Here is a 57,671-nt window from a genome sequence, read left to right on the forward strand (position 1 = left end):
TGCTTCTGCGGTGACCTTATTTCCCAAGTATTGATAAGGCATCGCAGGGCTTAACCATCGGCCATAGTGTTGAATATCCACCGTCTTTATCCCTTTGCGTGACATTTCCTTCACGGCTCCAACTCTCAATGACTGACCTGAGAATTTGACGTTTAATTTTAGCTTGTCACTTGCTGATCTCAAAATTCTATAAATAGAAGAATCATTCAATTGGTCAGTACTAATATTTCCATGCTTATCAATGGCACTAAACAAAAATGTATTCTGTATAGGTAGCGTCTTCAACCACTTTGATAAATATTTGTAAGCATTATCTGTAAGTGTGTAGGTTGAGTCTCCAATAAAAACAAGACAATCATTCGTTCCTAGTTTAATGTTGTTTCGAGTTAATTGTTTCAGCTCTGAACGCTTTAGCATGCACTCAAACATTAAGTGATAAATCGCTAGGTCACGTACTACCTTGATTGAAGGTTTCTTGTCGAGCTTTTCTGTCAGCTGATCAAGGTGCTGCCGTTCAAAAGGGATTGCAGGGCTTGCATCACCGGATTTCTCGATTCTTAACTGAGATAATGATTGCTGAACATTAGAATGACTTGTTGGGTCACTCATTGCTAGCGTTTTATGAACAAGTGAAATGGTTACAGTGTAACGTCTAAGGGTTGAGTATTTTCTTTGAGCAGACTCTCTTTCCAAAAAAAGACGTACAGCCGCCGTAGAAGCGGGAAGAGTATTAACCGATTTCCTCCTGCAATAATCAGAAAATAAATTCCAGTCTTTTGTTAATGCTAACAGAGAGTTATGTGCGTATTGACCATCTGTGAGTGAATTCATCATGTCTATGCTCACAGATTGAGTAAACAGTTTAATGAATCGATTTCTTGTATCTAAATCTGTGATTACCCTAATATTTTTCTTCATTCAAGCGCACTATAACAGAATTATCCTTACCCAATATACTTGATTAAGGGCGATATACAATTATTATTAATTTAACTTATTACTAAAATAAAGTGACTATGGCTGCTGCGACATATAGAGGTTTTACCCTCAAAACTGCTGGAAGTTCTACTGACATATGGCAAGTTCAGATCAAAAATCATGTTTTGTCTGGAAGCATGCCAGCAGTAAAAAAGAGTATTGATTGGTTTTGCGATACTGCCACAATAATTGATCCCAAAGAGTTTGGTTCCTTGGGAAATAAAAAACAGGCAGAAGGTAATCCAGCACAAGAGAACTTTCATGGCTACACTATAAAAAACGATACTGGTGAACCTAACGCTTGGTATTGTTTCTTTAACGGCAAGCTCATTAAGGGTGGGAAGCTTGCGATCCAGAAGCATATAGAGGCATACTTGCTGGCTAAACAAAAAGCCGAACAGAAGAAGTAGTACTTATGAGTCTTGTTTATTCCACAGAAGTTGGCCGAATCAAACCTGAAGATGAAAAGGTTCAACGACCCAAAGGTGATGGTATTGTTCGTATCCAGCGACAAACCAAAGGGCGCAAAGGCAAAGGCGTGTGTATTGTATCTGGGTTAGATTTGGATGATGCACCACTTAAACTATTAGCCGCAGAACTGAAGAAAGTGTGTGGATGTGGAGGCTCTGTAAAAGATGGCAATATCGAAATTCAAGGTGATGCGAGAGAGAAAATAAAGGCTCACCTTGAAAAGAAAGGTCATACAGTGAAACTCGCTGGCGGTTAAGGACAACTAATAATGGTTTGTTAATCTCTGATTAAACAAACTGTTTATTAGGTATTTTATGGTAAATCTGATTATGTTTAATTTGAGAAATACCATATAACAGAAGAGAGCGCTTAAACAGGCGCTTTCTATTTTTAGATTTGATTTAACATAACACATATAATGCGCACTAAGGGCTTGTAGGCGCAATTTACTAATGTCCAGTTTGAGCCATTAAAAAATCCGCCTCCACATCTGGTACTTATCATACAGCTCATGCGAAAATGCTATGTGTTCATGTAAAGCTGAAACTGATTAATCAATGAAATTACTCGCTCTCTCTCTTTCTCTTCTTCTTTTATCTGGCTGTTCTACCACTACTAGGGATGGTTTATCATTTATTGAGAACGTTGAGTATGAGCATGTTATTGGCGTACCAAGTACTAACAAAAAGAATGTGATGTTTACCTATAGTCGCGAAGGCAAGAAAGATCGAACTGTGGTTTTAAATATCGATTTTGAACCAGTCGTAATGCGCTTTAAGCTTTGTGAAAACAATGGCCAATATGATGGTTTGAGTGATGCTGATATCAGTGTAATTTCAAAGCTCACCATTAACTGTGACTCGTGGGTTGCAATCCATCCACTCGAAAATGATAAATATCTTCTTTCCTACGAACTGAACCTGTTGTTAGGGTTTCAACCAAAGTATATCGACGGCAAGAAAGTTCTCGAGCCTATTATGAAGAAACTTGCCCAGTATAAGGCTGTTTATCGTCCTGACTCAGTCGCGTATCCATTAAAAAGATACTCTAATGATAAGTTAGTTGAATCTACGTTCGTTGATTTCAATTTATAGCGAGCGTTTGATGTCCGCCCCCACAATGTTTAGATATTAAATTATCTGCCTTTTATCTCGTATTTACCTCTTATGATCACAGCCAATAAGTGACACTGTATCTTTTTATAGTGAAGTCAAACTAGAGCTTCCTGTCATATTACAACTTATCATTTCTACGCCCAGAGATCGGACTCTAACATTTCTTTCTAATCCAAATATTCCAAAAGCTATCTGTGACACCATAACTCATAAGAACAAAATGCTATGGAATAGTGAGCGCTTACAGATAAAAGGTTACTCTTTGTAATTAAATTACAACAAAGGGGTGTACCACTTTGTTGTGGAGATGAATATCTCATTCTAACTCATTGTATTTAAATAGCTTAATGTGAAATTCTCATTGCTTAATCGTGTGATTCATTTTGGCTCAAAGATAATTTCCTATGAAAAATATGTTTGCAGTGTAAATAAAAAGAGAGCAGTTTCCTGCTCTCTCCTATATAAATAAACAGCTCTACTCTTTTGGCTTTGCTTGCTGTCTGATTTCCTCAGCGACAATTTTGATGGCTTCTGCTGTACTTATCCCCTGTGCCATTAGCTCTTGGATTTTTTCAACAGCTTTTTGTTGTTCATGGTGAGATAGAGGTGGGAAATCATCTAGCATAAAAAAAGGCTCCTATTTACTTAGGAGCCGACTATATTATGATTTCTTTATTATCACCAGAACTTCTAATAACTTCCTAAGAAGTTGATATAGGCACCCATTGAGTTTTCGTTGGTGTAACTTGCACCGATATCCATTTGGAACAGGTTCAATGGTGATAGACCTATACCAGCAGTAATAGTATCGTCTAGATTGTCATAGGCGAGATTGCGTCGCCACCCTGCCCTTAGCTTAAGTTGACGCATGATGTCGATTTCACCGCCGACTCTCAGATATTGAGTGTTATCATTAAAATTTGTGTAACGCTCATCTTCATTAATATCGTAATCGACACTTAGTGTAGCGTAGTCGGCAACTAAGCCCACGCCAACTGTGTATTGAGGTTTCATTTGATAAGCGTATGAAGATGCAGGAATAGTTCTCGATTGGCTTCCATCTATGCTTGAAGTTAATGTCTGCTCCGGAAGCTCTTGCGTCATGATATCACGAGATACCAAGTTCATTGCCGAGACGCCAACACGTAATGGACCATGAAACCATAAGAAACCTGCATCCATGTTAAACATGGTCTCACCGGTTCCATTGTCACGCACGTCTTTAATATCGTAATTGTTTAGGTTTGCACTGTACACATAAGTGTAAACGCGCTGAATTTTTGGCGAAACACCGAATGAAATATGCTGACCAAGGAATGTTTGATACTTGGCAAGAGAGAGACCAACTTCTGTCACACCTATAGCGACAGCGTTAACCGCACTTAGCTCTGCGTTAACTGCGGTATCTAAGTCACTATTGCCGGTGTTGGCACCAGAGTATATATCTGTTTGTGCAAATGATTCCGCATAGGCCTTACCGAAAAGATTCGCCGCAATAAAACTATTTGGTATTGCGAAAGCGACTACCCCCCCAATTTCGAGCTTTGCAATATCATTTTCTAAACCATTGAGGGTAGTTTGAAGTCGAGCAGCATCTTCAGAAGTAATACTATTGCTACTGACAGCACTATTAATGATGTCAGCAGCTTGGTCTAATCCATCAACCATCTCGTGCTCATCATTATAGGCTAAACCAAATGAGGGGATGATCATACCAACATCGTCGTTGCGTCTATAGATTGCTGTGATGGCTGGGTTGTAAAAAGGTGCTGTTAAGAAGTTTGCAGAAACAACCCCGACTCCCCCCATTGCATCGCCTCGTGCTTCTACTGCATAGGTGGCTGCATAGGAACTTGTTGAAGCCAAAGCGATAGACAACGATAAGATTTTTATTGAATTTTTCATATCGATATAAACTTTCTATTTCCTTATGTTTATATCGTCCTATTGTGTCTTAACTTTAATTATTCCTCTATAGAAACGTCATATGTTTTACTAATTATTTGGGACTGTTCAACAATTATTGGGCCTTGCCATCTTTGATGAGTCATGGATACGGCTAAGACGTATCGACCGGGTTCAACAATATTCGGTTCTAAAGCGTTTGGATAATCGGACTCATAGGTGTCTCCCCACACTTTATTATATTGTCCATCAACATAGTTATATAGAGCCGTATCTAACTTTGGCAAAGGGCAATGAGAATTCAATAACGCATTTCTTTCGACCCTCCATTGATCTTTGGATTGCCAGCGTACCGTGACTTTTGCCTTCGGTTCGCCGAATACTATCCAAGAGCTCCATGAAGTCTGATCTTTGGCTGTAACATCTAAGCGATATAAGCCCATAGGGATTTTGCTGTTTAGATTGTAACGCTTAACGTATGATTTAATCTGTTCTTCATTTTCAGCTAGCTTAACAAAGGAATTATCTGTAGAAATGCTTTTCTGCACCCAGCGAGAGAGTGAAATATCAGTGACATCTTTTCGAGACGCAATTTCAATTAGCGCACGATATGAATCTCGTCCTGGGCTTTGGGTTTCGATTGCACGAACCGTAACCCCTTTTATCCAGTCAGGGAAGGGTTTTGAATCTAGACCTTTGCCGCAATCAACTTGAAGTGACTGCTGAAACAGCTCATTAAGGTGTGGTGAGATTGCTCTATTCTTCTCCTGTTGCCAAACTTCAACTAACGATGTAAACATCGCTGGGAGATCATTATTCAGCAAATAACGGTGGGCTTGAGTTAGCGGAGAATTACTCTCAAACCATGGGATATTAGCCGCAGAGGTAGGCGTGCTAGCTAGCACGCCTAGAAGTAACGCTTTAAATTTCATCAGGCCTTCATTTTGTAGCCAACCCCACGAAGGGTTTCAATTTCCAATCCAGGCAGCTTCTGTCGTAACTGAAGAACATGAGTATCGACTGTTCGAGTCGTTGGGAAATGATTGTAACCCCAAACGTGATCGAGTAGCTCGTCACGAGTAAATACGCGGCCTAAATTACTTGCTAAGAATAAAAGCAAATCGAATTCAGTTCGGGTTAATGTAATGGACTCATCTTTATAAAAGACTTCACGAGTTGCTTTATCTATCACTAAATGTTGAGTTTTTACTTTACTGTCATCTTGAGCATCAGACTCAGGCGCTCTCAGTTGAGCACGAATACGAGCAAAAAGCTCAGCTTCCGCAAAAGGCTTCGTTAGATAGTCGTTTGCACCCGCATCTAACCCCGTAACTTTGTCTTTTACTGTTACTAGTGCGGTTAACAAAATGACAGGAACATCTTTTATCGCCTTCCAACCAACCAGATGCTCTACGGAATCACCATCCGGCAATTGACGGTCCAATATAACAAGATCCGCCTTATCCCAATATTGCTCTACATCAGCAATGGTTTCAGAGTGAAAACATTCATACCCTGCTTGTTCTAGGCTGACTAACAGGCCATCGGCTAGGTTTTTATCGTCTTCAACAAGAAGCAGTGTCTGTTTCACAAGGTATCTCCAATATAAACGTTGTTGGCGGTCCAATCAGGGTCATTTTACCCCCCATTCTGCCTACCATAGATTCAACGATTGTTAAGCCTAAACCAAGACCAGCTTTACTAACAAATGGCTTACGCAATTGTCGCCAATCTTTTTGAGTTAACTCGCCTTGGTCTATCACTTTAACGGTAATTAAATTATCATCAGTGCTGACATCCAGCACTATCGGCGCAACACCATATTTGGTCGCGTTGCGTATCAGGTTATCAATACAAGTTCCTAGCCAATAAACATTCAGCTTTGCTGCTACATCATGATTGACTGCTAATTGGATCTTGCCATTAAATTCTTCATCAACTTTAAACTCTAACCATTCTTTCACTGATGGCACCCATTCGGTGGCCAGAGGTTTATTGTCTGATTGTAAGTAATCTTTGCTGGCTTCAGCCAGCTGTCTTAAGCGCCGAGAGTCTTCACACAGTCGACGAAACTCATCATAAACTGACTCAGGCAGCTTCTCGAACTCACGCCGAAAACCTTCGACCGTTAGAGATAGACTCGCGATCGGGGTTCTAAGTTCATGTGTTAGTATCTGAAGAATCAACATTCGACTCTTCATTTCTTGGCGTTTAGTGTTCCAACGGTAAACAGACCATCCTAAAACCAACAGAATATTGGCAATAACCAATACGACCATGCTGACTCGAAGTATCTGAGAGTGATCTTCAACATCCCAACAGAGATTCCCCCTTTGGACAAAACAGCTATTCGACTCGCTTTTTAGCTGAACACTTAATCCTGCGTCATCTGCATTTTGTTTCCAAATACTTTCTGGGAAAACTAAGTAGCTATCATTTTGACGTAGCCACATCTCACCCTGCTCAAGAAACATACTCGATCCTGAAAGCAACGCGAGTATTGTTTCTTCGTTCATTCTTTGCAAGCGGCCAAGCAGTGTTTCCCTTGGCGCTAATGGCCTCTCCTTAATATGCATATACTGTTGGAGCTGCTCTTGTCTTTCAGGATGTAACGAAACATAACGTTTGGCATAAGTACCGCCACCCGGGTGAATTAACCCACTGCGTGCAAACCATTTTTCACTCAGCTTTGTCCCTTTACAAACCGCTCGAGTAAATACCAACGGTTCAGTAATCAACGGGCTTAACGGCAGTTTCCCAGTACAGTTTTGTGCCAGTTGATACAAACGTTGAATATCTTTCAATGGATAAGACGAGGTCTGAGGAAGCATTGAATCTGGGGTGATCAAACGGGTTGGGTAATCAGATTGTATGATACGAATATCGTAAGATGCACTGAATTGATCCTGGCTGAAAGAATCGACAAATTGATCGATGCGTTCAGGCAGCGAATCAGCATTAGCACTGAAACTCAATGCTGCTGTACATACTGTTAATATATTGAAAGCCGTTCTAATCAATGCAAAAATTCTATAAATCAGTGGGTTAGATGTAGAGTAAAACATTATGGCAAAAATATAAATTTCAAATGTAATATTGGTGTCAATAATGCTACTCAGAAAACAAAAGAAGCCAGCAGTTGCTGGCTTCTTACTTAGTTAGACTATGTTACAGAGCTTTAGAAATGGCGTCTACACTCTCTTTCGCGTCACCAAATAGCATCTGTGTATTGTCTTTAAAGAACAGCGGGTTTTGCACGCCTGCATAACCTGTGTTCATAGAGCGCTTAAACACAATAACGTTTTTCGCATTCCAAACTTCTAGAACCGGCATGCCAGCAATCGGACTGTTTGGATCTTCTTGCGCTGCTGGATTAACAGTATCGTTTGCACCAATCACGAGAACTGTGTCGGTTTCATCAAAATCGTCGTTAATTTCATCCATTTCCAGAACGATATCGTACGGAACTTTCGCTTCTGCCAAAAGTACGTTCATGTGACCCGGTAACCGGCCAGCAACTGGGTGAATGCCAAAACGTACTTTTATACCCTTAGCTCTCAGCTTCTCAGTAATTTCATGAACTGGGTATTGTGCTTGAGCAACAGCCATTCCGTAACCTGGAGTAATAATCACCGACTTAGAGTTTTTCAGCATTTCAGCGACTTCATCCGCAGTGGATTCACGGTGCTCTCCATGATCAACATCGGTTGAAATAGAAATTTCCTGACCAAAACCGCCTGCGATAACACTGACAAACGAACGATTCATTGCTTTGCACATAATGTACGAAAGGATAGCACCTGAAGAACCAACCAAAGCTCCCGTCACGATGAGAAGATCGTTTGCAAGCATGAAGCCTGCCGCTGCGGCAGCCCAACCAGAGTAAGAGTTAAGCATTGAAACAACGACTGGCATATCAGCACCGCCGATAGAAGCGACAAGATGGTAACCAAACGCGAATGCAATCAATGTCATTACAATAAGTGCGAACATGCTGCCATCAGCGTTCACAAAATGCATCATAAGCAAAGTCGAAACAACAACTGCTGCCAAGTTCATTTTATGTTTGTGCGGAAGGTTCAAAGGAGAAGATGAAACAATACCTCGAAGCTTACCAAATGCGACAACAGAGCCCGTAAAAGTTACCGCACCGATGAACACACCCAAGAAGACTTCAACTAAATGAATCACATGTTCAGCGTGTGTCGCAGCTTCTGGTGCATCTAGGTAGCTGTTGTAGCCCACCAAAACCGCAGCCATACCAACAAAGCTATGAAGAATTGCAACCAACTCCGGCATTTCGGTCATTTCTACTTTCTTAGCGTAATGAATACCAATGGTGCCACCAATTGCCATTGCGATAATGATCCAAACAAAGCCTTGAGATTCAGGACCAAAGATCGTTGCAATCAAGGCGATCGTCATACCGGCAATACCGTAGTAATTACCTGATTTCGCTGATTCTTGTTTGGATAAACCAGCTAGGCTCAAAATAAAGAATAATGCAGCAACAATATAAGCTGCTTGTACTAATCCTGCAGACATTCTCGTTACTCCTTAGTCTTTACGGAACATTTCAAGCATACGTTTAGTGACGGTGAAGCCACCGAAAATGTTGATACTTGCAATTAAAACGGCAATAAATGCCAAGAAAGATACAACCCCATTCCCCTGCCCGATCTGCAATAAAGCACCAACAACAATGATGCCTGAAATTGCATTAGTCACAGACATAAGAGGAGTATGGAGTGCGTGCGTTACGTTCCAGACAACGTAATAACCTACAACACACGCGAGGACGAACACCGTAAAGTGAGAGAGAAATGCTGCAGGCGCGACAGACGCAATCCAAGCAAAAGCACCAACACCAATAGCTAAAGCGGCAAGCTTCTTGACCGGAGAAACTGGCTCTGCGATTTTTTCTTCAACTTTCTCTGGCTCAGCAGGTTTCTGTTGCGGCTGAGCTGATACTTTTATCGGAGGAGCAGGCCATGTCACTTCTCCTTCTTTAACAACCGTAACACCGCGAAGAACAACATCTTCAAAGTCGATATCAATATTACCGTCTTTTTCTTTGCAAAGTAGTTTAAGCAGGTTGACTAAGTTAGTCGCATAAAGTTGAGATGATTGAGTCGGTAATCGGCCAACCATATCGGTGTAACCGACAATTTTAACACCATTGTCAGTCGTAATGACTTTATCTGCTTGAGTGTATTCGCAGTTACCGCCGTTAGCAGCTGCTAGGTCGACAATGACACTTCCCGCTTTCATGCTATCCACCATTTCTTTGGTGATTAGCTTAGGCGCTGGCCGGCCTGGAATGAGTGCAGTTGTAATAATGATATCAACATCTTTAGCCTGTTCAGCATAGAGCTCTTCCGCTTTTTTGTTGAATTCATCTGACATCTCTTTTGCGTAGCCATCGCCCGCACCAGAATCTTCTTTGAAATCGACTTCTAGGAACTCAGCTCCCATCGATTGAACTTGCTCTTTGACTTCCGGACGAACGTCAAACGCTCGAACAATTGCCCCTAAGCTACCAGCAGCCCCAATTGCAGCAAGACCAGCAACACCAGCCCCAGCCACAAGCACTTTGGCGGGTGGAACTTTACCTGCCGCTGTAATTTGGCCTGTGAAGAAGCGACCAAATTCATGGGCAGCTTCAACCACTGCACGGTAGCCGGCAATATTGGCCATTGAAGACAATGCATCTAGCGCTTGTGCCCTTGAAATTCGAGGCACTGAATCCATTGCCATTACGTTAATGTTCTTGCTCGAAAGCTTTTCCATCAACTCTGGGTTTTGAGCTGGCCAAATAAAGCTGATGAGTGTAGCACCCTCTTTAATTAAGGCGATTTCATCGTCGCTTGGTGCGTTAACTTTAAGAATGAGGTCTGACTGCCATACCTCTTCCGTGGTGACAATTTTGGCACCAGATGATTCAAAGGAGGAATCATCAAAACTTGCAAGTTCCCCTGCACTAGATTCGACATTAACATCAAACCCTAACTTCAACAGCTGCTCAACCGACTTGGGCGAGGCAGCCACTCGCGTTTCACCCGCGAATATTTCTTTTGGCACACCAATTTGCATAGCTATTCCTTGACTACTGGCAACAATGATTAACTGTTTTTATCTAACGGTTTCATTAACTTCAAGCACTTTGTAACAAAAATACAAAATATCATTACATATAACCGTTGGTAATGAAGCACTTCGAGTATTACGTGATGATGAAACAACGCTTTCACTAAAATTTGAGAGGTCGTACCAGCTGCATTTAATTATTAATTAAATCAGATAAATAGCGGTAATACACAAAATAAAAGAGCCATCAGCATAACGACTAATGGCTCTTAAATTTATGACATTCATCAAGTTGGAAAGACTAATTAAAAATATTATCGCCCATCTGATCGATAAACATTTGCGCTTTTTTTAACATAAATTCATTAGCATCCGATTCAGAAGACAGAACATCTGAGCGTATAAATCGATGCTCTTTAATTTGCCCTTCAAATTCTTTTGTAATACGACCTGCGATTCGATACTGACCACCTTCAGGCTGAGCTTCTTGGTAAATCAGAAAGCCTTTATATTCTATTGGTTCAACTTCGGCTTTAACTTGCTCTTTACTAGCGCCACCAAACAAACGAGAAAATAGTCCCACCTAGTACTCCTTAGGTATCTTGCTTATGCATAATCAGAGGTTTTTCAAACCATTCAAGTTCCGTATCATCATCGAATCTTGGTTGGCTAAACATGATTGGAACTTCATCTTTACGATTTCTTCTTCTATCGTCAACTATCATTGTCAACGCAGCTTCAACAGCTGTGACTGAATACCTCTTAAGAACAACGAGCCTTTCCTCTGACAGCGCAGATAAGAAGTCGATATCATGACGAATATAAACAGGTCTAAGTTGACTTAGGGCCAAACAAGCCAAATCTGCGAGTTGTTCATGATCAAACTGGTCAGTGTATTTACTGTGAGCTAAAACCTGGCCTACAAGAGTTTCCATGTAGTTGTGAACATCAACACTAATTTGCATAAACCTTAACTCCTTTAAGATTTGGAATTTTCTTATGAGTATCAGTTAACTATAAGGCACAAAGTGGGATTCGGGGTATTTTGCCGTCACTTTTTGACCATTGTTTATACTAACACTCACTTTTCATTCATTAGTTTAGTAAAAAGCTTGGAAAATCATCAAATCAAAGTATTCTAAGGCTTGTATATTAAGAAGTTAATAAATAAGGCTAAGGCTAGGTACATGTCGTTTTCTTTGGTAACAACAAATTGGTTTCGTTTAACGTTTCCGGTGCTGCTGTTAGCGACGATTGGTTTGGGCATGAATAATGTGATTCTTCTCACTCAAGCCAACTTAGGCATTACTGCAAATCTCCCCTATTTTTTATTCTTGAGTGTTATCGGATTAGGTCATGCCTTCAAACAGTGTCGAATTGCTATGGTGGCACTGACCATGCTTGTCGTCTATTGGTACATACAAGAACACCTACAAAGCTCACTCTCTACAGGCTCTACTTTACTTGAGCTCTCTCTATTAGCATTTGTTGTCCCTATTGCTTGTGCGTTGGTGTATCCATACAAAGAAAGAGGCGTACTAAGTCGGTCATTTATAATCTACATTGTTACACTGTCACTTATAGGTTTGTGGTGTTACCTTATCCTCACGCATTTCTATGAAGGTGGCTTCAAAAGCTTTGATAAAACCTTTCTCTACTCTGAGCCAAGTGTCTCTAGGTTACCTCTGATACTGGTTCTGTATTCGATCGGCGCAGTATTATTAAGTGCGATATTCGTTTTAAAAGCCAATCGTATTATTGACGCGGTGGTATACTCAGCTATAACGCTTTCAACTGTTACGTTTACCTTCTTCCACATTCAATATGTGTCCAGCACTATGTTCACCCTATCGGGTTTTCTCTTGCTCATTTACATGTTTTCAGCGAGTTACGAGCTTGCCTTCAAAGATAGATTAACCGATATTCCTGGTCGTCTGGCATTAGAGTCTGATTTGCGTCACCTAGGTAAACGCTACACTATCGCTATGCTTGATATCGATCATTTCAAATCATTTAACGATACTTATGGCCACGAAACCGGAGATGATGTCCTTAAACTTGTCGCCAGTAAAATGAAGCAAGTCGGGGGACGAGCAAAGGTCTATCGTTATGGGGGGGAAGAGTTTACGGTTTTGTTCAAAAATAAAAACGTTGATGAAGCCTTGGATCACTTAGAACTGTTACGAGCTTCCATAGAAGAATATGAAATGGTTGTAAGAAACGAGAAATCCAGACCCAAAAATGACAAGACAGGCGCCAAAAAACGTAAAAGATCGAGCTCTCATGATCACGTTAATGTGACAATTAGTATTGGGGTCGCAGATTATAGTGACGCTGATAATGTCGGTGAAGTGATGAAGAGTGCTGATGCGGCTTTATATAAAGCCAAGCGAGCAGGACGAAACCGTGTCGAAATTGCATAATTTTACATATAAAGGCTCAATTTATTGAGCCTTTAAACTGTTAGAATAAAATCGCTTATTCGATATAACTGAATCGATTACGACCTTCACTTTTTGACTTGTAGAGACCCTCATCTGCCTTTGAATACATCACATCTGGTATTTCGCTACCTTTGGGGGTGAAACTGCACACCCCTTGTGACACCGTCACATAGTCGGAGACTAAACTATATTCATGTTTGATTGCTAAGGTTTCAAGTGTAGATTGAATACGTCTTGCGTGCTGCTGAGCATGTTCGGCGTCCGTATGGCCTAATACAATAACAAACTCCTCCCCACCGTATCTGCCAACAATCTCACCGCTGCGTGAAAATAAGGAGTCCAAGGCTTGAGCAATCTCTATCAAACACTTATCCCCTTCAATATGACCATAGTTATCGTTGTAGAGTTTAAAGTGATCAACGTCGAGCAAAATCAAGCTCAGCGGTAGGCTGTGACGACCATGGACAGCAATCATTTCTTTAAGTTTTTCATCAATGTAGCGACGATTCTTCACTTTAGTCAGGCCATCTTCACTGGCTAATTTTTCCAGCTCTTGGTTCACCTTAGCCAATTCGGCCGTTTTTTGGTTAAGTTCTCGGCGCATAAAGGCAATGCGTTGCATCGCAATTAATTTGGAAGCAAGAACCAATTTATCGACGGGCTTGGTTAGGTAGTCATCCCCACCCGCTTCTATTGCATTAGCGATCATCGTTGGTTCATCGTGACTACTAAGAAAAATGATGGGTATCCACTCTTTGTAGATGGAACGAATACGCTTAGAAACTTCAAAACCATCCATTTCAGGCATTGAAATATCGAGTAAGATGAGTTCTGGTTCAAATGTGGGGTACATTTCTAATGCCTGTTTCCCTGATTCGGCCATTTCGACGGTATGGCCCAGCTGTTTTAGACGAATAGCCAATTGCATGCGCTCCATTTGCACATCATCGACTAAAAGTATTTTCATCGAAGATCCCGATAATTCCACTCGCGCTACCTGTTATTTATAAACTGGCCGAAAAATCAGCTGGTTATAAAAAATAATACTCTAAGGTCACCAATTCCTCCACTATGGTTGACATTTAATGTGGATTTTTTAGGATAACGCCGCTGTATACGTAAAATTTATGAGATAAAAATTAATGTCTGACGCAAATCAAACAGAACAACCTAAAGTTGACCTTTCGACAGTTTCAGCAGAGCTTCGTCAAGTCATCGAATTTGACGATGTACCTGAAGCGATGCACTTCATGGTGACATCCATTCACGAAGTCTCTGAAGAAGCAGTTCGGGAAGCTTGGGATGAGCTACCAAAAAGTGCTCAAAATGTTCTAGATAACTTCGAGCAATTTCATGCTCTAATCTCTGTGAGTCAGGCGTTTGCAGGTGTTAATGTAATGGAAGAGTTCCCAACGTTAAAGCTACCTGAAGATATGACTGATGAGCAGAAAGAAGAGTATCGTGCTCAGCTTCTTGATCAAGTTCTTCATAACTGTGTAAAAGATATGGTTAAACAGATTAAGAAAGCACGTCGTGACCCCATTTTAAAGCGTGATTTCACTGACGTTTTCGCCAAGTAACAACACCAAAAATCGCCGCATGATACAGTGCGGCGTTTTTAATGGCTCAATACAACATCTTTTTGGGTCACACTCACCCCTTTAATTTGTGCAAACACTTCAAGCCCTTCTTCGAGTTCTAGCTCATCTTTGGCCCAAGCGGTAATCGTCGCCCATAAATAACACTCTTTATCCAGTTTTAGCTTAACTGAAACACTTTGACGCTTTGCACCGTTTGAGTGAGTTTGTATTTGATCAATTGTGGCCTTAAGTATGTTTCGTATCGAGCTTTTATCCGGTCTATCCAATGCAATAGACACATCACTAGCTCTTACTTGAAGTCTGACTTTGGCATTGTTCTCCATTTCTAAACGCTGAACCCAGAGGCAAACATTTTCAGCCAGCTTAACTTTAGTCAATGCATAGTCTGAGTTATGGTGAAGGATTTTAGCCTCAAATAGCGAGCTTTGATCAGAGAAAGATTGCCAAGGTCTCATCGCTCTTGAAGACCATACCTCCTCGAGGTTTCCTGAAGTCACCACTTTGCCATCATCAATCACGACAATGTGATTTGCTAGGCGTACAACTTCATTCAAACTATGAGAGACATAAAGGATCGGAATTTCTATTTCGCTCGCCAGCTGTTCCAAAAATGGTAAAACTTCTCGTTTGCGAGGGATATCAAGCGAAGCCAGAGGTTCATCCATAAGAAGTATTTGGGGTTTAGATAATAACGCTCGACCAATGGCAACTCTTTGCTTTTCTCCACCTGAAAGTTGGATTGGGAATCGTTTCAGAAGTGGCTCAAGAGCAAGCAGCTTAATTATTTTATCATAGTGGTTTTGGTCAAAATCTTTCACACCATAAAGAAGATTCCCCTTTACACGATAGTGCGGAAAAAGCCTCGATTCCTGAAACACGTAACCAACCTGACGCTTATACGCAGGAATATTCAGTTTGGCCTGAAAGCTATATAGTGTCTTGTTCGAAACAACAATCTCTCCTTCATCAGGGGCTCTTAAACCCGCTAGAACATCAATAATTGATGTTTTACCTGCCCCAGAGCGGCCGAAAATAGCCGTTATCCCTTTTCCCGGAATAGACACATCAACATCGAATAACTGCTCACCGAGAGTCTGCTTAAATTGGATTAGGATATTACTCATCGTTGTGTTCCTAATCTTTTGGCGCACTGACGATTCAACATTTCCGAGCCGATTAAAGAAGCTAAAGCAATGACTACAGAGATTGCGCACAAGCGCATCGTTTCTAATTCTGCTCCAGGCGTTTCAATGAAAGTAAACATAGCTAAAGGAATCGTCTGGGTTTCTCCGGGAATATTAGATACGAAACTGATCGTTGCGCCAAACTCCCCGAGGCTACGTGCAAATGAAAGCATTGTCCCTGTGATGATTCCGGGAATTGTCAGTGGTAACGTGATGGTAAAGAAGATTTTAAGTGGAGAGGCACCAAGTGTTGCGGCTGCTTGCTCAAGTTTAGGGTCTACACTCTCTAAGCTCAGGCGAATTGAACGAACCATCAGAGGTAGAGCAACGATCACACACGCAAGTACCGCCCCTTTCCAGCTGAAAGAGAAGACCAGCCCGAAATATTCGTACAACCATTGGCCAATAAAACCTTGGCGTCCCATTGAAATCAGGAGTAAATAACCAATAACGACAGGAGGAAGTACCAAAGGAAGGTGAATTAAGCTGTCGAGCCAGCTTTTACCGATAAACTGCTTTTTAGCCAGCAGCCAACCAAATCCAATCCCGATAGGAATCAGCCAACAGATAGTATAAAGCGCAACTTTTAGGCTAAGCATTAGCGCCTGATATTCGTAATCAGAAAGCAATGAAGATAATCCTAGTTAAATCCGTATTGTTTTAGTATCGCTTGCGCTTTTTCACTTTGGAGAAAAGCCTCAAACTCTAAAGTGGCCGGTTTTTCGTTTAATCTAGCCATAGGATACGTAATTAGTGAGTAAGTCGAAGATGGCAAGGTAGCGACAATCTTCACTTTATCACTCACCATCGCATCGGTTATATACACTATCCCTAGAGGCGTTTCTCCTCGCTCAACAAGTGTTAGTGCTACCCTCACATTATTGACTGGCGCTAGATGATCTCTCAAAGATTCCCATACACCTAACGTCTCTAATGACTCTTTGGCATACATTCCTGCTGGAACAGCATTAGTTTGCCCTATCGCAATTCTTTGCCCAGACAGTTTCTTGAACCACTGTTCACTACTTCGCACATCAAAATTGGTAGGATTATTTAACGGAGCAATAACTACTAACTGATTTTCAGCCAAATTAGTGACATTGTCACTCTGCATCATGCCCTTTTGAATAAGGTAGTCACTCCACCTAAGGTTGGCAGAGATAAAGATGTCTGCGGGCGCCCCGTTAAGGATCTGCTTAGCAAGTGACGAAGAGCCTGCAAATACAGGGGTCACTTTCGTACCTGTTTCTGTTTGAAATTCTTCTGCCAGCTTCTTAATCACATTGGTCATTGAAGATGCCGCATAAACATTAACAGACGCATGAACCACAACGGAAGTAAACAGCGTAAAAATAACGACAGTCAGTCGCTTAAAAAAAATCATCATCTATTTCAGTTATAAAGTTCTGGCCAAATTACATCGAGCTTCATATGTTGTTCAACAGCATCGGCAATACGATCTATAGCGAGCTCTTGATTTTTATGATGGTCAATTGCGCGAATATCCGCAGCACCTGCCCACCGGCACACCAGTTCCATTGCTTCTGGGGTATCCAAAATACCATGTAGATAGGTACCGAAGATTTGATTGCAATCACTGATTACGCCATCTGATAAACCATTATCTAAAGAAATCGGGGATAAGCCTTCACCGGATGTCCTACCAACATGAATTTCATACCCGCTCACAGGAACCGATTCGTCACATAGTTCGAGTATTCCTCTCACATTGGTCAGCGCTTTTTCTTTCGTCAATTCAGTTTCAACAGGTAAATAGCCTAAAGCATCTGCGCGCCCCGCTTTACCTTCAACACCGAAAGGATCGTGAATCGCCTGTCCTAGCATTTGGTAACCACCACAAATTCCCATAAGCTTGCCGCCTAGCCTAACATGTCTTGCAATGTCTTTGTCCCAACCTTGGCTGCGTAGATACTCCAGATCCGCTCTCACAGATTTACTCCCCGGTAAAATAATGAGATCGGCTTTATCAAGCTTCTCGCCTTTACCCACATAACGAAAGTGAATATCCGGATTCTGCCTTAGTACATCAAAATCGGTATGATTGCTGATTCTGGTTAACACTGGAACAACCACATTCAACTTTGCCGATTCACTAGAAGACTGCTCATTATTTATCGCATCCTCCGCCTCTAGGTCGAAACCATGCAGATAAGGCAGCACGCCAAGTACTGGCTTATTGGTTCGTTGTTCTAACCAATCTAACCCCGATTGAAGCAAAGATATATCACCTCTAAATCGATTGATTACAAAACCTACAACTCGGTTCTGCTCTGATTCAGAAAGAAGATCTAATGTGCCAACTAAGTGCGCAAACACGCCGCCACGATCAATATCGGCGATGATAATAACAGGTACATCGGCTTCTTCAGCAAACCCCATATTAGCGATATCGTTTTCACGAAGATTAATTTCTGCGGGGCTGCCAGCCCCTTCGATCATAACAGCCTCAAATTGTTCTTGAAGCACTGAAAACGATTTAAGCACAGTCGGCAAGGCTATTTGCTTATAATTCTGATAGCCAATCGCCTCCATATTACTTAGAGCCTTACCTTGTAATATGACCTGTGCGCCTGTGTCTGAGTTAGGCTTGAGAAGAACAGGATTCATGTGCACAGTAGGAGCTACTTTAGCAGCCTTAGCTTGAACCGCTTGAGCTCGACCTATCTCACCGCCATCGGACGTAACAGCACTATTCAGTGCCATATTTTGTGGCTTAAAAGGAGCAACTTTTACCCCCTTTCTTGCCAAAACACGACATAACGCGGCCACGAGTACACTTTTCCCGGCGTCAGATGTGGTGCCTTGAACCATTAGTGCTTGTAATGCTGATTGCATAATCTATTAATTTTAAGAGTCTTTTTTCGGTATTCTTTAATCATAGCCTCTTTGGCTTTGTTGACTCAATAAATGAATCGAATATGAATACTCTCCTCAGAGGTTATTCAAAATAGCTATGGCTTAATAGCACCATCAACAACGAAACTTTTCCAAAAGGAAATCATATGAAAAAAGTTATTTTGGCTACCGCTACTGCTCTAATTCTTTCACCTACTCTGGTACTCGCAAAGGCAGATCATACTTCATCTGGCATTCAATTTAATGGTCCCGTTGATCTGTCAACTGTGGACTCTTTACTCGCAGACAGCAACATGTTTACAGAGAAGAACGTGGTCGTCGATGGAAACATTGTTCGTCAAGTTAAAGGCGATACGTTCGTGTTTTCTGATGGAAAGAGTGAAATTCAAATTGAGATCGATGATGATGTCCGACTTAACCAGACGATAGATGCGACAACAAACCTGCGTATTTTTGGTGAATTTGAAGGTGGAAATACTCCAGAAATTGAAGTCGATCGTATTCAACTGCTTTAAAGATAAAGTAATTCCTCTCCCACTGCGTTAAGATTTGGCTTGCTTATTGCAAGCCTTTTTTATAGTCAAAAACTTGATGCGAGTCGGAGTACTACCCTTGAAAAAGATCATCCTAACCAGTGCGTTCATCTGTGCTGGTTTCGCTGGCGCGGTAAATGCGAACAACTTTAACTATAACTTCTTTGAAGTACGCACAGCGGTGAACCCTGAAATGAGCGGTGTTGAATTCAGCACACTCTTCACTGACAACTCTCATTTTATCCTGAGAGCGGATACACAGTTCGACAACGACTACGATTTGGCTGGCGGTATTGGCTTTAATGGACCAATCAGTCAGTTTGCTGACGTATATGGTCAATTACTTGTACACCAAACTAAATTTACTGAAGAAGCTGGCGGTGACACCGATACTGTTGCAGAAGTCAATATTGGCTTTCGCATGTGGCTTGCTGAGCAAATTGAAGCAACAGGCCGCATTGGGCGCAATGATGACAGTTCTGTATTCCACGCCGGTGTACGTTTTCATTCCACGGAGCAGTTGTCTCTTTCCGCGGAAACTCGCAATAATGGCCTCTACGGACCTCAGATCACTATGTCAGTCCGCTTCCAGTATTAGCACAAAACTAAGCTCGGTCATTTACCGGGCTTACCTATTGTCTCACTATGATTTTTCTCGGCACCAGTTCAATCCCAGGTTGATAACGTTTGGCTGTGGCATTCAATGCCAAAGCAAGAGCACTATCAGCGATCAGTTCAAACTGCTGCGGTAAGGAATTGACTTTGAACGGCAAGAAATCCAATAACCTATTATCACCAAACGTCGATAGTTTCACGTTCGCCATAACGTCAGGTCTTTCCAGAAGAACATCTAACACTCCTTCTAGAAGCGTGTATGAGGTTGTGATGATAGCCTGAGGCACGTTACCTTCGGCAATCCAGCCTTCGAGAACTTTTCGACCATCTTGACGATAAAAATGTTGACCATACCCAACAACGGTATCTATTTGTGCTTTCTGAGCCACGGATTGAAAACCGAGTTCACGCTCTCGAGAAATATTCAGCTCAGGTAGTGCCCCGATCAACCCCACCTTAGTTACACCGTCACTTAAAACCGACGAGGTCAACTCATAAGCTGCACTAAAATCTTCACTAATGACACATGAAAAATGTTCATCATCCAAAGGTCGGTCTATTGCAATCACTGGCGTGCCTTTATTTTGCAATTCGAGATAAAAGTCACTGGCTTCTGGAATTGCACTAGCTACAAAAAGAGCATCTACTTTACGGCTAACCAATGCCTGAACAACGCTTTTTTCCGTCACCGGATCATCGTCCGAACAAGCAATAAGTATTTGGTATCCCGCCGCACGCGAGTTTTGTTCTAATAGCTTAGCCAAGCGGGCATAACTGGTGTTCTCTAAATCAGGAATAATCAAGCCAAATGAGCGACTCTGCCCTGCTCTTAACGTACTTGCAGCGAGATCTGGTCGGTAATTGTGTTCATCGACAACGGCCATGACCTTCTTTTGTGTCTTCTCACTGATTCGATACTTTTGTGCCTTGCCATTAATGACATAACTGGCTGTCGTTTTCGATACCCCAGCCAATTTGGCTATTTCATCAAGTGTCATATTAGCCTACTTATTCTGTGCATTGGATCAAAAATCCTAAATGATGATCCCAACAATATTTGCATTATAAACTGAAACGATTCAGCATAAAAGCTGAAAGGATTCAGCAAAATCGAAAACTTGATAAAGATTTGAGTTTTGAATATCACAGCAAGATAAAGCGACGCTTTTTGATTTGCTGAATTTTTTTACCAATTTGCTGAAACGATTCAGCTTGAAGTTGAAGTTAAGGACAACTGAATCGTATTAACAAACGAATTGAGGCGCATATGCTTAAACTAACAAAACACGATATCGCACTACAGCAATCGTTCTCGGATAAAAAAAGTGCCATTAGTTTCCTGGCTGAGTCACTGACTAATAAGGGTCTAGTCGACAATGGTTACGTTGAAGGAATGCTCAACCGAGAAAACCAGAATTCCACATTTCTCGGTAACGGCATTGCCATCCCCCACGGTACAACTGACACTCGCTCTCTTGTAAAAACAACAGGGGTAACCATTGCACACTTCCCACAAGGTGTTGACTGGGGAGACGGCAATACGGCCTACGTGGCGATTGGCATTGCGGCTAAATCTGATGAACATCTAGGCATCTTAAAACAACTTACCAAGGTGTTATCAGCCGATGGCATAGAGAAAAAGATAAAACATGCTAAGAGTGAAGAAGAAATCGTTGCCCTTCTCAATGGGGAAGCGCAGTTAGACATTGATTTTGATCCTTCATTGATTCAGCTTAACTTCCCAGCGAGCGATATGGTTCAAATGTCTGCGGTTGCAGGTGGACTGCTGAAAAATACCGGTTGTGCCAATAGTGAGTTCGTGGCGAGCTTAGTGACGACTCCCCCTACTCATCTTGGCAATGGCCTTTGGCTAGTCAGCTCAGACCGCGCAGTTCTCCGCACAGGTATGGCTTTTGTTTCTATCGCCAACCACTGCGAGTACGAAGGTAAGAATGTAAAAGCATTAATCGCATTTGCAGCCTGCAACGATAGTCATAAACCTCAATTAAACACCATTAGCCACATCGTGTTTGAAGGTAAGCAAAATACGTTAACAGAAGCGACGGCAGACCAATTACTCGCTTTATTCAAATCGAACGACATAGACTCCCAACCTGTAGCGGATAGTGATAATAGCGCCACCTTTGTGATTAAGAATGCTCACGGATTACACGCAAGGCCAGGCGCTATGCTTGTAGCCGAAGCGAAAAAGTTTGAATCCGCCATTAAGGTTTCAAATCTAGATGGTGATGGTTCAGCCGTGAATGCGAAGAGCCTGATGAAAGTCATTGCGTTAGGAGTAAAGAAAGGCCATCACCTTCAATTCACCGCAGAAGGGAGTGATGCAAAGCAAGCTTTAGCTTCAATCGGTGCAGCCATTGAATCCGGCTTAGGCGAGAGTTAAGGAAACGTCATGACAAATAAAGTTGTTACTATCACTCTCAACCCAGCTCTTGACCTCACTGGCAGCCTTTCGAGCCTTAAGCAAGGTTCAGTAAACCTTGTTCACGAAAGCTCATTCCATGCAGCAGGTAAAGGTGTCAACGTTGCAAGAGTATTGTCAGATTTAGGAGCTGACGTCACGGTCACTGGTTTCCTCGGAAGAGATAACCAAGAGATGTTTTGTCAGTTATTCCAAGATATAGGAGCTGATGATCAATTTATTCGTGTCAACGGTGCAACACGAATTAACGTCAAACTCGTAGAACAAAGCGGTGACGTCAGCGATATCAACTTCCCTGGAATAGCTATCGATGAATTGGCATTGAGTCAATTTGAAGCAAAACTGGAAGAGCTTACAGAACATCACGATTATTTTGTACTAGCGGGCAGCCTACCCAAAGGGGTCACTCCTGAACGTTGTGCTTCTTGGATTTCCTACTTACAAGGAAAAGGCAAAAAAGTCCTATTTGACTCAAGCCGTGAAGCGCTAAAGGCTGGAATAGCGTCCTCTCCATGGTTAATAAAACCTAACGATGAAGAGCTATCTGATTATGTCGGCCGCGTTTTGACCTCCACACAAGAATACCAATCTGTGGCAGAAGAGCTGAACAAGATTGGAATCGAGAATGTCGTCGTGTCGATGGGCGCTGACGGTGTGATGTGGTTAAACCAAGATGAATGGCTCCAAGCGCAACCTCCTCACATGGACGTTGTTAGTACTGTGGGAGCAGGAGACACGCTTGTTGCCGGTTTGTGCTGGGGACATATGACATCGCTAGAGAAAACAGAATTACTGTCTTTTGCTACTGCACTATCCGCCTTGGCTGTGAGCCAAGTCGGTGTTGGTGTGCCAGACATCGAGCAAGTACATACCCTACAAAAACAAATCAAAATCAATCCGCTTTCTAAACCGAAAGCTTAAGGACAAAGGTCGAGATTATGAATATTGCAATCATTACCGCCTGCCCTAGTGGTGTCGCAAACAGCATCATTGCTGCAGGGCTATTAGAGAAAGCCGCTGATAAACTCAAGTGGAATGCGAAAATTGAGTGCCAATCAAATGTTATTGAAACTCAAATGTTAACTTCTGAGGAGATAAACTCCGCTGAAATAATAGTCATTGCGGCCAATACACAGGTTGATACATCACGCTTTGTCGGTAAAAAAGTATACCAAGCGTCAATTAATGACGTGACTGAAGACGCCGTGGCTTTTCTACAATCAGCAACAAATAAAGCCGTGCTCCTCAGCGCTGAGGACATAGTGTCAATCAACACCTCTACGACCAAAGAATCGAAAAAGATTGTCGCCATTACAGCATGCCCTACCGGTGTCGCACACACTTTCATGGCAGCAGAAGCACTTGAAGACGAAGCTAAGCGTCAGGGACACCAGATCAAAGTCGAGACACGCGGTTCAGTAGGTGCCAAAAACCAACTAACCGACGCAGATATATCCGCAGCCGATCTTGTTATTGTCGCAGCCGATATCGAAGTTCCACTTGACCGATTTAACGGCAAGTTGATGTATCGAACGAAGACAGGCCCTGCACTAAAGAAAACCGAACAAGAGATCAACAAAGCATTGGCTGAAGCAACGGTGTACCAGCACACAGGTTCAAGCGATAGTAATCAGATAGAGGAAAAGAAAGGCGTCTATAAGCATTTGATGACCGGTGTTTCTCACATGTTACCTGTTGTAGTGGCTGGAGGCCTGATCATTGCTCTGTCATTTGTCTTTGGTATTGAAGCGTTCAAAGAGGAAGGCACACTGGCTGCAGCCTTGATGACGATAGGCGGTGGCTCAGCCTTTGCGCTTATGATCCCTGTGCTTGCTGGCTTTATTGCCTTTTCCATTGCGGATCGTCCGGGTTTAGCACCTGGTCTAATTGGAGGCATGCTTGCTAGTTCAACGGGTGCAGGGTTCCTTGGTGGGATCGCTGCGGGTTTCATTGCGGGGTACTCAGCAAAATTGATTGCGGATAAAGTACACTTGCCTCAGTCAATGGAAGCCTTGAAACCGATTCTGATCATTCCCTTCATTGCTAGCCTCTTTACTGGCTTGGTAATGATCTACATCGTAGGCGGACCGGTTGCTGGCATTATGGCTGCGATGACTGAATTCTTGAATAACATGGGGTCGGCAAACGCGGTCTTACTCGGTGTTATCCTTGGCGCAATGATGTGTTTTGACCTTGGTGGGCCTATCAACAAAGCGGCTTACACCTTCGGCGTTGGTCTACTGGCTTCCCAAACTTACGCACCTATGGCAGCGATTATGGCAGCTGGTATGGTTCCCGCACTGGGTATGGGGCTGGCCACATTCCTTGCAAGAGATAAGTTTGAAGCTAGTGAACGTGAAGCAGGAAAAGCATCATTTGTCCTTGGGTTATGCTTTATCTCAGAAGGTGCCATTCCATTTGCGGCAAAAGACCCAATGCGCGTTATTCCTGCATGTATGGCCGGTGGCGCATTAACCGGTGCTCTTTCAATGCTGTTTGGAGCAAAACTCATGGCACCACATGGTGGATTATTTGTGCTGCTTATCCCTAACGCTATAAGCCCGGTTCTTATGTACTTACTCGCCATCGCTGCCGGTACTGCGTTAACAGGATTTGGCTACGCATTCTTGAAAAATCGCAATAGCGAAAAGAAAGCCGAAACCGCGACCGCTTAAACAGAAACTGTTTAGCCAGTCCCCCAATATCTGACTTGGCGCTAGCCCTACTCCATGAGTAGGGCTTTTTTAGTTTTGCTTTTTAAGTACTTACAATAACCAAATGCATCATATTGCTCAGCATCAAAGTCGATATCATAGGATATTCCACACGGCTCACAGTAAAATTCATAAAAGCCCATATAATTATTCACAAAATTATTAGATAAATTTGTGACTTCGTTGGGGCGAAATGTTCAAACTAAATTTCCGCATTCTTCTACAATTCGCTCTCGTGTTTATCGCCCTAGCCTTTGTGCCAACACTTTACTTTGCCAGCGAACTATCAAAAGCAGAGGAAGAGGCTCGCCAACAAGTGGATCGTCTAACGCAAGCTAAGCTTGAATACGCTCGATTAGAGTTAAAGTCCCATTCGACCAAAATCTTAAAATCCGTCAAAACACTCTCTAGTAACAGCATCTTCCGCCGCGCTATTCTTGAGCCAACCCCAATAAATACAAGTGCATTACAAGACTTTTGGTTATTAGTTGCCCGCACGCAAGGCTACTTTTCTCAACTGCGCTATTTAGATAACGATGGACAAGAAATTGTACGTATCACCCACAATCAAAGAACCAGCGCTGTCACTTCTCCAAAGCTTCTGCAAAACAAAGTGCATCGAGACTATTTCTCTTTCGCTAGACAGCTTCCTACCAATACTATTGGCACCTTCGGGATTGATTTAAAAAAAGAGAACAATGAAATAGTAAAACCCTTAACGCCAAGTCTGCGTATCATTGTGCCAGTTGATATCAATGCCAAACGTCATGGATATTTTATTGCTAATCTTGACTTTAAATTTCTATACCTACGACTAACTTACGACAAATTTAATAATGAATTGCCTGATGTCTACAATACTCAAGGCTATTATGTGATGTCTAAAAATATGACCAACATAATGGGTCATATCGCGAAGGAAAATTCCCAATACAAACTAAGCAAACTCTACCCTAATTTATGGCGTGATATTCAGTTGAATCAACATGGCACGATTTTCGAGCAAGGAAAATGGCTCTCCTATGTTAAGACGGCTCTCAACACGCTCGACAGACCACTTCACTTCATTCTCGTGGCAGAAGTTTCCCAGCATGACGCAGATCAGTTGTACCTCTCGCGTAAAGATGAACTCGCAATCAAAGCCATATCGGTTTACATCATTATTTTACTCATTACCTTTAGTTTTATAGTTTGGAACTATAACCACACTAAAAACAGTATGGACAGTCAAATTGCTCGAGCGGCCATGAATGGTATGTCTGCCATGTTAATCACCGACCGGCAAAACAGAATCATTAAAACCAATGAAGAATTCACTCGGGTGAGCGGTTATACCTTTGAGGAAGTTAAAGGAAAACAGCCTTCATTTTTTGCGGCCAATAAGCATGAACAAGAGTTCTACATTAATATGTGGAAGATCCTTGAAAAAGATGGCTTATGGGAAGGTGAAGTGGTCAATAAACGTCGTGATGGTTCACATATAACTGAAATATTACGCATCCAGACGGTAACCGATAAAAATGGTGTGATTCAATTCTACGTCGCCTCATTCGTTGACATCTCCCACCGCAAGGAGCTTGAAAATCGTTTGCGAGAAATGAGTGAGAAAGACGCCATGACCGGCTTGTGGAATCGACGTAAATTTGATCAGGAAATGGCGGCGCAATGCCTACGCACTAAACGATATCACGATGCAGAGCCCACTTGTTTTGCGATTGTCGACATTGATCACTTCAAGCGCGTTAACGATCAATTGGGTCATGATGAAGGCGATAGAATAATAAAATCTGTTGGCGTTGTCCTCAGCGCTCACCTTCGAGAAACTGACTTTATTGCTCGTATTGGTGGCGAGGAGTTCGCGATCATCATGCCGCATACACGTCTTCAGGAAGCTGAAATTGTCACCAACCGACTTCGTACTTCAGTATCGCTCGAACACAGCGAGAAAATTACCGTCAGTGTTGGAGTTACCGATATGGATGGCTCCATTGAAAACACTTACAAACGTGCTGATGTCGCACTTTATGAGTCAAAGTCTTTAGGTCGAAATAGCGTCTCGATCCTAGCATCAGACGAAATGGACACGGTTGCCTGATTTTGGTGCAATGCCTTCTCTTGGTGCAATGGCCGTGAGTTAGAATTCTTACATTCCGTATATAATCAACAAGTTGGATATTGGCTCGAAACTTGTAGCTATTCCCTTAGGAAGCCATAAAGCGCACTCATTCAGGGAGAAAGGCATGCAAGATACACTAACGGTAGTCCTCGCCGGTGGTATGGGGTCACGACTAAGTCCTCTAACGGATGATCGAGCCAAACCCGCAGTCCCATTCGGAGGCAAGTATCGAATCATTGATTTCACACTCACGAATTGCTTGCACTCTGGGTTAAGAAAAATTCTTGTATTAACTCAATATAAATCCCACTCCCTGCAAAAACATTTACGTGACGGCTGGTCTATTTTTAACCCAGAACTTGGCGAGTTTATCTCCGTTGTGCCTCCACAAATGCGAGGTGGCGGCAAATGGTATGAAGGCACTGCCGATGCGATTTATCACAATTTATGGTTGTTATCGCGAAGTGATGCTCAGTATGTGGTTGTACTATCAGGTGATCATATCTATCGCATGGACTACGCCGCCATGCTCGAAGAACACAAGCAAAATAATGCTAAGCTCACTATTGCTTGTATGGACGTAAGTCGCGAGGAAGCCACCCAGTTTGGAGTCATGGATATTGACGATACAGGCATGATCACTTCTTTTATCGAAAAACCTCAGGATCCTCCATCTATACCGGGTCGGCCTAATCGCAGTCTTGCCTCGATGGGCATCTATATCTTCGATATGGATGTGCTGCGCAATGCTTTGGATGACGATGCTGATTGTGCAGAGTCGAGCCATGATTTTGGTAAAGACATCATCCCTAATCTTATAGATACACAAGGTGTATATGCTTATGACTTCTGTAACGACAAAGGACGAGTGGCAAAAGATTGTTACTGGCGAGATGTCGGCACATTGGATTCTTTCTATGAAGCGAATATGGATTTACTCGAGCCAGTCCCGCCGATGAACTTATATCAACCCGATTGGGCCATAAGAACCTATGAAGCTCAATGTCCTCCCGCTCGAACAGTCTCATCTGCTACTGGAAATGAAGGGATTTTCATTAACTCTATTATCGCTAATGGCGTGATTAATTCAGGTGGCTCAGTGCAACATTCCGTTGTTTCACCAAATGTGCGTATCAATGACAGCGCAACGGTTGTCGACAGTATTCTTTTTGATGATGTCGAGGTAGGAGAAGGCTGTCAATTAGTCAATTGCATCATTGACAAGCATGTAAAAATCCCACCAAACACACAAATTGGCTTAAATAAAATTGAAGATGCTAAGCGTTTTCATATTTCTGAGAAAGGGATTGTAGTCGTTCCTGAGAGCTATCAGTTTTCATAAAAATAGCCCTCTTAATGTCTTAAGAGGGCTAATCTAAGAGACTGACTAGATCTCCTATAGGGGGATATAAAAAGAGTAAGGTGTTTTGTTCTTTTTACATAGCAAAGTATGCCAACACTAACGCTTTAAAAAAACAGTAATTTTTTAACCTCTGATTTCCTCTTTTCTCACTAGCTGGCCAACTTCAAACCTGTCGGTGTTTCGTTGAAGTGACGTTTATACTCACGAGAAAACTGGGAAGCACTGTTATAACCGACGAGCCTCGCCGCATCATTGACTTTCTTTCCTTCGAGCTGAATTAACTCTTTCGCTTTGTTCAGGCGCACTTTTTTGATGTATTGAATCGGTGACTCTAACGTAATCTGGCGAAATGCGCTGTGAAAAGCAGACATACTCATATTAGCTTCTTCAGCCAAATGTTGCACTGAAAGTGCTTCACTGTAATTCCGGTGAACCTTATCCAGAGCTTTCGCGACTCTGGCATATTGCCCCTCATGATGAGCTAAATCAAACAGCACATGCCCCTCACTACTAGTTAATGCACGGTAGGTAAGCTCCTCTTTAAGCGCATCACCGAGTAGTGCTAACTCTACCGGATTACAAAGTGCTTTCATGATTCGTATGCATACGTCCAACATAGAGGCTTCCATGCTGACCGATCTCAACCCGCAGGTTTGATGCATATTATCTTTTCTCGGAGAAAAGCCCAATTCTTCTAGCTTATTCACCTGGCGGTGGAGCAATTGAGAGTCAATATCTATCGTTAAGCCCATTAACGGTTCACCATCAGTTGGAATGGCTTCACATTCAAGTGGCATAGGAACTCCAACAACAAGGTAATCGTTAGGCCCATACTGAACAGGTTGATTACCAATATGGATATTCTTATGACCTTGGCCTAGAACAATCACCCCTGACTGATAAACAAAAGGCTTACGAGAGTTACCTTTACTGCTGCGATAGAACCATATGCCGTCTAATTCGGTCTTCTTTACCCCCTCAAGGTCATTTAAGTTATGAGTATCAACATACTGTTGCATTAATTGAGCAAGTGTCATCTTACCTCCTACACCTTTTCTCTCAGAATATACAAAAAGTAGGATTAGGCAATAAAAACAGAGGAATCGATATTTTTAAAACCTCTTTTCAACACTAATATGCATAAAACAATGAAGCATCTCGAATCACGGAATGCTAAATCAGTCAGCCTAGCAGGCAATAAACTGAAGCAAGAGGAATGACAATGCAATTTACTTACGCTAACCCTACCCAGATTCTTTTTGGTCAAGGTCAAATCAGTTCTATCCAATCATCTGTTCAGCCAAAAGATAAAGTATTGATCATCTATGGGGGCGGTTCGATAAAACGTAACGGTGTTTACGACCAAGTTATTGACGCTCTAAAAAGCCACCAATGGGTTGAGTTTTCTGGCGTCGAGCCTAACCCAACAAAAGAAACCCTTGATAAAGCCGTGTCTATCGTAAAACAGCAAGGCATCGATTTTATTCTAGCGGTTGGTGGAGGCTCAGTGATTGACGGATCAAAATATGTAGCAGCAGCAGCGAAGTACGATGGTGATGGCTGGGATATTCTCACTGGCAAACATCAAGTTTCTGAAGCAACACCACTAGGAGCAGTGTTGACACTTCCGGCAACAGGCTCTGAATCCAACATGGGCGCGGTGATCACTAAAGCGGAAACACAAGACAAACTCGCATTCATGAGTCCATTCGTTCAACCGAAATTCGCGGTAATGGATCCAGACGTCATGAAGACGCTGCCAGAAAAGCAACTGATCAACGGTATTGTGGATGCTTGGGTACACGTTTGTGAGCAGTACTTAACAACCAACCATGGTGCTATGGTACAGGATGGCTACGCGGAAACTCTACTTCGTACATTAAAATCGCTGGGTGAAGATTTTGACAATCGTGATGACGATGCTTGGCGAGCAAATCTAATGTGGTCTGCAAACCAAGCATTAAACGGTTTGATTGGTAGCGGAGTGCCACAAGACTGGGCAACTCACATGATTGGTCATGAACTGACAGCACTTTGGGGTTTAGATCATGCACGCTCACTCGCTATCGTTCAGCCATCGCTGCTGCGCAACCAAATGGCACATAAACGTGCCAAGCTTGAGCAAATGGGGCTTAACGTGTTTGGTCTAGAGTCAGGGGAGGATTTGGCTGAGCGCACTGTAGACGCGATTGAAAGCTTTTACCAAACCATGAAGGTCTCTACTCAGTTAACTGAGCATGGTAGCAATAAGCAGAGTGCTATCGATTCTGTGATTGACCAACTTGAGCAACACGGCATGAAAGCGCTAGGCGAGAATCAAACGATCACTCTCAAAGAAAGCCGCGAAATACTCACACAAGCGATCGCTTAGCTCCCCCCCTAAATAAAACAAAAAGCAGCAATTTTGCTGCTTTTTTCTTGGGCTATCTATTCGATTGATCAAATCAAACATGAAAGCGATAGATTAAATCGTCATAAAGTTTACCACCAATCTGATAAGCATTTTCTTCGCGCTCTATTAGCTCAAACCCGGCTTTCTCCAGAACCTTACATGAAGCAATATTTCCGTCCGTCACGATCGCATTAATGTTCTTAACCGCTGGCAAGGATTGTTTTACATGATCAATCAATGCTAGCAGTGATTCCGTGCCAATCCCTTTACCGTGAAATTCCGGCAGCAACAGATAACCAATCTCAACAGAATCATCCGATTCATCTTCAATGCATAGCCCCGTCACACCCACCGCCTTGTTATTGGTGTTATCTCGGATCACTAAACATAACCAATGTGCACTTCCCCATTGCCAAGTAGGAAGTCGAGATTCAAAGCGTTGACGAATGTCATTCAGCTCGGGCTGATCAAATGCGTAACGAATGACGTCTTCTTCTTGGTGCAAACGAAGAAACAAGGGCCAGTCGGTTTCTGTAATCTGACGCATTGAGAGTCGAGGAGAAGCAATTTCTATCATAGTGATACCTAGTCAACCAATTTATTGAGCGCTTGTTTTGATTCATCAATGAGTGTTTGAAGCTGAGCTCGGAAAGCCAAATAATCCTTTACTGGCTGCTGAGACTTCTCAATGCTTAAACAAGCGTCGAACAATGCTAGCAGACCCAAGCTTCCTGCTGAACCTTTCAACTTATGCGCGAGTTGTTTTATTTGATTCGGGTCATCTTGCTCAGCGGCTATTTGCATAAAATTCAATGCTTCATTAGCCCCTGCAATAAACAGGTTAATGATTTCTCTCATTTTTTCACTACCTAAAACGAGGGAATCTTCTTCAACTACATTCGGATCAATCAGAACTAGAGGGGAAGTTTTCTCGTGTTCAGTTGAAACCAAACTCAAAACTCGCCCTTCTAAGCTATCTTGGATCACATCACTAAGCGCATCTTTATCCAGTGGCTTCGGGAGATAGCCATCAAAACCAGCAGAGAGGTAACTTTGAACTTCCTCATTATAAACATGAGCAGAAATAGCAATCACAGGTGTGACAGTGTCACCATTTAAACACTTTAGCTCGTTCAATAATTCGACACCATTACAGTCGGGTAAGTTAATATCGAGGAGAGCAATATCAAAATGGTAATCCGAATAAAGCTTTTGAGCCGTTACCCCATTAGTGGCAGTCATGACCTCGTGCCCCAAGCTTTTCAGGAACCCCTCAGCAACCATACAGTTTACAGGGTTATCCTCCACCAGTAGAACGCTTGCTTTAAGTGATGGACGAACGCTCTGTTCTTTTGGCTGAACTTCCGCACCTTGGCTCAGCGGTATACTAAAACTGAACTGACTGCCTTGGTCAAGCTCAGACTCGAGTATCAATGAACCTCCCATGGCTTCAACAATACGCTTACTGATCGCTAACCCGAGGCCTGTACCGCCTTTAGAATGAAGTCCACCAGACGCTTGGGTGAATGCTTCAAATAACGTGCCTTGTTCGTCCTGACTGATCCCAATCCCGGTATCGGACACTTCAAACAATACATTCTCGGGGTTGTCTGGATCGTTGGTCACATAGATATCGACATGGCCTTGCTCAGTGAACTTGACCGCATTGCCTACCAGGTTGGTCAATACTTGATTAATACGAGTTGCGTCTCCAAAGAAAAATTGAGCCACATCGCTTTCTATCAACACATTGAGCTCTATTTGCTTTTCCTTTGCCCGTCCTTCTAGCAGCTGCTTGACATCATCAACCATGTCATAAAGATTAAAATCCACGGCTCGAATTTCAAGGTGCCCTGCTTCGATTTTGGAATAATCAAGGACATCATTAAGTATGGCGAGCAGTGTATTACCACTGCGATTAATGACATCTACGTAGTGTGCTTGCTGTTGATTCAATCCCGTCTCTTGAAGTAATCGAGCAGTCCCAAGAACACCATTCATAGGCGTTCTGATCTCATGACTCATCGTAGCTAGAAACGCGGATTTAGCTCGGTTGGCTTGTTCTGCTTGTCGACGTGCTTTAGCGTGATTTAACACCTCATGATTTAGACGCTTGTTGGTATCTTGTAACTGGTGAGTTCGCTCCGTCACGAGTTCTTCGAGGTGTTCTTTGTGTTCTTGTAGTTCCTGTTTCGCTTTCGTTTCGCTTTCAGCGACTACCTTTAATGCTTGAGCGGTATTCCTAGCCGTGATGATCGCTTGACCCATATGAGCAAGCTCATCGTTCCCTTTTACCGTAATGTCGACCTTAAGTTGACCTTGAGCAATAGAAAGCAAGGCGGATGAATACTCCGCTAAACGCTTAAGCACTGAAACATAAACCACTTTCCAAACGATCATAACCACGATCAACATCCCAAGCACAGTGATCAGTGTCAGGCTAAGTTGAGCATAATCCAGTGTTGTTTTTAACTTCTCGACTGCACGTGTTGTTGCTTGGTTAGAATCATCAACCAGCTTATTTACTGTGGTGTTCAAAGCCGTAAACTGTGTCAACGTATCTTGCATCAACTGTTGGGCTGCTTTCTCGTTTTGATAACGTTGTAGAAGAACGTCAAAAACCCTTTCACCATGCTTAAGCTGAATAAGCAATTCTTCCATTTGGATAGAACGGGTAGGATCTTCTACACCACGAACTCGGCGCTTCATGATGTCAAGATTATCCATGAACTCTTCTCGAACCGTTCGAATTCGTTCAATATCAGAAATCGTTCGCGTCTCTTCAATATGGTTGAGCATCTTAAACGCGAGAAGGTGTAATTCATGCAGTCGCTCAGCGAGGTCCAAATCGACCTCAACTAAGGTATCCAAGGCTTGATAGGCTTGCTCTGTTCGCTTCTCTTCTAGCAAATCATAGATGTGAGTCACATTGGCAACAGCGATAGTACTGGTATTCGCCACCTGAGTGCGTGTCAACTGTTCGAGCTCTGATGCCAACTCCCGCAATTCTGTGGTTGTCACAGCCAGTTGGTGATTAAGCTGGAGTCTTTTCTCTACCACAATACCTAGCTCCACTAAAGTATTGATCACTGTCTGGACATCCGCTTCCAATCGAGTCAGAAGTTCAGAGTCAAATGAGTCAGAGCCAAGCTGCTTAATATGTGTGAGCAAACTTTCCAATTGCGAAAACAATTCTTTGCCTGATTTCTGGCGTTGCACTTCAGTTTTGGCATTCGATAAGGTTTGTACGGAGGAAATAATTTTTGCACTCAGCTCAGAGACTTGACGCGCTTCGATCATGGAAGGAATGGCGGAATTTACAACGTTTCTTTCCGTTTTAGCGACAGAAGAAAAACCAAACACGCCAATTAATGCAGAAATACATACCAGCAGAGCCATGGCAAGAAACGCAAACAGCAACTTTCGACCGATACTGGCTTTGGCAAGTAACATTAAGTAACGACACTTCTTTACACTGAGAGAATACGCTATATTTTGCAGTGTTTACGTAACGATTACCAACATATACCTCATGCTTTCAGCTTTATCAGCAAAACGATTATTGATCTCAGCCATTTTAATTCGCGCCTTTTCACCAATTTATGCATACGCGGAACAGGCTCCCTACCGACTGTGTGCTTTATACCCGCACCTTAAAGATTCGTATTGGTTGTCCGTTAACTACGGTATGGTTGATGAAGCCAAAAACCTTGGCGTCAATTTACAGGTCTTTGAAGCTGGTGGGTATCCGAATCAATTTAAGCAAAAAGAACAGCTAGGTAAATGTCTAAGCTGGAACGCTGATGCCATTATTCTCGGTACTGTAGCACCAGATTTATACATGAATAGCCTGCGTCAATACGCAGGAGTAACCCCTGTCTTCGCCAGTGTCAATCAGATGATCCTCGGTAGCCAATCACAAAAACTGCTTAAAGGAGAAGTCGGGGTAGATTGGTATTGGATGGGGTTCTACACCGGCCAATACCTTAAAAATAAACACCCGAAAGGCTCTGGTGAGATAAAAATCGTTTTACTACCCGGCCCTAATTCCAGTGGTGGGACAAAACCTGTGATTCGTGGCTTTCTTAGCGCTATCGAAGATAGTGACATTCAAATTGTCGAAACCTACTGGGCCGATAATGATAAAGAGCTTCAGCGTAATCTAGTACAAAAAGCGATTGAAATAGAAGACATCTCTTACCTAGTCGGCAGTGCAGTGGCCATTGAAGCCGCGATTAGTGAGCTAAGAAACGCAGGGAAAACAGAGAATATCGGTTTGGTCTCTACTTATTTGAGCCATGGTGTCTATCGAGGGCTGCTAAGAAATCGCGTAGAATTTGCGCCTACTGACAAAATGGTTAAACAAGGTCGCTTATCTGTCAGACAAGCGGTAAGCTATCTGAAAGGTCAATCGTATGAAACTATTGAAGCTCCGATTATCGAAGCACTGACACCCAAAAACTTAAAACCAAAAGTTATAGCTGAATCCTTGTCACCATCGGAATACAGACCTACGTTTTACGTAACTAATTAAAAATATTAGGGAAAAATCAATAATGCAGAAAACAACTCGCACATTGCCTGCACACAAACATGTTGCTCTGGTTGCCCATGATAACTGTAAACCAGAACTCCTACGCTGGGTCACTGAGCATAAGGAAAAACTTCAACGTCACTTTCTTTATGCAACAGGAACCACAGGCTCAATGCTGAGTAAACAAACCGGACTCGCGATTAAGAGTATGATTTCAGGCCCTATGGGTGGTGACCAACAAATCGGTGCTCTCATTTCAGAAAAGAAAATTGATATGCTGATCTTCTTCTGGGATCCGCTCAATGCCGTGCCGCATGATCCTGATGTGAAAGCCCTACTCCGAATTGCAAGTGTCTGGAACATCCCTGTTGCAACCAACCGTGCTACGGCTAATTTCTTAATTGAGTCTGATTTAATCGAGTCTGAAGTAGACATAGAAATCCCAGATTACGAAGCTTATCTCGCTGATCGTACCTAAACCTTTATTGAGGGCTGATTCAAAGCCCTCTGTTTACTCTTTATCATTTTATATCTACTAAAATTGGAACTATTCTAAACTCCTCAGTTTATTGACATTAAATCTAACCAGTTCCAAGTCGATATGATTTATATCAGTGGAGTAGTCTTGCGATATTATCTGACGAAGATAGAGCCAACTTACTGACTCTGCTAAAATCCCTGCGAAGCAATTTTCGTCCTGCTTTATGGTCACAAGACGATAATCACTCAATACAAGCTGCGTATGAAGATAAGGTAAATCGATGTCACTTATTAACGAACAACTACAAAAACTAAAAGTCATCCCTGTTATTGCGATTGACGATGCAAAGGACATTGTCCCTCTTGGTAAAGTTCTCGTAGAAAACGGATTACCGGCGGCCGAAATTACGTTCCGATCTGAAGCTGCCGTGGAAGCCATTCGCCTACTAAGAGAATCCCAGCCAGATATGTTAATCGGTGCTGGCACAGTCTTGAATAAAGAACAAGCAATAGCAGCCAAAGAAGCTGGCGCGACGTTCATCGTTTCACCAGGGTTTAATCCAAACACAGTTAAAGCTTGTCAGGAAATTGGTATTGACATTATCCCCGGAGTTAATAATCCAAGCACGATTGAAGCCGCTTTAGAACTTGGCTTAACCACTCTTAAATTTTTCCCAGCAGAAGCGTCTGGTGGTGTGCAAATGGTCAAATCACTCTTAGCACCTTACTCAGATGTTCACCTTATGCCAACGGGTGGAATTAACCCTAAAAACATTAAAGACTATCTTTCTATTCCTCGAGTTTTGGCGTGTGGCGGAACATGGATGGTTGAGAAACGCCTTGTTGAAGAACAGAATTGGCCAGAACTGGCAAAACTCACTCGTGAAGCGGTCAAGTTAGTAAGCTAAACTGAAAAGCTCCTCATATACATAGAGCAGCGTTTCACTTATAGCTTTTCTTCTAGATCTGTTTGTTTATAAAACAAGCCATAAATTTATGAATTCACTCTCATAGTTAACGAAAACCATCCCAAAAAAGCATATTTGAAAGAGTATTCAACTAGAATGTCATCGTATACAGATATTCTAGCTATTTTCATTATTAAACAATAATAAAAAACCTTAGCTATAGAACATACCTAGTTACTTTTGCTGCTGGAGCTTTCATGGAATCAAATCAAGACGACAAAGTATTGTGTTGCCTGCTGTGCGGCAGTGAAGAGTATTTGCTATCAGAAGCAGATAGTATGTTGTGCGCTCAATGCGGGGCTTTTTTTGAGGATATTAAACAAGTGGTTGTGACACAACCAATCGTACCGTCGAAGCTAGACAGCTACGCCATTACAAAGTTAGTTATATAAGAGTTTTCTAGTAGAAGAGGTCGAATGGAGGCGCGTCCCGGAGTCGAACCGAGGTCCACGGATTTGCAATCCGCTGCATAGCCACTCTGCCAACGCGCCTTTATTCTCGCGCTTTAGCTACCCACCGCCACGCTCAACGCACACTTTACGGATTGCAGAGAGAGAGTCAAATCAAAATATCCATTTTCTATTTGACTGCTGGCATTTGCACCAAGTGGTTGCTTATTTGATCGATTAACTAGTCTTAAGATTCAATCGTAACCTAGTTGGACTCTTTGCCCTTTAGGCAATTTACTCACGACCAATTCATAGGAGCGCTCACAGAGATCCTGAATCAAGCCATCTTCAACGTCGCCAGGATAGTAAACCGTTACCCAGTGCTTTTTATTGGTATAGTAACCAGGTGTAATATCATTAAATTGACCAGTCAGAACCTCACCATCTTCCGGTTTTACCTTGACAGTGACATATTCACGCCCTTCTCTCTCGGATAAGATTGCAAACATTTTTCCTTTCACTTTATACACTAGAGCTTCAGGGCCAAACGGATGGCCCGATTCAACACTCATGAAAGTATCAAGATATTCAATAAGCTGTTTGTTGTTCATAGTTCTTTACCCATGAAAAAAGGAGCAATGCTGCTCCTCATTAATCATCGACGAATAAGCGCTTCTGACTCAAATTTGATGCCTTGCCAGCCCGAATTCATGAAGTTGCGAATGTTAGCATGATCATGACCATCAGGGTTTTGCAGCACATCTTCCCTATAAAAACGGCCAAAGCAGGCTAAGGTGGCTTGTTCTGACAACTGGTTAAGTTTCGCGAAAGCAAATATCTTGCATGAGCCGTTATTCTGATTAGCTTCATTCTCACTCTCACCATTTGTAAAAGCCGTTGGCGTAAAAACATAATGTGCGTCTATAACTGCCATCGTGTGCTCAAATTCAATCGACTCAGGGGCACGGCTTAATTGTTCAATGAATGTATTCAGATCCATTTGCTTAGTCTCAACAGTAAATATAGAGGTAGTCTATGGTATTGATTAATAATTACAATGATCTTTGCTCTGTTTGCAAAGTTCGCAAAGCAATCCATCAGTTAATTGCAACTGGTCTTTCAACACTTGATCGGAAGGAATATCAAAAGGAAAATTTAAAAGTTTTAAAATAACAGGCCGACCCTTTGCGAGTCGACCCATGTTTGGATGTCATTTGATAAAGTCATTCACTATTTGATCGACTTCACCACTCTCTTTCATTTCAGACAAAATCTTATGATATTGTGCTTTAAAATCCTCTTTATAGGGGAACTTGGCACCATCAGTCACGAAGCCTAAGAACCCTTGCTCCGAGCTGATAGTCGCGCCTTCAACAATACTTTGACCATCATACTTGCCTTCATTCTGCAGTTTTTTGAGTTCCCACTGGATTGAAAGAGCATCATTCATATAGCAATCGACACGGCCAGCAATAAGCTTAAGAAGGTTTTTAGGCGTGCCTTTGGTTTCGTTGAGTTTGATCTTGCCTGCTTTTACCGCTGCTCTAAATTCATCGCCACCCGCGGAAAACCCAGCGTTATTACCTATCGTAAGGCCCATATAGTCACCCGGCCAATTTGGTCTAGGGTTACTCAATACAGACTTCTGACACACAACGACAAGCTTTTCATCAAGTATTGGCATATCGTATTCCATGTATGGCCGCTGCTCCGGACGTTTGTACGGAGGATAAAGAGCGAAGATTTTTCCACCTTCAGCTTCAGATAACCCACGCTTCCAAGGCACACCTTTTATAGTCACGTTATAGTCCGGCATCTTAGAAAAAATTCGTTCAAGAATAACTGTATAAATACCTGTAACCCTGCCACTTTCGACATAAGAATAAGGAGGGTATGAATCGTCACCATAAACAGTGACATCGTTTTTTGCAAAGACCGAGGCAGAAGCCATAACCGCACAGAGCAAAGTTAAGGTTTTTTTCATAATGATAACTCCAAACACTGTTCCATCAGTATTAAGTTGCTGTTATCGGTAAGTAATAGTGCAAGACACTATTAAGTCAAGCTACTGCTATGAGTGTTCGATTCCTTTATCTTGAACAAATTAAACTTAACTTATTAAAATTAAAGTAATTTTCAAACCAGTAATCAAACATATAAAAAGGAATCCTATGATGGGAAAAGGCGATATAGGCACTCGCTTAGTGTGGAAATATCCCTGTCATCGAAGAAAGTTTTCAAAAAATCAGATCTCATGCAATTTTTTCCTCAACTGGCCTTTCTTATTAATCAAAGACAAAACAATCGAAGAGGTTGATATGAAAATGAAGTCGAAGATAATTTTTTCAGCCATCATTCTGGCTGCTGCATTAGCGTCATTTTTTGGTACAGCAGGCAGCGACATGACGAAAAGCTCGACTCATGGAGAGTATCAGGTAGCAACGCTGGCAGGTGGTTGTTTCTGGTGTACTGAATCTGATCTAGAGAAACTGCCTGGCGTCCTTGATGTTGTGTCGGGTTATTCTGGCGGTAAATTAGAGAATCCCACCTACAAGCAGGTTGCATCAGGTAAAACGGGCCACATTGAAGCCATCGAAGTGAAGTTTGATCCACAGGCCGTTAGCTACGAGCAGGTTCTTGATCAATTCTTCCGTCATATTGATCCTACTGATAACAAAGGATCATTTGTGGACCGTGGTCCGCAATACCGCCCTGCCATTTTCTATCATAACGATGAGCAAAAGCGCATCGCAGAAAGCTTTATGACTGAAATCGAAGAATTAGGGATCTTTAAAAAGCCGCTCAAGACCGAACTCATTAAGTTCACTAAATTCTGGCCAGCAGAGAACTATCATCAGGACTACTACAAGAGGAATAAAATCCGTTATAACTACTATCGCTACGCATCTGGCCGTGATCAATATTTGGATGACATCTTCGGTAATGATAGAGAAGAAAACCCGAAGACACTGCGTCAATTGATTGATGCACATAAGGCAGTAGCCAACGTAAAGCCATATAAGAAACCTTCTGAGCAAGAAATCAAAGCAAAACTAACAGACCTACAGTATTACGTCACGCAAGAAGAAGGGACAGAACGCGCGTTTAACAACGAGTACTGGGATAACAAGCAGCGTGGTATCTATGTGGATGTAGTATCAGGTGAGCCTTTATTCTCTTCTACTGATAAATACAAATCAGGCACAGGCTGGCCAAGCTTCACCAAACCCATTAATGAAGCCTACATTATCACGAAAACCGACTATCACTTGGTGTACCCAAGAACCGAGGTCAGAAGTCGATTTGCGGATTCTCACTTAGGTCATGTTTTCAAAGATGGACCGGCACCAACAGGTCTACGCTACTGCATGAATTCAGCCGCGATGAAGTTCATTCCCATCGATGAGCTTGAAGAAAAAGGCTATGGAGAATATCTGTATTTATTCGACAGTTAATCCATCCAACATGTCGAGATAAAGCCAGCCAAGTCAATGGCTGGCTTTTCTTTATTTCATAACTCGAGCTTTAAAGTTTCGTCCTTTCATTTTACCCGTTTGAAGCTGCTTTAAAGCGGGCTTGACAATGTCATGTTCCACCGCGACGTAAGAAACCATTGGCAGAATATTTATCTTACCAATCTTGTTTCCGTCCAGACCCGCCTGTTTAGTGAGAGCACCCAAGATATCACCTGCGCGTACTTTCTGCTTCTTACCACCAAGGATCTGAATAGTTTGCATTTTAGGATAGAAAGGTTTCTCGATTGGCTTTTCAGGCAGCATCGCAGGAGAGATGGCAATGTCCATGTACTCATCAATTCGTGCGACGCGGTATTCCTCTTTCTCACTATAGAAACTGTATGCCACCCCTTTCGACCCGGCACGGCCAGTACGACCAATACGATGAACATGAACTTCTGGGTCACGAGATAACTCAAAGTTAAACACAGCATCAAGGTTATCAACATCAAGGCCACGCGCCGCTACATCGGTGGCCACTAAAATCGACACACTTTTGTTAGCAAACATAGTCAATGCCTGCTCACGTTCACGTTGCTCCATATCACCATGAAGTTCAACAACGCTAAACCCACGGTGGCTTAGCTCATCGGTCACCTTCTGGACTTCTTTCTTCGTGTTACAGAACACAACTGACGACTCAGGTTTGTGTGTCAGCAGTAAAGCTTCCAGAGCATCATCACGCTCTTCTGTTGTGTTTAACTTGTAGAATCGCTGCTCGATGGTCGTTGTCTGATGCGTTGATTCCACTTTGATCATTTGAGGATCACGCATCACTTTAGATGCTAATGACTCAATGTTTTTCGGGAACGTTGCACTAAACAACAAGGTTTGTCTGTCTTGAGGTGCTTCGTCAATGATGGCGTCAATAGCCTCTTCAAAGCCCATTTCAAGCATTCGATCAGCTTCATCCAGAACCAAAGTGTTCATCTCAGCTAGATTGATACGACCTTTAGAAAGGTGATCTAGAATACGCCCAGGCGTACCCACCAAGATATGCGCGCCATGCTCTAGTGAGCCAATTTGAGGCCCCATCGGCATGCCACCACACAGCGTGAGAACTTTGATGTTGTGAATACCACGTGCCAGTGTACGAACCTCTTTCGCTACCTGATCGGCGAGCTCGCGAGTTGGACACAGTACCAAGGTCTGAACACGGAAGCGTTTAACGTTCAGATTGCTTAGTAACCCAAGTGTAAACGCCGCTGTTTTACCCGATCCTGTCTTGCCCTGCCCAATCACGTCTTTACCTTCAAGAACGATCGGCAACGCCTGTTGTTGTATAGGCGTCATTTCCGTGTAGTTAAGGCTGTTCAGCGTCTCTATCAATTCGCTTCTAAGATTCAGACTCTTAAATGAGGTTGTCACAAGTGTATCCTTCAAGGATGGCTAACGACCAAGGACCGTCAGCAGTTAAAAAAGTAAAAACCGCTTCAACAAGGAAGCGGTTTTGAATAATTCGTAAATCGACTGACTGTCTAGCGAATTCCGTGAAGGAACTCGTGGCGCGTAGCCGAGTTGCTCTTAAAAATACCACCTAACGCAGTGGTGGTGGTTTCGCTTGTTGCATCCATCACTCCACGAGATTTCACGCAATAGTGCGTGGCATCAATAGTCACAGCAACATCATCAGACTCTAAGAGAGTTTGTAGTGCGACTAGAATTTGTTGAGTCATGCGCTCTTGCACCTGAGGGCGCTGCGCAAAGAAACGGACGATGCGGTTAATCTTAGACAAGCCAATGATTTTTCCGCGAGGAATATACGCTACAGTCGCACGGCCATCAATCGTTACTAGGTGATGCTCACAAGTGCTTGTGAGTGTGATGTCTTTAACACGCACCATTTCACTCACATTCATCTTGTTCTCAATCACTGTAATTTTAGGGAAGTTCGCGTAATCAAGCCCCGAGAAGATTTCGTCAACGTACATCTTAGCAATGCGATGCGGTGTTTCTTCGAGACTGTCATCAGTAAGGTCAAGCTCGAGTAGAGAAAGAATTTCACGCATATGGTGCTGAATCTTTTCCTTTTTCTCTTCGCGACTGATTTGGTTCGGTGACATCGGCGTCTCCAAACCACGGCTTTCTAGCGCATCTTTTACCAACTTCGCGGATTCGCTAAGACCTGACATTCCACTTCCTCTTACATCAACTTGCCGTACATACTTCAATCGATTGAATTTGACTGAAGCCTCGACAAACTCTGGCTCAGTACTGAACAACTCAAAACACCCAGAAATCGAGGGATTTACCTCTTTCGGATGGCTGACAAGGATACTCGGATTTTTGAATAATTACACCCATATTTTATCCGTGGTCATTATTGCGACTATGATTTCTGTGATAAAGTGATGTTCATTAAACGCTAATATAATAATGATTTAGGACTGTATTATGGGTTGCTGTGACGCTCCTGGCCTGATGCCAATCGAAGATGCGATGGAACAAATGCTGTCGCCAATTAAACCAATCCAAACCACCTTACAACTGCCTCTTGCCGAAGCCATTGGCTATGTTCTTGCTGAAGATATACTTTCCCCTATTTTCGTTCCGCCTTTTGATAACTCAGCCATGGACGGATACGCAATTCGTATTGCCGACTTAAACAACAATAATGTTCTGCCTTTAGCGGGTAAATCTTTTGCAGGCCAACCTTTTGAGGGTGAATGGCCAAAAGGCACATGCGTTCGCATTATGACTGGCGCTCAAATTCCTGAAGGCTGCGATGCCGTCATCATGCAGGAAAACACTGAGCAGACAGAACAAGGCGTGCAGTTCAATCAGACCGATGTGAAGCCGCAGAACAACATTCGCCCTACAGGTGATGACATTCGCAAAGATGACGTCGTACTACCAAAAGGGGCACGCCTTACCGCTCGAGATATCCCGATGATTGCCACTTTGGGTATCAGCCATGTCACTGTCGTTCGTAAGCCTCGCGTTGCCTTCTTCTCAACAGGTGATGAGCTAAAGCCTCTTGGAGAACCACTCAAAGCTGGCCAAATATACGACAGCAATCGTTATGGCATAAAACCACTGATCGAGAACTTTGGTTGTGAACCTATTGATCTTGGCATTATCCCTGACTGTCCTGAAGAGTTAAAAGCCACCTTTGAAAAGGCGCAAACTTTAGCTGACGTCGTCGTTACTTCGGGCGGTGTGAGTGTCGGGGAAGCTGATTATACGAAAGATATTCTTGAAGAACTGGGCCAAATTGGGTTTTGGAAGCTTGCTATTAAGCCGGGCAAACCATTTGCCTTTGGCAAATTATCGACCGCGTGGTTCTGCGGCCTTCCGGGTAACCCCGTTTCAGCGGTATTAACCATGTACGTTCTGGTTCAACCTATGCTAGCCAAGCTTGCCGGACATACTGAATGGACAGCGCCTGAGTCTATACCGGCAACAACCCGCACTGCGTTTAAGAAATCACCGGGGCGTACAGATTACCAGCGTGGTGTTTACACCATCGAAGATGGCAAGTTTGTAGTAGAAACGACAGGCAACCAGAGTTCTGGCGCGTTTCGCTCGATGAGTTTAGCCAATTGTTTTGTTGTTTTGGAGCGTGAGCGAGGCCGTGTTGAAGTCGGTGAAACCGTGAATATCCAGTTGTTCAATTCAACCCTTTACTAGGAGTGAACACATTGGAGATCCTTTCCGATCAAGAAATGCTGCGCTATAACCGTCAGATTATACTCAAGCAATTTGATTTTGACGGTCAAGAAGCATTGAAACGAAGCTCCGTGCTGATTCTCGGGGCTGGTGGCCTTGGTTGTGCATCAAGTCAATACTTAGCGACCGCTGGGGTTGGCTCGCTGACCTTAATTGATGATGACGTTGTCGAACTGTCTAACCTACAACGCCAAGTACTTCATCATGATGTCGACGTTGGCAAAAAGAAAGTCCTGTCAGCTGCTGAATCTCTTCAGCAGCTGAACCCTCACCTGCAAGTGCGTACCATAGATCAACGCTTGAGTGATGAGGATTTAAAAAAGGAAATTGAGCAGCATACGCTAGTGCTCGATGCATCGGATAATGTAGAGACTCGCAATCAACTTAATCGCCTCTGCTATGCGTTAAAAATACCGCTGGTTTCCGGTGCAGCAATACGAATGGAAGGACAAGTCAGTGTCTTCACTTATCAGGATAAAGCACAACCTTGCTACCAATGCTTAAGTGCCCTTTTCGGCTCTGCAGCATTAAGTTGTGTGGAGGCTGGAGTCATGGCGCCAGTTGTTGGCATCATCGGTGCGGTACAAGCAATGGAAGCGATTAAAGTTATCGCCAATTACGGACAGGCAAAAGAAGGTAAGATTCTTATTCTTGATGCGATGACCATGTCATGGCGAGAAATGAATCTCATGAAAATGCCTGATTGCGCCGTGTGTAGTTAGAGGCAAACTGAGCCGATTAAATCTATAAATCACATAGACTTATAAGGAAATATCATGTCACCGCTTATCTCTCCAGCAGAACTTATTGAACTGGAAAAATCCGGCAAGTTGGTAGTTTTAGACACCAGTATTGAATTTCAGATCCCATCCGAAACAGAAAAAGATCAGCATAACTTGATCCCCAATACCATCCGCTTCGATTATGACAAGTTTTTTTGTGACCCAGACACTTCACTGCCACATATGATGCCTTCACAAGACCGCTTCAATCAGTTAGCAAGAAGCATAGGTCTTAATCAAGACTCTATTATCGTGGTTTACGATAACAGCGGTACCTTTGCCTCTCCGAGAGCGTGGTGGATGTTAAAAGCGATGGGTCATAAAGAGGTGTACATTCTAAATGGTGGCCTCACTGAGTGGAAACACGCTGGCTTCAAAACAGTAACATCTTACAAAGAGTCGATATCTGAAGGCAATTTCGACGGTCAGCTCAACCCATCTTACTTTGTTGATTCTCAATATGTTCTAGAACAAATAGACAATCTCTCTAACCAGACGGTTGATGCTCGCTCTCATGCTCGATTTAATGCGCAAGTGCCTGAGCCAAGACCGGGCATACGTGCTGGACATATCCCCAGCTCTGTTTGCCAACCATTTACAGAGCTAATGGAGGGTCACAAACTCAAGTCAACCGACGAGTTAACATCTATCTTATCAAGATCATTAAGCCGCGATAAATCTCAATACATATTTAGTTGCGGCTCAGGGGTTACTGCAGCGATTGTACTGTTAGCCGCGCAGCTTACAGGATACAAAAACCTCTCTATCTATGATGGTTCATGGACAGAATGGGGGGCGAGTGACCATTTGCCCATTAGCTAAATCGCAAACAAGGCAGCGATAAACAGCTGCCTTTGTTGACTTTGTTTTCAGAAATTTCCAAGTACTTCACTTATCTGAAAACGTTTTGCAGCCTCTGCTTCAATTTCTACTTTCCAGTTTTCATCAAATAATCCATTTACAAACAGTAAAGTAGTCGGCAATCCACCTACTTCAAAAGGAATACGCGTTTTAGCTCGTTGATATTCCGATAAATCTTGTCGATTTACCATGTAAATTCGAACGCTAATCAGGTCTTGTATATCCATTCGATTCGCCTGTAGAACTCCTCGCAGATTCTGCCATGCCAAAACCATTTGTTCTTCTGTACTAGTCGGCACTTTACCATGCTCATCGATGCCAAGCTGCCCTGCTATATGTAACCGAGTCGAGCCAGGAGGTATCATTGCACATTGATGGTAATTAGCAGCTGGTGGTGGAACCGTCGCTGGACTCCAAATAATATTCGTTACACTTCCTTGGAAAGCATGCTAATAGTTGGTGTATCCGTAAGCATAGTGCCAAGCTGGTCAAAGTCACCGATCTCTTTACGCCACGAAATGTACTTATCAAAATGTTGAGGCGTCTGCCATTCTTCAAGTAACACCAATTCATGCTGCCCCTGAACCTTTTCATACAAGTGTGCCGACAAATTCCCTGCAAATGTTCTCGTATCGGGCAAGATTGCTGTAAAGAAGTCTTTGATAGACTGGGTGTTTTTCAACGAATGGTTAAGTTTAAATTGAACTAGAATGCTCATCATTCTCTCCTTTTATTCCTTTTTTAAATTCATAGGAGAGTTTAATTATTTAGATTTAATGATAAATTAAGTAAAACCCAACAAATAATCTCATTAAATAGAACAATAACGCTTATGAAATCTGACCTTCACCGTATGCAGGTTTTTGCTCAAATCGTCGAATCAGGATCCATTACCAAAGCAGCAGATGAGCTCGATGTTTCTAAGTCTGTACTAAGTCACCATTTGCAGAGCTTAGAAAAACATTTAGGTGTAAAGCTACTGACTCGAACGACACGCCGACAATCTCTCACCGAAGCAGGACAACGTTATTACCAACGATGCTTGGAGATGAAAAAACTGATGTCTCTGGCAGAAGAAGAGGTGCGCGAATCGAATACCGACCTCGCAGGTACTGTGACGGTTACCTCTCCTCATACACTGATGACACACCTTATCGGCCCATCTATGTGCCGGTTTGTGAAGAATCATCCTCGTATAGAGCCTAGACTCCTTGCCAATGACATGCGCCTCAACTTGATCGATAAATACATCGATCTTTCCATAACAGTGGGGGAGCTGCCAGACTCCAGCTCCCGAGCGACCAAAATTGGCGAATTGGAACAAGTGTTGTGCTGTTCACCGGAATACATGAAAAGTCGCGACATTACACTGCCTGTTACCTCAACCGAGCTACTCGAATATGACTATATTGCGAATCAATGGGAGGGCATAAATGTTGAGCGAAAGTTCTCGGTGGGAAAACAAAGTATCAGTTATCGATTCCATTCCACTCGCATGGGAGACAGTATTCCGACCATTCGCCTGATGACCTTGTCAGGACTGGGGCTTGCTTGTTTGCCTATCCTGGCTATTAAAGAAGAGCTTGAGCGAGGTGATTTAGTGAGATTAACGGCTGACGAAATGGCATTGAAAGCGCCTGTATGGGCAGTGCATAACTATGGCTTACAGATGCCAGCCAGAATACGCGCCTTTATTGATTTCATAAAAGAGAACGCTGAAAACACTCTTTAAGAGCAAGCACGAGCAATCTCTCGTGCCTGCAGATGACCATTTTTTCGTTATTTCATTTGTTCATCCAAGTTTAAAACGGTTAGCGCATTGCTCACACTAGTTGCAATAACATCAATGACGCCTGTTCTTAATGCACCAAGCATGGCTAATGGTTTGCTATTTTCTGCGGCAATCGCAATTACCTCCGAAATAGGGCGAAACTCTTCAATACTGAGACCAATAACACGATCACTCATGACCGTCTTAGCCGATTTTCCCTGAATATCAAAGAAGTCATAACCTGCAAAGTCCCCGACTACACCTTGATTCATACGAGATTGCACCACTTCATCCGCAGTAAACCAGCCTAAGTCAACCATATAGCTGTTTTCACTCATGTCTCCGATACCGACGAGCGCCACATCAGCTTTACGGGCAAGATCCAACGTTTGCTTCACGGTTGCATTCTGCATAAATGCATGTTTTTGTTCAGGATTTTCTGCATAGGCTGGTGCATAAAGAGTTTCAGAGGTACCACCATAGCTTTTCGCAAACTGGCGACATATATGATCGGCATTAAACATCCCCCCTCTCGGGTGGATACCACCGATACCACAGACGAATTTGACATCACGCTGAGGTATCACTCCTACGTGATGAGCTACAGCAGATACGTTACGCCCCTGACCAACCGTCACAACCGAGCCATTTTGAATAGAGCTAGCCATGTATTTAGAAACCAAACCCGCCACTTGCAGGCGCTGTTGCTCTTCATTCGGTTGATCAAGTGCGACCAAGGCTCTCTTGACCCCAAATCGCTCTATTAACCTTTGCTCGATCTTCGCACTAAATACAGGGTGATATTTAACGGTGATCTCGACAATGCCTTCATCACGTGCCTGCTTAAGCATTCGGCCTACTTTCGCACGGGAAACAGAAAACTTCTTCGAGATTTCTTCTTGAGTTGCCCCTTCCTGATAATACGCAACGGAAATTTCAGTAAGGAGATCAGCGCTGTCATCAGACATATCTTGTTGCGATTTGTTCATTTTGCTACAGCTCCTGTATAGGAATATACATATAACATCTGCTCAATGCCGTAGCATATGTTATCACTATAGATAAATGCAACATTTGCTCACTACCGGGACAAATTCTCAGGCTATTTCTTGACCCTATTAGAGTATTACAAACCCTTCTCATTACTGGGCAAACGTTTAATTCGAATAACCCATCAAGGCAACTGGAGAAATACTTGATGAACATCACTATAACCTTAAATTAGCAATTGACATTCTGTGTAGATGAGATAAATATGGACCCATCATTTACTCATCGTAAGAGCAAATGTTCACAACAAATGCTCTCACGCTGAAAATAATTCCGGTTAGTTGATTTGATGGACTCGGAAAGGGTTGAAAGACAATTAGCTAACTCGATTGCAATTGCACCACTCACATTAACTGTTTTGATGTGAAGGCCCATTAAATAGGATGATCGAAATGAGCAACAAATTAGAGCAACTTCGTAAACTAACGACCGTCGTAGCAGACACTGGTGAAATCGATGCGATTAAAAAGTACCAACCAGAAGACGCAACGACTAACCCTTCTCTGATTCTTAAAGCCGCTCAAATCGAAGAGTATGCACCTCTAATCGATGCCTCTATTGAATACGCTAAAGCGCAAAGCTCTGATAAAGCACAGCAAGTTCAAGATACTTGTGACATGCTTGCAGTCAACATCGGTAAAGAAATTCTAAAAACCATCCCGGGACGTATCTCTACTGAAGTTGACGCACGTCTTTCTTACGACATGGAAGGCAGCGTAGCTAAAGCGCGTCAGCTAGTGAAAATGTACAACGATGCCGGCATCACAAATGATCGCATCCTAATCAAACTGGCTTCAACTTGGGAAGGCATCCGCGCAGCAGAAATCCTAGAGAAAGAAGGCATCAACTGTAACCTGACTCTACTATTCTCTTTTGCCCAAGCTCGTGCTTGTGCTGAAGCCGGCGTATTCCTAATCTCTCCATTCGTTGGTCGTATCATGGACTGGTACAAGGCAAAAGAAGGTCGTGACTTCGAAGCTCAGGAAGATCCAGGTGTGCTATCTGTAACTAAGATCTACAACTACTACAAAGAGTACGGCTACAACACAGTTGTAATGGGCGCAAGCTTCCGTAACATTGGTGAAATCCTTGAGCTAGCTGGCTGTGACCGCTTAACGATCGCTCCTGCTCTTCTTGCTGAGCTCGAAGCAGCGGAAGGTGAAGTGGTAGAAAAGCTAGTTGACTCTAAAGGCGCAGCAGAGCGTCCAGCACCAATGACTCATGCTGAGTTCCTGTGGGATCATAACCAAGATCCAATGGCAGTTGAGAAACTTGCTGAAGGTATCCGCAACTTCGCAGTAGACCAAAGCAAACTTGAAGCAATGATTGAAGCTAAGCTTTAATCCATCGAATTTCTAGAGGGGAACGTTTGCGTTCCCCTCTTCACATCCTTTCTAAGAAACAATCTAATAATCGGTATTTATTATGGATCGCAAACATCTAGCAAATGCAATTCGTGCTCTTAGCATGGACGGCGTACAACAAGCCAACTCTGGCCACCCAGGCGCACCTATGGGGATGGCGGATATCGCTGAAGTTCTTTGGCGTGACCACCTAAACCACAACCCAGCTAACCCAGAGTGGGCTGACCGCGACCGCTTTGTGCTTTCAAACGGCCACGGCTCTATGCTGATTTACTCTCTGCTTCACCTAGCAGGCTACGAGCTATCAATCGACGATCTGAAAAACTTCCGTCAGCTGCACTCTAAGACTCCAGGTCACCCAGAGTACGGTTACGCACCAGGTATCGAGACAACAACAGGTCCTCTAGGTCAAGGTATCACTAACGCTGTAGGTATGGCGCTAGCTGAGAAGACTCTAGCAGCACAGTTCAACAAAGAAGGCCACGACATCGTTGACCACTTCACTTATGCCTTCATGGGTGACGGCTGTTTGATGGAAGGTATCTCTCACGAAGCATGTTCGCTAGCAGGTACACTAGGCCTGGGTAAGCTAATCGCGTTCTGGGATGACAACGGCATCTCTATCGATGGTCACGTTGAAGGTTGGTTCTCTGACGACACACCTAAGCGTTTTGAAGCTTACGGCTGGCACGTAATCCCAGCAGTAGACGGTCACAACGCTGAAGCGATCAACGCAGCGATTGAAGCAGCAAAAGCAGACCCGCGCCCTACTCTAATCTGTACTAAGACCATCATCGGTTTTGGTTCACCTAACAAGTCTGGTTCTCATGACTGTCACGGTGCACCTTTAGGTGCTGAAGAAATTGCAGCGACACGTAAAGAGTTAGGTTGGGAGCACGGTCCTTTTGAAATTCCGCAAGATGTCTACGCGCAATGGGATGCGAAAGAAGCAGGCGAAGCTAAGGAAGCAGCGTGGAACGAGAAATTTGCATCTTATGAAGCAACATATCCAGAACTTGCAGCAGAATTCAAACGCCGCGTAAACGGTGAACTACCAGCACAGTGGGAAGAGAAAGCAAACGCAATCATTGCTGACCTTCAAGCAAACCCTGCAAACATTGCATCACGTAAAGCATCTCAAAATGCACTAGAAGCGTTCGGTGCTATGCTACCTGAATTCCTAGGCGGCTCTGCTGACCTTGCACCTTCTAACCTAACCATGTGGTCTGGTTCGAAGTCGGTATCAGCTGAAGACGCGTCTGGTAACTACATCCACTACGGTGTTCGTGAATTCGGTATGACGGCTATCATGAACGGTATTGCTCTACACGGTGGTTTCGTACCATACGGTGCAACGTTCCTAATGTTCATGGAATACGCGCGTAACGCAATGCGTATGGCAGCTCTGATGAAAGTTCAGAACATCCAAGTATACACGCATGACTCTATCGGTCTTGGCGAAGATGGCCCAACTCACCAACCAGTTGAGCAAATGGCCTCTCTACGTCTAACGCCAAACATGAGCACATGGCGTCCATGTGACCAAGTGGANTACACGCATGACTCTATCGGTCTTGGCGAAGATGGCCCAACTCACCAACCAGTTGAGCAAATGGCCTCTCTACGTCTAACGCCAAACATGAGCACATGGCGTCCATGTGACCAAGTGGAATCGGCAGTTGCTTGGAAACTGGCAATCGAGCGTAAAGACGGTCCAACATCGCTAATCTTCTCTCGTCAAAACCTTGCACAGCAAGAGCGTAACGAAGAGCAAGTGGCAAACATCGCTCGCGGTGGTTACATCCTGAAAGATTGTGAAGGTAAGCCAGAGCTTATCCTTATCGCAACGGGTTCTGAAGTTGAGCTAGCGGTGAACGCTGCGGCTGAACTAACTGCTGAAGGTAAGAAGGTACGCGTAGTATCTATGCCTGCAACAGACGCGTTCGACAAGCAAGACGCAGAATACCGTGAATCTGTACTTCCATCTGACGTAACAGCACGTATCGCTGTAGAAGCGGGCATCGCTGACTTCTGGTACAAGTACGTTGGCTTCGGCGGCAAGATCATCGGTATGACAACCTTCGGTGAATCTGCTCCAGCAGGCGAACTATTCAAGATGTTCGGTTTCACTACTGAAAACGTAGTAAACACAGCGAAAGAGCTTTTAGCTTAATCACTGAACCTTGATATGAAAACGCCCCGCTACACTAGCGGGGCGTTTTTTTATACACGAATTGGAGCAAAAAACTTAAAGAAAGTGAGCAACCAAGACGGCTTAATAAATTTACACCGTGATAAACTTCACACAGCCCCATCTATCAACTCTCTAATTCCTTTCCAAAAAGACCAGTAACAAATCACAAATAAACACCAGTCAACTAACAAAACAAGAGGATAATCACAATTCACAAACTTAAAAACAAAGACTAAATTGAGATAAATCCCACAAAATACATATTGACTTGTAATAAAAACAAAATATGAAAGAAAAAATCAGCAGTAAATTGTGAGAGTCAGCAAAATAAAATACTTGACGCAAGATTTAATGTCGATCTGATCACAAAAAAGCTTCTATTCCCAAATAACCGGCCTCTAAAGATAATGTATCTATCAATAACGCAATACATGGGAAGCTAACATGCTGTATGACCTAATCGACCACGACCTTATCGATGTCATCGATCATCAAGATTACCAATGGGAGGACGCTGTTCACGTTACTACTCGATATCTTGAAAGAAAAGGTTATGTCACCGCAGATTACTCAAAAGCAATCATTCAATCAACGGTTGATAATGGCCCATACTACGTACTTTGTCCAGGTATTGCCATGCCTCACGCTCGCCCTGAGGCCGGAGTGCTAAAGACAGGGTTAGGGATTCATGTATTTACTCAACCCGTAGATTTTGGATCTGAAATGGGGCCGGCCAACGTGCTATTAACACTAGCCGCTAAAGATTCAGACACCCACATCGAAGTTATTCAAGCACTTAGCGAAATGCTCGTTGACGAAGCAAATATCGCTAAACTTGCTGCTGCATCTTCTAAACAAGATGTACTAAATATTATAAAAAACTACTAACCCGAAGGAACATAACGTGACAACAAATGTAAGAGCTAAAGTGCAAGCTTTTGGAGGTCATTTGACCGCCATGGTGTTGCCAAATATTGGAGCCTTCATTGCTTGGGGCTTTATAACGGCACTATTTATTCCGACCGGTTGGGTACCAAATGCTTATTTTGGTGAACTTGTCGGCCCAATGATCACTTATCTACTGCCTTTACTCATTGGCTACACGGGTGGTCAGATTGTAGGAGACAAACGTGGGGCCGTTGCTGGCGCTATTGGTACTATGGGTGTCATTGCTGGTGCAGAGATTCCTATGTTCGTTGGTGCAATGATCATGGGTCCCCTAAGTGGCTGGGTAATTGTCCAGATAGACAAAAAACTGGAAAATAAGATTCCATCCGGTTTTGAAATGGTCGTAAACAACTTCTCATTAGGTATTTTTGGCATGGTCATGTGCCTCTTTGCCTATGCGATCGTGGGACCTGCGGTAACTGCTGCTAACCTTTTTGTAAAATCTGGCATCGAAGCACTTGTTGCAACGGGTTTCCTTCCTTTACTGGCTGTTATTAATGAACCAGCTAAAGTGTTGTTTCTCAACAATGCTATTGACCAAGGCATCTACTATCCATTAGGCCTGCAAGCTGCTGCGGAAACAGGTAAGTCAATCTTCTTTATGGTGGCATCTAACCCAGGTCCAGGCCTTGGTATGCTGCTTGCGTATGCGAAATTTGGCCAAGGACTAAGTAAGCGCTCTGCTCCAAGTGCGATTATCATCCATTTCTTTGGGGGTATCCATGAGCTTTACTTCCCATATGTGTTAATGAAGCCAATTATGATCGTTGCCATGATTGCCGGCGCAGCAACGGGTATCGCCACCTTTAACCTTCTTGATGGAGGTTTGGTTGCAGGTCCAAGTCCTGGCTCTATCTTCTCTTATCTAGCATTGACGCCAAAAGGCAGCTTCATCGCTACCATTGCCGGTGTGACCACAGCAACGATAGTATCTTTCCTTGTTGCCAGTGCCATTCTAAAAATGAGCAAGAACGAGGAATCAGAGAAAGAATTTGAACAGTCAGTGACCGACATGAAAGAAATGAAAGCGGAAGGTAGTGTCACTACGGCTAACGCTCAAACAACTGTCGAAACGAAGAAAATCAAATTTGTTGCCTTCGCTTGTGATGCGGGTATGGGTTCAAGTGCCATGGGAGCATCCACCTTCAGGAAAAAACTGAGCGATGCTGGTTATGACATTGAAGTGAAGAACTTTTCGATTGAAAAAGTCCCAGCACATGCTGACATAGTGGTGACCCACGAAAGCCTTGAAAGTCGAGCCGTAACTGCAACTGGATTGCCAGTCATCACTATCAAGAACTTCCTTCATGATCCAGCGCTCGATGACCTAATCAACACCATCAGTCAACAAGCTTAATTTTTCAAATTTGCTGGGGCCCCTGGCCCCAATATCCGGGAGAAAACCATGGTTCAAACTACCGCAGCTGTTATTTGTGGCGAGAAAGATGTTCGTTTAAGAACATTTGATCTTCCAAAGATTAAAGATGACGAGTTACTGGTCAAAAATATTTCGAATAGTATCTGTCTCTCGACATACAAAGCCGCTCTTCTTGGCAGCAAACACAAACGCGTACCAGATAATATTGAACAAGTTCCAGTCATGACTGGGCACGAATACGCGGGTATCATTATCGAGGTCGGCGCAAATCTACGCGACCAATACCAACCGGGCCAACCCTTCGTATTACAACCAGCCATGGGGCTACCAACAGGTTACTCTGCCGGTTACAGTTATGAAACGTTTGGTGGTAATGCAACTTATTCAATCATCCCTAAGGTTGCTATCGAACTCGGCTGCGTATTACCGTACCAAGGTAGCTATTTTGCCAATGCCTCACTCGCCGAGCCTATGTCCTGTATCATAGGGGCTTACCATGCTAGTTATCACACCACCCCTTATGTCTATGAACACCAAATGGGTATTAAGCCTAATGGCTCACTAGCCTTACTTGCATGTGCAGGACCGATGGGGATAGGCGCTATTGATTATGCTATCAACGGCCCAGTAAAACCTCGCCTGATTGTGGTCACAGACATTGATGAGCAGCGCTTGGCACGGGCTGAGAGTCTCATTCCCGTCGATACCGCCAAAGAAAATGGCATTGAACTTCATTACATTAACACCGCCAAACTTGACGATCCCGTTGAGTATTTAAGGCAACTTAACCAAGGTGAAGGTTATGATGATGTGATGGTTTACGCAGCAGTCACACAAGTCCTTGAGCAGGCAGACGAATTGCTTGGCAATGATGGCTGCCTAAACTTTTTTGCAGGGCCGACTGATAAGCAATTCAAGGTGCCATTTAATTTCTACAACGTGCACTATGAGTCAACCCACATCGTCGGGACATCAGGAGGCTCTACGGGCGATATGATCGAGTCGATTGAGCTATCAGAGCAAAACAGAATCAACCCATCGTTCATGATCACTCATGTCGGTGGTCTAGAATCGGCTCCGCATACTATTTTAAACCAGTTAGATATCCCAGGAGGGAAAAAGCTGATTTACCCCCATATTGATATGCCGCTAACAGCGATCGATAACTTCCGTTCACTGGCTGACGTGGACCCATTCTTTGTTGAACTCGATGCCATTTTGGCCGAGAGCAACTACGTTTGGAATGAGCACGCAGAAAAAGCGTTACTTGAGTTTTATGATGTCAGTCTTACCGTTTAGGCAAGACGTAGCGTGTGGTAGCCTTGAGCTGCCACATTCTAAAAAGGTTAATCAACGTTTGTCCCGAGAAGAAGAATTGCTTGATGCTATGGAGCAGTGTGAAACCGCTACCTGCTTTCTTCAAGTATCAAATAAGATTATTAACTTAAAGCTGAAGAGTTTACTGCCTAACGTCTTCGTTCAAGATGAGTTTGTCATGCAGTATGCTGTCGCACCGCTAATCAAAGAAGACGGTCCACTGGTTACTACCGATGTGGTTTCTAAACTCGTATTTGCGATGGGGAAAATATCCCTCGAAACATACGCCGATATTGGCTTGTATGACCAAATGCTCGACTATGCGCTCCAACAGCCAACTAAACTTCGATTTGACGATGACATGGTATACGACTTCATCACCAATCAATCGACCCTAACTAAAGGTGAAGACAGTTTTTATCTGGACTCCATCAATCAGCTTAAGTTTTCTTCATTCGAGTCTTTCTCACAAATGCGTTATGAGTCTCTAATAAAAACGGTACTCAAACTCTCTTGTGAGATGCTACTCGAAAGAGTCGAGAAAGAGATTTTAGAATAAGGCTCCCGCTATGAAAGTCACATTGAATGTGAGTGGCTTCGACACTCACGCCGTTTTTCCTGACAGTGATGTCTCACTCGTTCACAAGCCATTAGTTGAAAAGTTCACGCGCTTATATCAACAAAAGCAGGAACGCGTGGTCGTGTTTTTAGCTGCCCCTCCCGGTAGCGGAAAATCAACTCTAGCTGCATTTTGGGAGTACCTTTCATACCAAGATTCGCAACTTGAACCTATTCAGGTATTACCATTTGATGGCTTCCACTACCCCAATGATATTCTGGATAACAATATGACTGAACGTGATGGTGAGTTAATCCCATTACGTAAAATCAAAGGATCCTATGAAACGTTCAACCTAACGGAACTGATCGGTAAATTAAAACAGCTCAAAACAGGTGACCCGCTTTGGCCCTATTATGATCGTAACTTACATGATCCAGTCGATGATTCTATCCACGTCAAAAACAACGTCATTATCGTTGAAGGTAACTGGTTATTGCTTGATGAGCCGGTATGGAATGGACTACACGATTTAGCTGACTTTACCATTGCTATAGATACCGACCCAGTCTTTCTTGAACAGCGACTCATTGACCGTAAGGTCCGTGGTGGCCGTAGTCTTGAAGAGGCAAAAGCCTTCTATCAAAGCTCTGATTCCATCAATGTGAATAAAGTTCTCTCATGTTCGGTACCGGCCGATCTGACTTTATACATGAACCAAGACGGTTCGTTTGAAATCAATTAACTCCTTAAGGAGGCAGTATGAACATCGTTGTTGATAGCCACACTCATACTATCGCAAGTGGTCATGCTTACAGCACAATCATCGAAAATGCCCTTGAGTCCAAAAACAAGGGGCTAAAACTTCTTTGCACCACGGATCATGCTCCTGAAATGCCAGGTGCCCCCCACTACTGGTATTTTAATAATCAAAGAATTTTGCCCCGCTTTCTTCATCAAGTCGGTATCTTGCGTGGCGTCGAGGCGAATACACTTAATATTGAAGGCGATCTCGATCTCCCCCCTAGTTCATATCAACATTTAGATTGGGTAA

At 43.1% G+C, this 57,671-nt stretch carries 57 protein-coding genes and 1 tRNA gene (2 of these 58 running past the window's edge); 30 read left to right on the forward strand and 28 right to left on the reverse strand.

The window, feature by feature from the left end; genetic code table 11:
* Nucleotides 1-918, reverse strand: partial view of a tyrosine-type recombinase/integrase gene (locus L1D15_RS03225; protein WP_239874652.1) — the 5' portion only. The gene continues 39 nt to the left of window position 1, outside the view; only the first 918 of its 957 coding nucleotides appear in the window; its start codon is at nucleotides 916-918; its stop codon lies beyond the left edge, outside the window.
* 98 nt (nucleotides 919-1,016) lie between these two features.
* Here L1D15_RS03225 and L1D15_RS03230 point away from each other — a divergent pair, with 98 nt between their 5' ends.
* From L1D15_RS03230 to L1D15_RS03240, 3 genes are all read left to right on the forward strand, one after another.
* Nucleotides 1,017-1,388, forward strand: a complete 372-nt coding sequence (locus L1D15_RS03230) for a DUF3319 domain-containing protein (protein WP_239874653.1) — start codon at nucleotides 1,017-1,019, stop codon at nucleotides 1,386-1,388.
* A 5-nt stretch (nucleotides 1,389-1,393) separates the two neighbouring features.
* Nucleotides 1,394-1,705: a stress response translation initiation inhibitor YciH gene (gene yciH / locus L1D15_RS03235; RefSeq protein WP_239864086.1), complete on the forward strand. Its 312-nt coding sequence runs from the start codon at nucleotides 1,394-1,396 to the stop codon at nucleotides 1,703-1,705.
* Between the two features lie 301 nt (nucleotides 1,706-2,006).
* Nucleotides 2,007-2,543, forward strand: a complete 537-nt coding sequence (locus tag L1D15_RS03240; protein ID WP_239874654.1) for a hypothetical protein — start codon at nucleotides 2,007-2,009, stop codon at nucleotides 2,541-2,543.
* A gap of 496 nt (nucleotides 2,544-3,039) precedes the next feature.
* On the opposite strand, the gene L1D15_RS03245 is transcribed toward L1D15_RS03240, so the two are convergent.
* From L1D15_RS03245 to L1D15_RS03285, 9 genes are all read right to left on the reverse strand, one after another.
* On the reverse strand, nucleotides 3,040-3,189 hold the full coding sequence (locus L1D15_RS03245; protein ID WP_239838959.1) for a YoaH family protein: 150 nt from the start codon (nucleotides 3,187-3,189) through the stop codon (nucleotides 3,040-3,042).
* 65 nt (nucleotides 3,190-3,254) lie between these two features.
* Nucleotides 3,255-4,469: a conjugal transfer protein TraF gene (locus L1D15_RS03250; protein ID WP_239838958.1), complete on the reverse strand. Its 1,215-nt coding sequence runs from the start codon at nucleotides 4,467-4,469 to the stop codon at nucleotides 3,255-3,257.
* 59 nt (nucleotides 4,470-4,528) lie between these two features.
* Nucleotides 4,529-5,401, reverse strand: coding sequence for a DUF2861 family protein (locus L1D15_RS03255; RefSeq protein ID WP_239838966.1), 873 nt, complete (start codon nucleotides 5,399-5,401; stop codon nucleotides 4,529-4,531).
* Entirely contained in the window at nucleotides 5,401-6,060 is a 660-nt protein-coding gene (gene vxrB, locus L1D15_RS03260) for a response regulator transcription factor VxrB (RefSeq protein ID WP_239838957.1), read from the reverse strand. Before vxrB ends, L1D15_RS03255 begins: the two co-directional genes overlap by 1 nt.
* Nucleotides 6,035-7,534 carry a sensor histidine kinase VxrA gene (gene vxrA / locus L1D15_RS03265; RefSeq protein ID WP_239874655.1) on the reverse strand — a complete coding sequence of 500 codons (1,500 nt, stop codon included), beginning with the start codon at nucleotides 7,532-7,534 and terminating at the stop codon, nucleotides 6,035-6,037. The genes vxrB and vxrA overlap by 26 nt, the downstream gene beginning before the upstream one ends.
* 103 nt (nucleotides 7,535-7,637) lie before the next feature.
* Nucleotides 7,638-9,014 (reverse strand): Re/Si-specific NAD(P)(+) transhydrogenase subunit beta, encoded by a 1,377-nt coding sequence (gene pntB / locus L1D15_RS03270; protein WP_239864090.1) that lies wholly within the window; start codon nucleotides 9,012-9,014, stop codon nucleotides 7,638-7,640.
* Between the two features lie 12 nt (nucleotides 9,015-9,026).
* Nucleotides 9,027-10,562, reverse strand: coding sequence for a Re/Si-specific NAD(P)(+) transhydrogenase subunit alpha (pntA, locus tag L1D15_RS03275; RefSeq protein WP_239874656.1), 1,536 nt, complete (start codon nucleotides 10,560-10,562; stop codon nucleotides 9,027-9,029).
* A gap of 295 nt (nucleotides 10,563-10,857) precedes the next feature.
* A complete protein-coding gene (locus tag L1D15_RS03280; protein ID WP_239874657.1) occupies nucleotides 10,858-11,139 on the reverse strand; it encodes an HlyU family transcriptional regulator in 282 nt (93 codons plus the stop codon).
* A gap of 10 nt (nucleotides 11,140-11,149) precedes the next feature.
* Entirely contained in the window at nucleotides 11,150-11,521 is a 372-nt protein-coding gene (locus tag L1D15_RS03285) for a late competence development ComFB family protein (RefSeq protein ID WP_239838952.1), read from the reverse strand.
* A 222-nt stretch (nucleotides 11,522-11,743) separates the two neighbouring features.
* On the opposite strand from L1D15_RS03285, the gene L1D15_RS03290 reads away from it, so the two are divergent.
* Entirely contained in the window at nucleotides 11,744-12,979 is a 1,236-nt protein-coding gene (locus tag L1D15_RS03290) for a GGDEF domain-containing protein (RefSeq protein WP_239874658.1), read from the forward strand.
* 55 nt (nucleotides 12,980-13,034) lie between these two features.
* Here the strand turns inward: L1D15_RS03290 and L1D15_RS03295 are convergent, their stop codons facing one another.
* Nucleotides 13,035-13,967, reverse strand: coding sequence for a diguanylate cyclase (locus tag L1D15_RS03295; RefSeq protein ID WP_239874659.1), 933 nt, complete (start codon nucleotides 13,965-13,967; stop codon nucleotides 13,035-13,037).
* Between the two features lie 175 nt (nucleotides 13,968-14,142).
* On the opposite strand from L1D15_RS03295, the gene L1D15_RS03300 reads away from it, so the two are divergent.
* Nucleotides 14,143-14,580, forward strand: coding sequence for a DUF3069 domain-containing protein (locus tag L1D15_RS03300; RefSeq protein WP_239838949.1), 438 nt, complete (start codon nucleotides 14,143-14,145; stop codon nucleotides 14,578-14,580).
* A 38-nt stretch (nucleotides 14,581-14,618) separates the two neighbouring features.
* Here the strand turns inward: L1D15_RS03300 and modC are convergent, their stop codons facing one another.
* The 4 genes from modC to L1D15_RS03320 are packed head-to-tail and all read right to left on the reverse strand — an operon-like array spanning nucleotide 14,619 to nucleotide 18,641.
* Complete coding sequence (gene modC, locus L1D15_RS03305; protein WP_239874660.1) at nucleotides 14,619-15,725, reverse strand: molybdenum ABC transporter ATP-binding protein ModC; 1,107 nt, start codon at nucleotides 15,723-15,725, stop codon at nucleotides 14,619-14,621.
* Nucleotides 15,722-16,414 (reverse strand): molybdate ABC transporter permease subunit, encoded by a 693-nt coding sequence (modB, locus tag L1D15_RS03310; protein ID WP_239838947.1) that lies wholly within the window; start codon nucleotides 16,412-16,414, stop codon nucleotides 15,722-15,724. The genes modC and modB overlap by 4 nt, the downstream gene beginning before the upstream one ends.
* A gap of 11 nt (nucleotides 16,415-16,425) precedes the next feature.
* Nucleotides 16,426-17,172: a molybdate ABC transporter substrate-binding protein gene (gene modA, locus L1D15_RS03315; protein WP_345779239.1), complete on the reverse strand. Its 747-nt coding sequence runs from the start codon at nucleotides 17,170-17,172 to the stop codon at nucleotides 16,426-16,428.
* A 5-nt stretch (nucleotides 17,173-17,177) separates the two neighbouring features.
* Nucleotides 17,178-18,641, reverse strand: coding sequence for a cobyric acid synthase (locus tag L1D15_RS03320; RefSeq protein ID WP_239874661.1), 1,464 nt, complete (start codon nucleotides 18,639-18,641; stop codon nucleotides 17,178-17,180).
* 167 nt (nucleotides 18,642-18,808) lie between these two features.
* Between L1D15_RS03320 and L1D15_RS03325 the strand changes: the two genes are divergently transcribed.
* Together L1D15_RS03325 and L1D15_RS03330 are read left to right on the forward strand one after the other, a co-directional pair.
* Nucleotides 18,809-19,177 (forward strand): NirD/YgiW/YdeI family stress tolerance protein, encoded by a 369-nt coding sequence (locus tag L1D15_RS03325; RefSeq protein WP_239874662.1) that lies wholly within the window; start codon nucleotides 18,809-18,811, stop codon nucleotides 19,175-19,177.
* A gap of 97 nt (nucleotides 19,178-19,274) precedes the next feature.
* On the forward strand, nucleotides 19,275-19,793 hold the full coding sequence (locus tag L1D15_RS03330; RefSeq protein WP_239838944.1) for a hypothetical protein: 519 nt from the start codon (nucleotides 19,275-19,277) through the stop codon (nucleotides 19,791-19,793).
* A 34-nt stretch (nucleotides 19,794-19,827) separates the two neighbouring features.
* On the opposite strand, the gene cra is transcribed toward L1D15_RS03330, so the two are convergent.
* Complete coding sequence (gene cra, locus L1D15_RS03335; protein ID WP_239874663.1) at nucleotides 19,828-20,808, reverse strand: catabolite repressor/activator; 981 nt, start codon at nucleotides 20,806-20,808, stop codon at nucleotides 19,828-19,830.
* A gap of 269 nt (nucleotides 20,809-21,077) precedes the next feature.
* On the opposite strand from cra, the gene fruB reads away from it, so the two are divergent.
* The 5 genes from fruB (at nucleotide 21,078) to glgC (ending at nucleotide 28,425) form a co-directional block, all read left to right on the forward strand.
* Nucleotides 21,078-22,214 carry a fused PTS fructose transporter subunit IIA/HPr protein gene (gene fruB, locus L1D15_RS03340; protein ID WP_239874664.1) on the forward strand — a complete coding sequence of 379 codons (1,137 nt, stop codon included), beginning with the start codon at nucleotides 21,078-21,080 and terminating at the stop codon, nucleotides 22,212-22,214.
* Nucleotides 22,215-22,223: 9 nt separating this feature from the next.
* Nucleotides 22,224-23,174: a 1-phosphofructokinase gene (gene pfkB, locus L1D15_RS03345; RefSeq protein WP_239874665.1), complete on the forward strand. Its 951-nt coding sequence runs from the start codon at nucleotides 22,224-22,226 to the stop codon at nucleotides 23,172-23,174.
* Between the two features lie 17 nt (nucleotides 23,175-23,191).
* Nucleotides 23,192-24,928 carry a PTS fructose transporter subunit IIBC gene (gene fruA / locus L1D15_RS03350; protein WP_239874666.1) on the forward strand — a complete coding sequence of 579 codons (1,737 nt, stop codon included), beginning with the start codon at nucleotides 23,192-23,194 and terminating at the stop codon, nucleotides 24,926-24,928.
* Between the two features lie 232 nt (nucleotides 24,929-25,160).
* Complete coding sequence (locus L1D15_RS03355; protein WP_239874667.1) at nucleotides 25,161-27,062, forward strand: sensor domain-containing diguanylate cyclase; 1,902 nt, start codon at nucleotides 25,161-25,163, stop codon at nucleotides 27,060-27,062.
* 100 nt (nucleotides 27,063-27,162) lie between these two features.
* Entirely contained in the window at nucleotides 27,163-28,425 is a 1,263-nt protein-coding gene (glgC, locus tag L1D15_RS03360) for a glucose-1-phosphate adenylyltransferase (RefSeq protein ID WP_345779245.1), read from the forward strand.
* 170 nt (nucleotides 28,426-28,595) lie between these two features.
* Here glgC and L1D15_RS03365 read toward each other — a convergent pair whose 3' ends face one another.
* Nucleotides 28,596-29,483, reverse strand: a complete 888-nt coding sequence (locus L1D15_RS03365; protein ID WP_239874669.1) for an AraC family transcriptional regulator — start codon at nucleotides 29,481-29,483, stop codon at nucleotides 28,596-28,598.
* A gap of 185 nt (nucleotides 29,484-29,668) precedes the next feature.
* On the opposite strand from L1D15_RS03365, the gene L1D15_RS03370 reads away from it, so the two are divergent.
* Nucleotides 29,669-30,817, forward strand: coding sequence for an iron-containing alcohol dehydrogenase (locus tag L1D15_RS03370; protein WP_239874670.1), 1,149 nt, complete (start codon nucleotides 29,669-29,671; stop codon nucleotides 30,815-30,817).
* Nucleotides 30,818-30,890: 73 nt separating this feature from the next.
* Here the strand turns inward: L1D15_RS03370 and L1D15_RS03375 are convergent, their stop codons facing one another.
* Nucleotides 30,891-31,415, reverse strand: a complete 525-nt coding sequence (locus L1D15_RS03375) for a GNAT family N-acetyltransferase (protein WP_239838935.1) — start codon at nucleotides 31,413-31,415, stop codon at nucleotides 30,891-30,893.
* A gap of 8 nt (nucleotides 31,416-31,423) precedes the next feature.
* Entirely contained in the window at nucleotides 31,424-34,291 is a 2,868-nt protein-coding gene (gene torS, locus L1D15_RS03380; protein WP_239874671.1) for a TMAO reductase system sensor histidine kinase/response regulator TorS, read from the reverse strand.
* 79 nt (nucleotides 34,292-34,370) lie between these two features.
* Here torS and torT point away from each other — a divergent pair, with 79 nt between their 5' ends.
* The 4 genes from torT to L1D15_RS03400 all read left to right on the forward strand — a co-directional run bounded on the left by torT (nucleotide 34,371) and on the right by L1D15_RS03400 (nucleotide 37,212).
* Nucleotides 34,371-35,372 (forward strand): TMAO reductase system periplasmic protein TorT, encoded by a 1,002-nt coding sequence (gene torT, locus L1D15_RS03385; RefSeq protein ID WP_239874672.1) that lies wholly within the window; start codon nucleotides 34,371-34,373, stop codon nucleotides 35,370-35,372.
* A 22-nt stretch (nucleotides 35,373-35,394) separates the two neighbouring features.
* Nucleotides 35,395-35,850, forward strand: coding sequence for a methylglyoxal synthase (locus L1D15_RS03390; protein ID WP_239838932.1), 456 nt, complete (start codon nucleotides 35,395-35,397; stop codon nucleotides 35,848-35,850).
* 283 nt (nucleotides 35,851-36,133) lie between these two features.
* Nucleotides 36,134-36,760 carry a bifunctional 4-hydroxy-2-oxoglutarate aldolase/2-dehydro-3-deoxy-phosphogluconate aldolase gene (locus L1D15_RS03395; protein WP_239864116.1) on the forward strand — a complete coding sequence of 209 codons (627 nt, stop codon included), beginning with the start codon at nucleotides 36,134-36,136 and terminating at the stop codon, nucleotides 36,758-36,760.
* A gap of 257 nt (nucleotides 36,761-37,017) precedes the next feature.
* Nucleotides 37,018-37,212 carry a hypothetical protein gene (locus L1D15_RS03400; RefSeq protein ID WP_239874673.1) on the forward strand — a complete coding sequence of 65 codons (195 nt, stop codon included), beginning with the start codon at nucleotides 37,018-37,020 and terminating at the stop codon, nucleotides 37,210-37,212.
* A gap of 25 nt (nucleotides 37,213-37,237) precedes the next feature.
* Here L1D15_RS03400 and L1D15_RS03405 read toward each other — a convergent pair.
* From L1D15_RS03405 to L1D15_RS03420, 4 genes are all read right to left on the reverse strand, one after another.
* Nucleotides 37,238-37,311: transfer RNA gene (locus L1D15_RS03405), tRNA-Cys, on the reverse strand.
* A 152-nt stretch (nucleotides 37,312-37,463) separates the two neighbouring features.
* Nucleotides 37,464-37,820: an MmcQ/YjbR family DNA-binding protein gene (locus tag L1D15_RS03410; RefSeq protein ID WP_239838929.1), complete on the reverse strand. Its 357-nt coding sequence runs from the start codon at nucleotides 37,818-37,820 to the stop codon at nucleotides 37,464-37,466.
* 44 nt (nucleotides 37,821-37,864) lie between these two features.
* Complete coding sequence (locus tag L1D15_RS03415; protein ID WP_239838928.1) at nucleotides 37,865-38,209, reverse strand: HopJ type III effector protein; 345 nt, start codon at nucleotides 38,207-38,209, stop codon at nucleotides 37,865-37,867.
* 210 nt (nucleotides 38,210-38,419) lie between these two features.
* Entirely contained in the window at nucleotides 38,420-39,193 is a 774-nt protein-coding gene (locus tag L1D15_RS03420; protein ID WP_239864122.1) for an ABC transporter substrate-binding protein, read from the reverse strand.
* Nucleotides 39,194-39,527: 334 nt separating this feature from the next.
* On the opposite strand from L1D15_RS03420, the gene msrB reads away from it, so the two are divergent.
* Complete coding sequence (gene msrB, locus L1D15_RS03425; RefSeq protein ID WP_239874674.1) at nucleotides 39,528-40,664, forward strand: peptide-methionine (R)-S-oxide reductase MsrB; 1,137 nt, start codon at nucleotides 39,528-39,530, stop codon at nucleotides 40,662-40,664.
* A 51-nt stretch (nucleotides 40,665-40,715) separates the two neighbouring features.
* Here msrB and dbpA read toward each other — a convergent pair whose 3' ends face one another.
* Nucleotides 40,716-42,092, reverse strand: a complete 1,377-nt coding sequence (gene dbpA, locus L1D15_RS03430; RefSeq protein WP_239874675.1) for an ATP-dependent RNA helicase DbpA — start codon at nucleotides 42,090-42,092, stop codon at nucleotides 40,716-40,718.
* A 110-nt stretch (nucleotides 42,093-42,202) separates the two neighbouring features.
* Complete coding sequence (gene folE, locus L1D15_RS03435; protein WP_239874676.1) at nucleotides 42,203-42,856, reverse strand: GTP cyclohydrolase I FolE; 654 nt, start codon at nucleotides 42,854-42,856, stop codon at nucleotides 42,203-42,205.
* A gap of 262 nt (nucleotides 42,857-43,118) precedes the next feature.
* Between folE and moeA the strand changes: the two genes are divergently transcribed.
* From moeA to L1D15_RS03450, 3 genes are read left to right on the forward strand one after another with little or no spacing between them, the layout of a single operon-like run.
* Nucleotides 43,119-44,354, forward strand: coding sequence for a molybdopterin molybdotransferase MoeA (moeA, locus tag L1D15_RS03440; RefSeq protein ID WP_239874677.1), 1,236 nt, complete (start codon nucleotides 43,119-43,121; stop codon nucleotides 44,352-44,354).
* 11 nt (nucleotides 44,355-44,365) lie between these two features.
* Complete coding sequence (gene moeB / locus L1D15_RS03445; RefSeq protein WP_239874678.1) at nucleotides 44,366-45,115, forward strand: molybdopterin-synthase adenylyltransferase MoeB; 750 nt, start codon at nucleotides 44,366-44,368, stop codon at nucleotides 45,113-45,115.
* 54 nt (nucleotides 45,116-45,169) lie between these two features.
* Complete coding sequence (locus L1D15_RS03450; RefSeq protein WP_239874679.1) at nucleotides 45,170-45,997, forward strand: sulfurtransferase; 828 nt, start codon at nucleotides 45,170-45,172, stop codon at nucleotides 45,995-45,997.
* Nucleotides 45,998-46,044: 47 nt separating this feature from the next.
* Here the strand turns inward: L1D15_RS03450 and L1D15_RS03455 are convergent, their stop codons facing one another.
* Nucleotides 46,045-46,458: a RidA family protein gene (locus L1D15_RS03455; protein ID WP_345779246.1), complete on the reverse strand. Its 414-nt coding sequence runs from the start codon at nucleotides 46,456-46,458 to the stop codon at nucleotides 46,045-46,047.
* Between the two features lie 5 nt (nucleotides 46,459-46,463).
* Nucleotides 46,464-46,754, reverse strand: a complete 291-nt coding sequence (locus L1D15_RS03460; protein ID WP_239874681.1) for an antibiotic biosynthesis monooxygenase — start codon at nucleotides 46,752-46,754, stop codon at nucleotides 46,464-46,466.
* A 114-nt stretch (nucleotides 46,755-46,868) separates the two neighbouring features.
* On the opposite strand from L1D15_RS03460, the gene L1D15_RS03465 reads away from it, so the two are divergent.
* On the forward strand, nucleotides 46,869-47,768 hold the full coding sequence (locus L1D15_RS03465; protein ID WP_239874682.1) for a LysR family transcriptional regulator: 900 nt from the start codon (nucleotides 46,869-46,871) through the stop codon (nucleotides 47,766-47,768).
* 47 nt (nucleotides 47,769-47,815) lie between these two features.
* On the opposite strand, the gene L1D15_RS03470 is transcribed toward L1D15_RS03465, so the two are convergent.
* Nucleotides 47,816-48,796: a sugar-binding transcriptional regulator gene (locus L1D15_RS03470; RefSeq protein WP_239874683.1), complete on the reverse strand. Its 981-nt coding sequence runs from the start codon at nucleotides 48,794-48,796 to the stop codon at nucleotides 47,816-47,818.
* 453 nt (nucleotides 48,797-49,249) lie between these two features.
* Between L1D15_RS03470 and tal the strand changes: the two genes are divergently transcribed.
* The 8 genes from tal to L1D15_RS03510 all read left to right on the forward strand — a co-directional run.
* Nucleotides 49,250-50,200: a transaldolase gene (tal, locus tag L1D15_RS03475; RefSeq protein WP_239874684.1), complete on the forward strand. Its 951-nt coding sequence runs from the start codon at nucleotides 49,250-49,252 to the stop codon at nucleotides 50,198-50,200.
* Nucleotides 50,201-50,282: 82 nt separating this feature from the next.
* Complete coding sequence (gene tkt / locus L1D15_RS03480) at nucleotides 50,283-52,394, forward strand: transketolase (RefSeq protein ID WP_239874685.1); 2,112 nt, start codon at nucleotides 50,283-50,285, stop codon at nucleotides 52,392-52,394.
* A gap of 465 nt (nucleotides 52,395-52,859) precedes the next feature.
* Nucleotides 52,860-53,303 carry a PTS sugar transporter subunit IIA gene (locus tag L1D15_RS03485; protein WP_239864137.1) on the forward strand — a complete coding sequence of 148 codons (444 nt, stop codon included), beginning with the start codon at nucleotides 52,860-52,862 and terminating at the stop codon, nucleotides 53,301-53,303.
* A gap of 16 nt (nucleotides 53,304-53,319) precedes the next feature.
* Nucleotides 53,320-54,720 (forward strand): PTS mannitol transporter subunit IICB, encoded by a 1,401-nt coding sequence (locus L1D15_RS03490; RefSeq protein WP_255906873.1) that lies wholly within the window; start codon nucleotides 53,320-53,322, stop codon nucleotides 54,718-54,720.
* A 48-nt stretch (nucleotides 54,721-54,768) separates the two neighbouring features.
* Nucleotides 54,769-56,040 (forward strand): zinc-binding dehydrogenase, encoded by a 1,272-nt coding sequence (locus tag L1D15_RS03495; RefSeq protein WP_239874686.1) that lies wholly within the window; start codon nucleotides 54,769-54,771, stop codon nucleotides 56,038-56,040.
* A 58-nt stretch (nucleotides 56,041-56,098) separates the two neighbouring features.
* On the forward strand, nucleotides 56,099-56,617 hold the full coding sequence (locus L1D15_RS03500; RefSeq protein ID WP_239865367.1) for an MltR family transcriptional regulator: 519 nt from the start codon (nucleotides 56,099-56,101) through the stop codon (nucleotides 56,615-56,617).
* 10 nt (nucleotides 56,618-56,627) lie between these two features.
* On the forward strand, nucleotides 56,628-57,362 hold the full coding sequence (locus tag L1D15_RS03505; RefSeq protein WP_239874687.1) for a nucleoside/nucleotide kinase family protein: 735 nt from the start codon (nucleotides 56,628-56,630) through the stop codon (nucleotides 57,360-57,362).
* Nucleotides 57,363-57,379: 17 nt separating this feature from the next.
* On the forward strand, nucleotides 57,380-57,671 hold the 5' portion of the coding sequence (locus L1D15_RS03510; RefSeq protein WP_239874688.1) for a phosphatase. The gene runs 455 nt beyond the window's last position; 292 of the gene's 747 nt are visible here — the first part of the coding sequence; its start codon is at nucleotides 57,380-57,382; its stop codon lies beyond the right edge, outside the window.

The sequence above is a fragment of the Vibrio sp. Isolate25 genome, assembly GCF_022398025.1.
Classification (GTDB): domain Bacteria; phylum Pseudomonadota; class Gammaproteobacteria; order Enterobacterales; family Vibrionaceae; genus Vibrio; species Vibrio coralliilyticus_A.

Bases quoted from the DNA above. Each gene is read 5' to 3' on its own strand.
- L1D15_RS03230 (WP_239874653.1), top strand. From the start codon at position 1,017: ATGGCTGCTGCGACATATAGAGGTTTTACCCTCAAAACTGCTGGAAGT.
- yciH (WP_239864086.1), top strand. From the start codon at position 1,394: ATGAGTCTTGTTTATTCCACAGAAGTTGGCCGAATCAAACCTGAAGAT.
- L1D15_RS03240 (WP_239874654.1), top strand. From the start codon at position 2,007: ATGAAATTACTCGCTCTCTCTCTTTCTCTTCTTCTTTTATCTGGCTGT.
- L1D15_RS03245 (WP_239838959.1), bottom strand. From the start codon at position 3,189: ATGCTAGATGATTTCCCACCTCTATCTCACCATGAACAACAAAAAGCT.
- L1D15_RS03250 (WP_239838958.1), bottom strand. From the start codon at position 4,469: ATGAAAAATTCAATAAAAATCTTATCGTTGTCTATCGCTTTGGCTTCA.
- L1D15_RS03255 (WP_239838966.1), bottom strand. From the start codon at position 5,401: ATGAAATTTAAAGCGTTACTTCTAGGCGTGCTAGCTAGCACGCCTACC.
- vxrA (WP_239874655.1), bottom strand. From the start codon at position 7,534: ATGTTTTACTCTACATCTAACCCACTGATTTATAGAATTTTTGCATTG.
- pntB (WP_239864090.1), bottom strand. From the start codon at position 9,014: ATGTCTGCAGGATTAGTACAAGCAGCTTATATTGTTGCTGCATTATTC.
- pntA (WP_239874656.1), bottom strand. From the start codon at position 10,562: ATGCAAATTGGTGTGCCAAAAGAAATATTCGCGGGTGAAACGCGAGTG.
- L1D15_RS03285 (WP_239838952.1), bottom strand. From the start codon at position 11,521: ATGCAAATTAGTGTTGATGTTCACAACTACATGGAAACTCTTGTAGGC.
- L1D15_RS03290 (WP_239874658.1), top strand. From the start codon at position 11,744: ATGTCGTTTTCTTTGGTAACAACAAATTGGTTTCGTTTAACGTTTCCG.
- L1D15_RS03295 (WP_239874659.1), bottom strand. From the start codon at position 13,967: ATGAAAATACTTTTAGTCGATGATGTGCAAATGGAGCGCATGCAATTG.
- L1D15_RS03300 (WP_239838949.1), top strand. From the start codon at position 14,143: ATGTCTGACGCAAATCAAACAGAACAACCTAAAGTTGACCTTTCGACA.
- modC (WP_239874660.1), bottom strand. From the start codon at position 15,725: ATGAGTAATATCCTAATCCAATTTAAGCAGACTCTCGGTGAGCAGTTA.
- modA (WP_345779239.1), bottom strand. From the start codon at position 17,172: ATGATGATTTTTTTTAAGCGACTGACTGTCGTTATTTTTACGCTGTTT.
- L1D15_RS03320 (WP_239874661.1), bottom strand. From the start codon at position 18,641: ATGCAATCAGCATTACAAGCACTAATGGTTCAAGGCACCACATCTGAC.
- L1D15_RS03325 (WP_239874662.1), top strand. From the start codon at position 18,809: ATGAAAAAAGTTATTTTGGCTACCGCTACTGCTCTAATTCTTTCACCT.
- cra (WP_239874663.1), bottom strand. From the start codon at position 20,808: ATGACACTTGATGAAATAGCCAAATTGGCTGGGGTATCGAAAACGACA.
- fruB (WP_239874664.1), top strand. From the start codon at position 21,078: ATGCTTAAACTAACAAAACACGATATCGCACTACAGCAATCGTTCTCG.
- pfkB (WP_239874665.1), top strand. From the start codon at position 22,224: ATGACAAATAAAGTTGTTACTATCACTCTCAACCCAGCTCTTGACCTC.
- fruA (WP_239874666.1), top strand. From the start codon at position 23,192: ATGAATATTGCAATCATTACCGCCTGCCCTAGTGGTGTCGCAAACAGC.
- L1D15_RS03355 (WP_239874667.1), top strand. From the start codon at position 25,161: ATGTTCAAACTAAATTTCCGCATTCTTCTACAATTCGCTCTCGTGTTT.
- L1D15_RS03365 (WP_239874669.1), bottom strand. From the start codon at position 29,483: ATGACACTTGCTCAATTAATGCAACAGTATGTTGATACTCATAACTTA.
- L1D15_RS03370 (WP_239874670.1), top strand. From the start codon at position 29,669: ATGCAATTTACTTACGCTAACCCTACCCAGATTCTTTTTGGTCAAGGT.
- L1D15_RS03375 (WP_239838935.1), bottom strand. From the start codon at position 31,415: ATGATAGAAATTGCTTCTCCTCGACTCTCAATGCGTCAGATTACAGAA.
- torS (WP_239874671.1), bottom strand. From the start codon at position 34,291: ATGTTACTTGCCAAAGCCAGTATCGGTCGAAAGTTGCTGTTTGCGTTT.
- torT (WP_239874672.1), top strand. From the start codon at position 34,371: ATGCTTTCAGCTTTATCAGCAAAACGATTATTGATCTCAGCCATTTTA.
- L1D15_RS03390 (WP_239838932.1), top strand. From the start codon at position 35,395: ATGCAGAAAACAACTCGCACATTGCCTGCACACAAACATGTTGCTCTG.
- L1D15_RS03395 (WP_239864116.1), top strand. From the start codon at position 36,134: ATGTCACTTATTAACGAACAACTACAAAAACTAAAAGTCATCCCTGTT.
- L1D15_RS03400 (WP_239874673.1), top strand. From the start codon at position 37,018: ATGGAATCAAATCAAGACGACAAAGTATTGTGTTGCCTGCTGTGCGGC.
- L1D15_RS03410 (WP_239838929.1), bottom strand. From the start codon at position 37,820: ATGAACAACAAACAGCTTATTGAATATCTTGATACTTTCATGAGTGTT.
- L1D15_RS03415 (WP_239838928.1), bottom strand. From the start codon at position 38,209: ATGGATCTGAATACATTCATTGAACAATTAAGCCGTGCCCCTGAGTCG.
- L1D15_RS03420 (WP_239864122.1), bottom strand. From the start codon at position 39,193: ATGAAAAAAACCTTAACTTTGCTCTGTGCGGTTATGGCTTCTGCCTCG.
- msrB (WP_239874674.1), top strand. From the start codon at position 39,528: ATGAAAATGAAGTCGAAGATAATTTTTTCAGCCATCATTCTGGCTGCT.
- folE (WP_239874676.1), bottom strand. From the start codon at position 42,856: ATGTCAGGTCTTAGCGAATCCGCGAAGTTGGTAAAAGATGCGCTAGAA.
- moeA (WP_239874677.1), top strand. From the start codon at position 43,119: ATGGGTTGCTGTGACGCTCCTGGCCTGATGCCAATCGAAGATGCGATG.
- L1D15_RS03450 (WP_239874679.1), top strand. From the start codon at position 45,170: ATGTCACCGCTTATCTCTCCAGCAGAACTTATTGAACTGGAAAAATCC.
- L1D15_RS03460 (WP_239874681.1), bottom strand. From the start codon at position 46,754: ATGAGCATTCTAGTTCAATTTAAACTTAACCATTCGTTGAAAAACACC.
- L1D15_RS03465 (WP_239874682.1), top strand. From the start codon at position 46,869: ATGAAATCTGACCTTCACCGTATGCAGGTTTTTGCTCAAATCGTCGAA.
- L1D15_RS03470 (WP_239874683.1), bottom strand. From the start codon at position 48,796: ATGAACAAATCGCAACAAGATATGTCTGATGACAGCGCTGATCTCCTT.
- tal (WP_239874684.1), top strand. From the start codon at position 49,250: ATGAGCAACAAATTAGAGCAACTTCGTAAACTAACGACCGTCGTAGCA.
- L1D15_RS03485 (WP_239864137.1), top strand. From the start codon at position 52,860: ATGCTGTATGACCTAATCGACCACGACCTTATCGATGTCATCGATCAT.
- L1D15_RS03495 (WP_239874686.1), top strand. From the start codon at position 54,769: ATGGTTCAAACTACCGCAGCTGTTATTTGTGGCGAGAAAGATGTTCGT.
- L1D15_RS03505 (WP_239874687.1), top strand. From the start codon at position 56,628: ATGAAAGTCACATTGAATGTGAGTGGCTTCGACACTCACGCCGTTTTT.